This is a genomic window from Litchfieldia salsa, from assembly GCF_900104555.1.
Classification (GTDB): domain Bacteria; phylum Bacillota; class Bacilli; order Bacillales; family Bacillaceae_L; genus Litchfieldia; species Litchfieldia salsa.
The window spans coordinates 1-57,671 of record NZ_FNJU01000018.1 but is presented as its reverse complement, the minus strand read 5'-3'; the positions used below and the strand labels follow the sequence as shown (position 1 = coordinate 57,671).

At 36.7% G+C, this 57,671-nt stretch carries 58 protein-coding genes, 13 tRNA genes, 1 rRNA gene and 1 pseudogene; 13 read left to right on the top strand and 60 right to left on the bottom strand.

The annotated features are described in order from the left end of the window. Positions 1-15: 15 nt before the first annotated feature. From BLQ56_RS21320 to BLQ56_RS21305, 4 genes are all read right to left on the bottom strand, one after another. Positions 16-87: transfer RNA gene (locus BLQ56_RS21320), tRNA-Glu, on the bottom strand. 10 nt (positions 88-97) lie between these two features. After that, positions 98-188, bottom strand: a tRNA-Ser gene (locus BLQ56_RS21315). Positions 189-191: 3 nt separating this feature from the next. Further along, positions 192-266: transfer RNA gene (locus tag BLQ56_RS21310), tRNA-Asn, on the bottom strand. A gap of 138 nt (positions 267-404) precedes the next feature. Further along, positions 405-863 carry a SprT family protein gene (locus BLQ56_RS21305; RefSeq protein WP_090859368.1) on the bottom strand — a complete coding sequence of 153 codons (459 nt, stop codon included), beginning with the start codon at positions 861-863 and terminating at the stop codon, positions 405-407. A gap of 203 nt (positions 864-1,066) precedes the next feature. Here BLQ56_RS21305 and cmpA point away from each other — a divergent pair, with 203 nt between their 5' ends. Then, the gene (gene cmpA, locus BLQ56_RS21300) at positions 1,067-1,180 is read left to right on the top strand and encodes a cortex morphogenetic protein CmpA (RefSeq protein WP_090859366.1); all 114 of its coding nucleotides are present in this window, start codon (positions 1,067-1,069) and stop codon (positions 1,178-1,180) included. Between the two features lie 23 nt (positions 1,181-1,203). Here the strand turns inward: cmpA and BLQ56_RS21295 are convergent, their stop codons facing one another. The 15 genes from BLQ56_RS21295 to acpS form a co-directional block, all read right to left on the bottom strand. Continuing rightward, a complete protein-coding gene (locus BLQ56_RS21295; protein WP_090859364.1) occupies positions 1,204-3,384 on the bottom strand; it encodes a Tex family protein in 2,181 nt (726 codons plus the stop codon). A gap of 95 nt (positions 3,385-3,479) precedes the next feature. Beyond that, positions 3,480-4,082 (bottom strand): PP2C family serine/threonine-protein phosphatase, encoded by a 603-nt coding sequence (locus tag BLQ56_RS21290; RefSeq protein ID WP_090859362.1) that lies wholly within the window; start codon positions 4,080-4,082, stop codon positions 3,480-3,482. Between the two features lie 14 nt (positions 4,083-4,096). Further along, positions 4,097-4,864, bottom strand: a complete 768-nt coding sequence (gene sigB, locus BLQ56_RS21285) for an RNA polymerase sigma factor SigB (RefSeq protein ID WP_090859360.1) — start codon at positions 4,862-4,864, stop codon at positions 4,097-4,099. Then, the gene (gene rsbW / locus BLQ56_RS21280) at positions 4,830-5,315 is read right to left on the bottom strand and encodes an anti-sigma B factor RsbW (RefSeq protein ID WP_090859358.1); all 486 of its coding nucleotides are present in this window, start codon (positions 5,313-5,315) and stop codon (positions 4,830-4,832) included. Before rsbW ends, sigB begins: the two co-directional genes overlap by 35 nt. Next, complete coding sequence (locus tag BLQ56_RS21275) at positions 5,312-5,644, bottom strand: STAS domain-containing protein (protein ID WP_090859356.1); 333 nt, start codon at positions 5,642-5,644, stop codon at positions 5,312-5,314. Before BLQ56_RS21275 ends, rsbW begins: the two co-directional genes overlap by 4 nt. A gap of 58 nt (positions 5,645-5,702) precedes the next feature. Continuing rightward, positions 5,703-6,713, bottom strand: coding sequence for a PP2C family protein-serine/threonine phosphatase (locus BLQ56_RS21270; protein ID WP_090859354.1), 1,011 nt, complete (start codon positions 6,711-6,713; stop codon positions 5,703-5,705). 14 nt (positions 6,714-6,727) lie between these two features. Then, positions 6,728-7,132 (bottom strand): anti-sigma regulatory factor, encoded by a 405-nt coding sequence (locus BLQ56_RS21265; protein WP_090859352.1) that lies wholly within the window; start codon positions 7,130-7,132, stop codon positions 6,728-6,730. Beyond that, on the bottom strand, positions 7,108-7,491 hold the full coding sequence (locus tag BLQ56_RS21260; protein ID WP_090859350.1) for an STAS domain-containing protein: 384 nt from the start codon (positions 7,489-7,491) through the stop codon (positions 7,108-7,110). The genes BLQ56_RS21265 and BLQ56_RS21260 overlap by 25 nt, the downstream gene beginning before the upstream one ends. After that, positions 7,488-8,327 (bottom strand): STAS domain-containing protein, encoded by an 840-nt coding sequence (locus BLQ56_RS21255; RefSeq protein WP_090859348.1) that lies wholly within the window; start codon positions 8,325-8,327, stop codon positions 7,488-7,490. Before BLQ56_RS21255 ends, BLQ56_RS21260 begins: the two co-directional genes overlap by 4 nt. Positions 8,328-8,514: 187 nt before the next feature. Next, complete coding sequence (locus BLQ56_RS21250) at positions 8,515-9,705, bottom strand: class I SAM-dependent methyltransferase (protein WP_238457340.1); 1,191 nt, start codon at positions 9,703-9,705, stop codon at positions 8,515-8,517. A 100-nt stretch (positions 9,706-9,805) separates the two neighbouring features. Further along, positions 9,806-10,156: a type II toxin-antitoxin system endoribonuclease NdoA gene (ndoA, locus tag BLQ56_RS21245; protein WP_078543052.1), complete on the bottom strand. Its 351-nt coding sequence runs from the start codon at positions 10,154-10,156 to the stop codon at positions 9,806-9,808. Positions 10,157-10,160: 4 nt separating this feature from the next. Next, positions 10,161-10,442 carry a CopG family ribbon-helix-helix protein gene (locus BLQ56_RS21240; RefSeq protein ID WP_078543053.1) on the bottom strand — a complete coding sequence of 94 codons (282 nt, stop codon included), beginning with the start codon at positions 10,440-10,442 and terminating at the stop codon, positions 10,161-10,163. Positions 10,443-10,968: 526 nt separating this feature from the next. Continuing rightward, positions 10,969-12,126, bottom strand: coding sequence for an alanine racemase (alr, locus tag BLQ56_RS21235; RefSeq protein WP_090859376.1), 1,158 nt, complete (start codon positions 12,124-12,126; stop codon positions 10,969-10,971). 133 nt (positions 12,127-12,259) lie between these two features. Further along, positions 12,260-13,270, bottom strand: coding sequence for a LolA family protein (locus BLQ56_RS21230; RefSeq protein WP_175490415.1), 1,011 nt, complete (start codon positions 13,268-13,270; stop codon positions 12,260-12,262). Between the two features lie 239 nt (positions 13,271-13,509). After that, positions 13,510-13,869, bottom strand: a complete 360-nt coding sequence (gene acpS, locus BLQ56_RS21225; protein ID WP_090859346.1) for a holo-ACP synthase — start codon at positions 13,867-13,869, stop codon at positions 13,510-13,512. Between the two features lie 138 nt (positions 13,870-14,007). Between acpS and BLQ56_RS21220 the strand changes: the two genes are divergently transcribed. Further along, the gene (locus tag BLQ56_RS21220; protein WP_090859344.1) at positions 14,008-14,607 is read left to right on the top strand and encodes a rhomboid family intramembrane serine protease; all 600 of its coding nucleotides are present in this window, start codon (positions 14,008-14,010) and stop codon (positions 14,605-14,607) included. A gap of 282 nt (positions 14,608-14,889) precedes the next feature. Here the strand turns inward: BLQ56_RS21220 and BLQ56_RS21215 are convergent, their stop codons facing one another. The 10 genes from BLQ56_RS21215 to BLQ56_RS21170 all read right to left on the bottom strand — a co-directional run bounded on the left by BLQ56_RS21215 (position 14,890) and on the right by BLQ56_RS21170 (position 25,684). Then, positions 14,890-16,326, bottom strand: coding sequence for a PH domain-containing protein (locus tag BLQ56_RS21215; RefSeq protein WP_175490414.1), 1,437 nt, complete (start codon positions 16,324-16,326; stop codon positions 14,890-14,892). After that, complete coding sequence (locus BLQ56_RS21210; protein ID WP_090859340.1) at positions 16,319-16,795, bottom strand: PH domain-containing protein; 477 nt, start codon at positions 16,793-16,795, stop codon at positions 16,319-16,321. Before BLQ56_RS21210 ends, BLQ56_RS21215 begins: the two co-directional genes overlap by 8 nt. Positions 16,796-16,897: 102 nt before the next feature. Beyond that, positions 16,898-17,863 (bottom strand): UV DNA damage repair endonuclease UvsE, encoded by a 966-nt coding sequence (uvsE, locus tag BLQ56_RS21205; RefSeq protein WP_090859338.1) that lies wholly within the window; start codon positions 17,861-17,863, stop codon positions 16,898-16,900. Positions 17,864-17,918: 55 nt separating this feature from the next. Next, entirely contained in the window at positions 17,919-18,401 is a 483-nt protein-coding gene (gene mscL, locus BLQ56_RS21200) for a large-conductance mechanosensitive channel protein MscL (protein ID WP_090859336.1), read from the bottom strand. 121 nt (positions 18,402-18,522) lie between these two features. After that, a complete protein-coding gene (cshA, locus tag BLQ56_RS21195) occupies positions 18,523-20,040 on the bottom strand; it encodes a degradosome RNA helicase CshA (RefSeq protein ID WP_090859335.1) in 1,518 nt (505 codons plus the stop codon). A gap of 492 nt (positions 20,041-20,532) precedes the next feature. Then, complete coding sequence (locus BLQ56_RS21190; protein WP_090859333.1) at positions 20,533-21,219, bottom strand: alpha/beta hydrolase; 687 nt, start codon at positions 21,217-21,219, stop codon at positions 20,533-20,535. Between the two features lie 74 nt (positions 21,220-21,293). After that, the gene (locus BLQ56_RS21185; RefSeq protein WP_090859331.1) at positions 21,294-22,658 is read right to left on the bottom strand and encodes a UDP-N-acetylmuramoyl-tripeptide--D-alanyl-D-alanine ligase; all 1,365 of its coding nucleotides are present in this window, start codon (positions 22,656-22,658) and stop codon (positions 21,294-21,296) included. A 77-nt stretch (positions 22,659-22,735) separates the two neighbouring features. After that, entirely contained in the window at positions 22,736-23,824 is a 1,089-nt protein-coding gene (locus tag BLQ56_RS21180) for a D-alanine--D-alanine ligase (protein WP_090859329.1), read from the bottom strand. A 184-nt stretch (positions 23,825-24,008) separates the two neighbouring features. Next, positions 24,009-25,196, bottom strand: coding sequence for a molybdopterin-dependent oxidoreductase (locus BLQ56_RS21175; RefSeq protein WP_090859327.1), 1,188 nt, complete (start codon positions 25,194-25,196; stop codon positions 24,009-24,011). A gap of 74 nt (positions 25,197-25,270) precedes the next feature. Further along, positions 25,271-25,684 (bottom strand): rhodanese-like domain-containing protein, encoded by a 414-nt coding sequence (locus BLQ56_RS21170; RefSeq protein WP_175490413.1) that lies wholly within the window; start codon positions 25,682-25,684, stop codon positions 25,271-25,273. 295 nt (positions 25,685-25,979) lie between these two features. Here BLQ56_RS21170 and BLQ56_RS21165 point away from each other — a divergent pair, with 295 nt between their 5' ends. After that, a complete protein-coding gene (locus BLQ56_RS21165) occupies positions 25,980-26,411 on the top strand; it encodes a VanZ family protein (RefSeq protein ID WP_238457339.1) in 432 nt (143 codons plus the stop codon). A 677-nt stretch (positions 26,412-27,088) separates the two neighbouring features. Here the strand turns inward: BLQ56_RS21165 and BLQ56_RS21160 are convergent. From BLQ56_RS21160 to BLQ56_RS21145, 4 genes are all read right to left on the bottom strand, one after another. Next, complete coding sequence (locus BLQ56_RS21160) at positions 27,089-27,868, bottom strand: amino acid ABC transporter ATP-binding protein (protein ID WP_090859323.1); 780 nt, start codon at positions 27,866-27,868, stop codon at positions 27,089-27,091. A 17-nt stretch (positions 27,869-27,885) separates the two neighbouring features. Further along, positions 27,886-29,088 (bottom strand): amino acid ABC transporter permease, encoded by a 1,203-nt coding sequence (locus BLQ56_RS21155; RefSeq protein WP_238457338.1) that lies wholly within the window; start codon positions 29,086-29,088, stop codon positions 27,886-27,888. A 10-nt stretch (positions 29,089-29,098) separates the two neighbouring features. Next, positions 29,099-30,274, bottom strand: coding sequence for an amino acid ABC transporter permease (locus BLQ56_RS21150; protein ID WP_090859321.1), 1,176 nt, complete (start codon positions 30,272-30,274; stop codon positions 29,099-29,101). Between the two features lie 93 nt (positions 30,275-30,367). Continuing rightward, positions 30,368-31,453, bottom strand: coding sequence for an amino acid ABC transporter substrate-binding protein (locus BLQ56_RS21145; protein WP_090859319.1), 1,086 nt, complete (start codon positions 31,451-31,453; stop codon positions 30,368-30,370). 495 nt (positions 31,454-31,948) lie between these two features. Between BLQ56_RS21145 and BLQ56_RS21140 the strand changes: the two genes are divergently transcribed. Then, a complete protein-coding gene (locus tag BLQ56_RS21140; RefSeq protein WP_090859317.1) occupies positions 31,949-32,674 on the top strand; it encodes a ZIP family metal transporter in 726 nt (241 codons plus the stop codon). A 262-nt stretch (positions 32,675-32,936) separates the two neighbouring features. Here the strand turns inward: BLQ56_RS21140 and BLQ56_RS21135 are convergent, their stop codons facing one another. The 5 genes from BLQ56_RS21135 to BLQ56_RS21115 all read right to left on the bottom strand — a co-directional run bounded on the left by BLQ56_RS21135 (position 32,937) and on the right by BLQ56_RS21115 (position 37,630). Beyond that, positions 32,937-33,989 (bottom strand): Gfo/Idh/MocA family protein, encoded by a 1,053-nt coding sequence (locus tag BLQ56_RS21135; RefSeq protein WP_090859315.1) that lies wholly within the window; start codon positions 33,987-33,989, stop codon positions 32,937-32,939. A gap of 44 nt (positions 33,990-34,033) precedes the next feature. Beyond that, a complete protein-coding gene (locus tag BLQ56_RS21130) occupies positions 34,034-35,002 on the bottom strand; it encodes a sugar phosphate isomerase/epimerase family protein (RefSeq protein ID WP_090859313.1) in 969 nt (322 codons plus the stop codon). A gap of 76 nt (positions 35,003-35,078) precedes the next feature. Continuing rightward, positions 35,079-36,104, bottom strand: a complete 1,026-nt coding sequence (locus tag BLQ56_RS21125; RefSeq protein ID WP_090859310.1) for a Gfo/Idh/MocA family protein — start codon at positions 36,102-36,104, stop codon at positions 35,079-35,081. 25 nt (positions 36,105-36,129) lie between these two features. After that, positions 36,130-36,849, bottom strand: a complete 720-nt coding sequence (locus BLQ56_RS21120; protein ID WP_090859308.1) for a ThuA domain-containing protein — start codon at positions 36,847-36,849, stop codon at positions 36,130-36,132. A 19-nt stretch (positions 36,850-36,868) separates the two neighbouring features. After that, positions 36,869-37,630: a sugar phosphate isomerase/epimerase family protein gene (locus BLQ56_RS21115; RefSeq protein ID WP_090859304.1), complete on the bottom strand. Its 762-nt coding sequence runs from the start codon at positions 37,628-37,630 to the stop codon at positions 36,869-36,871. A 234-nt stretch (positions 37,631-37,864) separates the two neighbouring features. On the opposite strand from BLQ56_RS21115, the gene BLQ56_RS21110 reads away from it, so the two are divergent. Beyond that, a complete protein-coding gene (locus BLQ56_RS21110) occupies positions 37,865-38,638 on the top strand; it encodes an AraC family transcriptional regulator (protein ID WP_090859303.1) in 774 nt (257 codons plus the stop codon). A 70-nt stretch (positions 38,639-38,708) separates the two neighbouring features. Here BLQ56_RS21110 and BLQ56_RS21105 read toward each other — a convergent pair whose 3' ends face one another. Genes BLQ56_RS21105 through BLQ56_RS21095 form a run of 3 tightly spaced genes read right to left on the bottom strand, consistent with a single transcriptional unit; the run spans position 38,709 to position 41,558 of the window. Beyond that, the gene (locus BLQ56_RS21105) at positions 38,709-39,509 is read right to left on the bottom strand and encodes a TIGR03943 family putative permease subunit (RefSeq protein ID WP_090859301.1); all 801 of its coding nucleotides are present in this window, start codon (positions 39,507-39,509) and stop codon (positions 38,709-38,711) included. 14 nt (positions 39,510-39,523) lie between these two features. Continuing rightward, on the bottom strand, positions 39,524-40,525 hold the full coding sequence (locus BLQ56_RS21100; protein ID WP_090859299.1) for a permease: 1,002 nt from the start codon (positions 40,523-40,525) through the stop codon (positions 39,524-39,526). Between the two features lie 46 nt (positions 40,526-40,571). Then, entirely contained in the window at positions 40,572-41,558 is a 987-nt protein-coding gene (locus tag BLQ56_RS21095; protein ID WP_090859297.1) for a CobW family GTP-binding protein, read from the bottom strand. Positions 41,559-41,844: 286 nt separating this feature from the next. Between BLQ56_RS21095 and BLQ56_RS21090 the strand changes: the two genes are divergently transcribed. From BLQ56_RS21090 to BLQ56_RS21065, 7 genes and pseudogenes are all read left to right on the top strand, one after another. Next, positions 41,845-42,858 carry a metal ABC transporter solute-binding protein, Zn/Mn family gene (locus BLQ56_RS21090; RefSeq protein ID WP_238457337.1) on the top strand — a complete coding sequence of 338 codons (1,014 nt, stop codon included), beginning with the start codon at positions 41,845-41,847 and terminating at the stop codon, positions 42,856-42,858. Positions 42,859-43,158: 300 nt separating this feature from the next. Beyond that, positions 43,159-43,326: an aspartyl-phosphate phosphatase Spo0E family protein gene (locus BLQ56_RS21085; protein WP_090859293.1), complete on the top strand. Its 168-nt coding sequence runs from the start codon at positions 43,159-43,161 to the stop codon at positions 43,324-43,326. Then, positions 43,323-43,436 carry an FbpB family small basic protein gene (locus BLQ56_RS23260; RefSeq protein ID WP_139163135.1) on the top strand — a complete coding sequence of 38 codons (114 nt, stop codon included), beginning with the start codon at positions 43,323-43,325 and terminating at the stop codon, positions 43,434-43,436. The genes BLQ56_RS21085 and BLQ56_RS23260 overlap by 4 nt, the downstream gene beginning before the upstream one ends. Before the next feature lie 35 nt (positions 43,437-43,471). Beyond that, entirely contained in the window at positions 43,472-43,858 is a 387-nt protein-coding gene (locus BLQ56_RS21080) for a sporulation protein (RefSeq protein WP_090859291.1), read from the top strand. A 32-nt stretch (positions 43,859-43,890) separates the two neighbouring features. Then, a complete protein-coding gene (locus BLQ56_RS21075; protein WP_090859289.1) occupies positions 43,891-44,175 on the top strand; it encodes a YkvA family protein in 285 nt (94 codons plus the stop codon). Positions 44,176-44,188: 13 nt separating this feature from the next. Beyond that, positions 44,189-44,977, top strand: coding sequence for a TerC family protein (locus tag BLQ56_RS21070; protein ID WP_090859287.1), 789 nt, complete (start codon positions 44,189-44,191; stop codon positions 44,975-44,977). A gap of 19 nt (positions 44,978-44,996) precedes the next feature. Continuing rightward, positions 44,997-45,167 (top strand): annotated as a pseudogene (locus BLQ56_RS21065) (transporter associated domain-containing protein); the annotation flags it as partial. Between the two features lie 277 nt (positions 45,168-45,444). Here BLQ56_RS21065 and BLQ56_RS21060 read toward each other — a convergent pair. Then, positions 45,445-46,665, bottom strand: a complete 1,221-nt coding sequence (locus BLQ56_RS21060; RefSeq protein ID WP_090859283.1) for an MFS transporter — start codon at positions 46,663-46,665, stop codon at positions 45,445-45,447. A gap of 334 nt (positions 46,666-46,999) precedes the next feature. Here BLQ56_RS21060 and BLQ56_RS21055 point away from each other — a divergent pair, with 334 nt between their 5' ends. Continuing rightward, entirely contained in the window at positions 47,000-47,443 is a 444-nt protein-coding gene (locus BLQ56_RS21055) for a hypothetical protein (RefSeq protein ID WP_238457336.1), read from the top strand. A gap of 241 nt (positions 47,444-47,684) precedes the next feature. Here the strand turns inward: BLQ56_RS21055 and glmS are convergent, their stop codons facing one another. The 18 genes from glmS to rrf all read right to left on the bottom strand — a co-directional run bounded on the left by glmS (position 47,685) and on the right by rrf (position 57,670). Further along, positions 47,685-49,487, bottom strand: a complete 1,803-nt coding sequence (glmS, locus tag BLQ56_RS21050; RefSeq protein ID WP_090859281.1) for a glutamine--fructose-6-phosphate transaminase (isomerizing) — start codon at positions 49,485-49,487, stop codon at positions 47,685-47,687. A 429-nt stretch (positions 49,488-49,916) separates the two neighbouring features. Continuing rightward, positions 49,917-51,266 carry a phosphoglucosamine mutase gene (gene glmM / locus BLQ56_RS21045; RefSeq protein ID WP_090859279.1) on the bottom strand — a complete coding sequence of 450 codons (1,350 nt, stop codon included), beginning with the start codon at positions 51,264-51,266 and terminating at the stop codon, positions 49,917-49,919. A gap of 37 nt (positions 51,267-51,303) precedes the next feature. Then, positions 51,304-52,539, bottom strand: coding sequence for a CdaR family protein (locus tag BLQ56_RS21040; RefSeq protein ID WP_090859277.1), 1,236 nt, complete (start codon positions 52,537-52,539; stop codon positions 51,304-51,306). Beyond that, complete coding sequence (gene cdaA / locus BLQ56_RS21035; RefSeq protein WP_090859275.1) at positions 52,532-53,353, bottom strand: diadenylate cyclase CdaA; 822 nt, start codon at positions 53,351-53,353, stop codon at positions 52,532-52,534. Before cdaA ends, BLQ56_RS21040 begins: the two co-directional genes overlap by 8 nt. Positions 53,354-53,541: 188 nt before the next feature. Then, on the bottom strand, positions 53,542-54,171 hold the full coding sequence (locus tag BLQ56_RS21030; protein ID WP_090859273.1) for an anti-sigma factor family protein: 630 nt from the start codon (positions 54,169-54,171) through the stop codon (positions 53,542-53,544). A gap of 15 nt (positions 54,172-54,186) precedes the next feature. Further along, the gene (sigW, locus tag BLQ56_RS21025) at positions 54,187-54,750 is read right to left on the bottom strand and encodes an RNA polymerase sigma factor SigW (protein WP_090859271.1); all 564 of its coding nucleotides are present in this window, start codon (positions 54,748-54,750) and stop codon (positions 54,187-54,189) included. 454 nt (positions 54,751-55,204) lie between these two features. Further along, positions 55,205-56,107 (bottom strand): arginase, encoded by a 903-nt coding sequence (gene rocF / locus BLQ56_RS21020; RefSeq protein ID WP_090859269.1) that lies wholly within the window; start codon positions 56,105-56,107, stop codon positions 55,205-55,207. A 218-nt stretch (positions 56,108-56,325) separates the two neighbouring features. Further along, positions 56,326-56,401, bottom strand: a tRNA-Ala gene (locus tag BLQ56_RS21015). A 12-nt stretch (positions 56,402-56,413) separates the two neighbouring features. Then, a tRNA-Gly gene (locus BLQ56_RS21010) sits at positions 56,414-56,488 on the bottom strand. Between the two features lie 51 nt (positions 56,489-56,539). Then, a tRNA-Lys gene (locus tag BLQ56_RS21005) sits at positions 56,540-56,612 on the bottom strand. Between the two features lie 40 nt (positions 56,613-56,652). Then, positions 56,653-56,727: transfer RNA gene (locus BLQ56_RS21000), tRNA-Gln, on the bottom strand. A 253-nt stretch (positions 56,728-56,980) separates the two neighbouring features. Beyond that, positions 56,981-57,064, bottom strand: a tRNA-Tyr gene (locus BLQ56_RS20995). Between the two features lie 7 nt (positions 57,065-57,071). Then, positions 57,072-57,147 (bottom strand) — tRNA-Thr (locus BLQ56_RS20990). A gap of 43 nt (positions 57,148-57,190) precedes the next feature. Then, positions 57,191-57,266, bottom strand: a tRNA-Val gene (locus BLQ56_RS20985). Between the two features lie 30 nt (positions 57,267-57,296). Further along, positions 57,297-57,371, bottom strand: a tRNA-Glu gene (locus tag BLQ56_RS20980). 17 nt (positions 57,372-57,388) lie between these two features. Further along, positions 57,389-57,461: transfer RNA gene (locus tag BLQ56_RS20975), tRNA-Thr, on the bottom strand. A 9-nt stretch (positions 57,462-57,470) separates the two neighbouring features. Then, positions 57,471-57,545, bottom strand: a tRNA-Asn gene (locus tag BLQ56_RS20970). Between the two features lie 9 nt (positions 57,546-57,554). Then, a 5S ribosomal RNA gene (gene rrf, locus BLQ56_RS20965) occupies positions 57,555-57,670 on the bottom strand. Position 57,671 lies beyond the last annotated feature (1 nt).

The following is a 57,671-nucleotide window of genomic DNA, read 5'->3' as shown; positions in this document are numbered from 1 at the left end:
CACTTCCCATTAGTATGACCCGTACGGGATTCGAACCCGTGTTACCGCCGTGAAAGGGCGGTGTCTTAACCGCTTGACCAACGGGCCATATAAAGAATGGCGGAGAAGGAGGGATTTGAACCCTCGCGCCGCTCGCGCGACCTACACCCTTAGCAGGGGCGCCTCTTCAGCCACTTGAGTACTTCCCCGTATGGCTCCACAGGTAGGACTCGAACCTACGACCGATCGGTTAACAGCCGATAGCTCTACCACTGAGCTACTGTGGAATAAAGTTGTCTTATTTACGACTCTTCTAATTATAAAAACAGCTCATTGTCTTGTCAAGACTCTTTACTAATTTTATAATCAATACCGTTTTGACGACGGCTTATATACTTTATCACACGATATATAATAGAGTCAACCTATTCTTGTAATTGAACTAATTTTCCAGAGCATTTCCCACATACAAATCTAGCTGTATCTACTTTTCTTTTCCTAATATAGCGTTGACGACACTTATTACACTCGTAAAGATATTGGGTTGTTACTCTTCTTTTCATCACTGAATCCAAAGGTTTACAAAAACGTGGAGCATCTACACTTTTTAATAACTGACGAAAATCTTGATCACGATGCTTATAACCTTTTCCTTCAAGGTGCAGGTGATAATGACAAAGTTCATGTTTTATAATCCCAATAAGTTCTTGTTCTCCACGTTCCAAATAATATTTAGGGTTTAATTCAATATCATGACTTTTAAGAAGATACCTTCCACCTGTCGTTTGTAATCGGCTATTAAATCTTGCTTGGTGCTTAAAAGGCTTCCCAAAAATATCAGAAGATATTGTTTCTACTAGTTCTTGTAATCTTTTTTCATTCACAAAAATACCCCCAGACTTAGGACAAATACAGCTAAATTCTATTTCATCCAACACATACTATTCATTAAAACAATTCACATACTCCTAAATAAGGCAGAATGATTCCTTACTCATAGGTAAAAATTAATATGAACAGGACATCCCAGTTTTGCATACACTACATACTACACATACCCATTTTATCAAAAAAGGAGGTATGATATATGCCATCATGGCTAAAGAACCAGATGCAACGTGCATATTATGAAAAAAATAGGTACCAAATTAAAGTACTTAATCAATGCTGGTACTTTTATAGAAAGAAACACTGCTCATAAAAAGCAGTGTTTTTCTTTAATCATTAAGACTGATCCGGCGTAAGCATCGTTAATGCTACTCTGCCTTTTCTAGCATCGACATCTTCAATCCAAACCTTAACAACATCCCCTACTGAAACAACTTCAAGAGGGTGCTTAACAAAACCTTTCTTCAACTTCGAAATGTGTACAAGACCATCCTGTTTCACACCGATATCAACAAAGGCTCCGAAATCAACTACATTTCGGACGGTTCCTTCTAGTTCCATCCCCTTTTGTAGATCTTCAAGCTTCAAGATATCTTTCTTAAGCAAAGGCTTTGGTAGTTCATCTCTTGGGTCACGAGCAGGACTAATTAAAGCATCAGTTATGTCCTTTAGTGTAATTTCACCCATGCTTAATTCAGTTGCTGTTTCTTCAATTGATAATGCCGCTAGAGCTTCTTTGAGTTTTTCACTCCCAAGATCCTGTGTTGTTGCACCTAGTTTTTTCAGTAGGCTCTTCACTTCAGTATAGCTTTCAGGATGAATACCTGTACGATCTAACGGCTCGTCTCCATCTACAATACGCAAAAACCCAATACATTGTTCATACGTCTTAGCACCTAATCGCGGGATCTTCTTTAATTCTTTACGGTTTTTAAATTTACCCATTTCTTCTCTTTGCTTCACAATATTATTTGCAACAGCTTTTGATAAACCCGCTACATATTGAAGAAGTGAAGGAGATGCCGTGTTTACATTTACCCCGACTTTATTTACAACTGTTTCTACAACAAATGTCAGGGAATCATTTAATTTCTTTTGGGATACATCATGTTGATATTGACCAACACCAACGGATTTCGGGTCTATTTTAACTAATTCAGCCAGTGGATCTTGGAGACGCCTTGAGATTGATACGGCACTTCTTTCCTCAACCTGGAAATCCGGAAACTCTTCTCTTGCAATTTCTGAGGCCGAGTAAACACTTGCACCAGCTTCATTCACAATAAGATAGAAGATACCTCTGTCGAGTTCCTTTAGAATTTCAGCAACAAATTGCTCAGATTCTCTTGAAGCTGTCCCATTACCGATTGCGACCATTTCAACATTGTATTCTTTTATGATATTTACAAATTTTTCTCTTGCCTCAACCTTTTTATTAACTGGTGGATGTGGATAAATTACTTCTATTTTCAGAACCTTCCCAGTCTCGTCAACAACAGCTAACTTACAACCTGTTCTATAAGCTGGATCAAGACCTAATACAATCTTGCCTTTTAGTGGTGGTTGCAATAGTAGATTACGTAGGTTTTCAGAGAAGATATGTATCGCACGATCTTCGGCCTTTTCAGTTAGTTCCTTACGAATCTCACGTTCAATCGAAGGTTCAATTAATCTTTTATAACTATCTTCGAGCGCTTCGATAATATAAGGCACTACTGGTGAATGATCATTTTTAATGATTTTTCTTCGGAGATAGTTCGTGATCCTATCCTGAGGGGTTAGTATAGATACACGTAATACCTCCTCTTTCTCTCCGCGGTTTAACGCAAGAATACGGTGTGGAACAATTTTATGTATGGGTTCTTTGTAATCATAGTACATTTCAAATACTTGCTTTTCATCCTTATCTTGGTCCTTTACCGTCGTTTCAATATTCCCTTTAGAGAAGGTTTCTTGTCTAATATATTGACGAAATGAGGGTTCATCAGCAATCCATTCAGCTACAATATCCTTTGCCCCTTGTATTGCTTCCTCAATCGAAAGCACTTCCTTTTCTTCAGAAAGAAACGAAGCAGCATATTCTTCTATATTTACATTTTTAGGGAATGTGTAAAACCATTCAGCAAGTGGTTCTAACTCTTTTTCTTTAGCAACTGTTGCTTTTGTTCTTCTTTTTTGTTTATAAGGGCGGTAAAGATCTTCAACTTGTTGAAGTTTTGTTGCTTTAAGAATGTCTTTATTAAGATCATCAGTTAATTTACCCTGTTCGGAAATTAATCGAATTACTTCTTCTTTTCGCGCCTCTAGGTTTTGCATATATTGCCATTTATCTTGTATGTCTTTAATTTGCACCTCATCCAAGGAGCCAGTTACTTCTTTACGATATCTCGCAATAAATGGTACTGTATTACCTTCATCTAGTAATGAAATAACATTAAGAACTTGTTTTCTATCAATGGTTAAGTCTGAAGCAATTGTTTTAATAAGTCTTTCATTCTTCTCTAATGTTTCAACCAATCTCTTTTCCTCCTACAACTATCAACTTACACACTATCCTTTTATTTTAACAAATGCTTCCTTATATTTGTAGCTTAGCCATCATTTTATACCAATTACGATAAGAATCCTGCAATAAAAGTAAAATCATCTGTTCTTAAATGTTCATTTTGACGCACCCTTACCACAAGTTCATCTAGACTCATAGAAGTTCTTAATAAGGATTTAATAGATCGAGGTTCAACCCCATCGGAATGAAAAAGGAATTTAGAATTTGGGACATAGGAGTATCGTTGAGTATTAAATCGTTGGGGTTTACCCGACAAATAACCCATCACTGGGAGAGGATATATTAGTTTATCGGATGGGTAAAATAGATAAAAGTTCAAATTGCCTACACAGCTATAAACAAATTCTCTACTTTTATAGTAAACCTTTATAATTGCAACAGCTGCTCCTCTTGTTGATTTCAGGGCTTTATTACACTTCTCCATTAATGTTTGTACATCTTCATCATGAGACTGCTCTATCTCCCTTATGACCGCTGAAGAAGCCATATAAGCAGCTTCCCCACTCCCTAAACCATCAGACAGCACACAAAGAAAATAGTCCTTTGTATCAATCCAAAAATAGCGATCACCACAAATAACCTGGCTTTTCTTTGGGACTTGGTAGCCATATATATCAATTTTTTTATCAGATTGATTCGATAAGGTCATTTTCCAACTCCGAACTAGACTTTGATTGCTTGTCTAAGTTTATCTAATGCTTTCCGTTGTAATCTTGATACATGCATTTGAGAAATACCTAGCAATTCCCCTGTATCCTTTTGACTTAAATTTTCTAAGTAGGTTAAGTGTATAATTTTCTGCTCGCGTTCATCAAGCACATGCAAACCATCCTCAATGATTAACTGTTCACTAACCATTTTATATCCTTCATCATTCTCACCGATAATATCGTGCAAAGTCATTGTTCCACCTTCAGAGTCTGCATCTATTGAATGGTCTACTGATAGGGCATTATAACCCCTCCCCATCTCCATGGCTTCTAATACTTCTTCTTCTGATAGGTCTAAATATGCAGCTATCTCTTCTATTTTCGGTGATCTCTGAAGGTCAATTGTTAGCTCATCAACTGTTCGCTTAATTTTTGGGCCCATTTCTTTTATACGACGAGGGACATGAACACTCCATGTCTTATCACGCAAAAACCTCTTAATCTCCCCTACAACAGTCGGTACTGCAAAAGACTCAAAACTCTTACCAAAGGAGGAATCAAACCTTCGGATTGCACCTAGTAATCCGAGCATCCCAACTTGGACAATGTCTTCGTGATAATCTTTTCCCCTCGAATATTTTCTTGCAAGTGATTCAACAAGTTTTGTGTATTTCTCGACTAACTCTTGTTCTGCATCCCGGTCATTTAGTTCTTGAAATCTATTAACTAATTCACATGTCTCTATATTAGTTTGTGCCAAAGCTTGAGATGGTTTTGGCATCGCTCTCCACCTTCTCTCTATATCTATACTTTGTCATAAATACTGTTACCCCATACTTATGGTGTACTTTAACTTCATCCATTAAGGTGTCGATTAAATATAGCCCTAGGCCGCCTTCAGGAAGCTTTTCAATGGATTGATCAACTGAATGTGGTCCTATTTCTTCTTTCATTTGCTCAAAATTAAAACTTTTCCCATTATCAGCAATCATCACCTCAAGTCTGTCATCATATAAACCGTAACCAACCGTAATTTCTCCACCTTCATTCTTGTGATAGGCATGTTGCACAGCATTTGTACAAGCTTCACTTGTAGCAATCTTTAAATCTTCTATCGCTTCATAGGAAAATCCCATCCTACTTGCTATTCCAGACAGCGTTAACCGTACTACACCCACATATTCGGCTTTTGCTGGTACCTTCATCTCTACATAATCGAATGATTGATTCATGTTAATTCACCTTCTAACTTACGTTCTATCGTCATAATTTCTGATAAACCGGTAATTGAAAATAAACGCTCAAGTCGTTCAGACAGCCCGACTAGCTTGAATTCACCATGATTTTTTTGGACATTTTTGAAAATCCCAATAAATACCCCTAAGCCTGTACTATCTAAGTAGGAAACTCCCCTTAGGTCTACAATCATGTTAACCTTTTCCATTTCAGATATTGGCAGAAGTTGCTCTTTCAGCTCAGGAGCAGTATATACATCTATTTCGCCTCTTATTGTTACATATTTACTATCATTAAGATCTCTAACGTCTATAAGGATGTTCATACCTTTCACCTCTTATTAGATTTATTATTTACTTACTAATACCCTAAATGATTATCTATTAAACACATCTTTTTAAAATAATAAATGTGAAATCATCTCTTAATTCAAAATTTTGTAGTTTTTCAAGTTCACGATATACATTTTCAACAATTTCTTGCGCCGGAAGATGGTTATATTTTTTAATATAAGAAGTAATTTCTTCTCTTTCGATGAACTCATCATTAACTCGGCATTCAGTTACTCCATCTGAAAGGAGGATAATCATATCCCCTATATTTAATTTGAGTTCGAAATGTCGATATTTTGTATAAGGGTTCACACCTAAAACTAATCCTTTTGTCTTCATATCGAAGAATTCATCTTGTTCTTTATTATAGATAAAGCCCGGTTCATGGCCTGCAGAACTATATGTAAATACATGGTCATCTGTTCTATACAAACCATAAAGCATTGTAATAAACATGCCCATATCAACATTCTGTTCGACCACTCTATTAAGATTTTCTAAAACCCCACTAGGACTTATTCTATAATCCGGAAGGCTATCCATCGCATATTTAATCATAGACATACAAAGAGCAGCCGGAATCCCTTTCCCAATAACATCAGCAATAGCAACACTAATACTGCTTTTGTCATCTGAGACAAAATGAAAATAATCTCCATTCATTTGTTTAGAGGGTACACTAATAGCTCCAATATCTAAACATCCAACAGATGGTATCGTTGTTTCAAGTAAGGATTGCTGAACTGAAGCTGCAATTTCAATTTCTGATTTAAGTTCCTGTTGTTGAAACCTTAAGCTTTGGTGTTCTTGATAGGCTAAACCATATCCAATCATAACCTCTATTAAAAAATCAAATGAATCGATAACCTCCTTTGGTAAATTCGGAAAAATTTCTTTAACGGTATTTCGATGAAGACTAATCATTTCTTCAGGTGGAACCAAATGTTCAATCGACTTACGGCTAAACTTTTGTCCTAAATATAATGCTTTTTCATCTTTTTCATTCAAGTAATTCTTAAGAATTTGGTTATACCTTTTTTCCATGCCATCCCGAAATTCCAATGTAAGCTACCTCCTTATCGAAGCCATTTGACTGTAGTAATTGTTGTCCCCTGTCCAGGGTTTGATTCAATTTCGAACTCATCCATTAATCGCTTAACACCAGGCAATCCTGCCCCTAATCCACCAGATGTTGAAAATCCATCCTGCATTACTTGTCTAATATCAGTGATTCCAGGTCCACTATCACTGCATTTTATTTGCAATCCAACTTTTCCTGCGTGCGTATATCTTTGAATACAGATTTCTCCATTGCCTGCATATAAATAAATGTTTCTTGCTAATTCTGATATAGCGGTAGTGATTCTAGCTTGATCCACTGTGCTAAATCCAAGATCTTTAGCAGCTATACGGCCTTGTTGCCTTGCAGCAACAATGTCCCATTCTGTTGTTATCCTCACACAGGGCTGCTGGATTCCCATGGATTTTCCCCCAATTCGATTTGCAGATTTTTTATCCCTTTCTCTAAATCAAGGGCGGTAATCACGTTTTCCATATGAACCCCTAATTCAACAAGAGTAATAGCAACTGCAGGTTGGATACCCGTAATAACAACCTTAGCTCCCATCAGATTAGCCATTTTGATGACATCACCTAATACCTTAGCAATAAAGGAATCAATAAAATCAATTGATGTTAAATCGATCAAAACTCCATTTGCGCCAGTTTCATGTAGTTTATTCAGCAAATCCTCTTGAAATTCTAGTGCAGTTTGATCATCCAGCTCCCACTGAATAGATATAATTAAATATTGATAAAGCTTTAGAATAGGAATTCTCAATCTAACCCCTCCACACCAAGTCTCACCATTTTACGATTGGTCATTTCTAAGGCCGTTTCAATTCCTCTTTTCAAAGTACTTTTCGTAATAAATTGATTTAAATCAATCCCAAGATTAACAATTGTCTGAGCAATTTCCGGTCGAATTCCAACAAGTAAGCATTTCGCTCCTACAAGCCTTACTGCCTCAGCTGCCTGAATAATGTGATGGGCAACCATCGTATCAACCACAGGTACACCTGTAATATCGATTAACACGACTTCTGAACGATGCTTTACCACTCCCTGCAAAAGATTCTCCATAATTTGTCTAGCTCTTTCAGTATCGATCGTTCCTATTAATGGCATAATTGTAATATCTTCAAAAATAGGAATAAGTGGGGCTGATAGCTCCTGCAGTGCAACCTTCTGCAGAGAAACTGTTTGTTCCCAATTCCCAGAGTACAGAGAAATCATTTCACTAATAATAGGGTCAATCCACTGGTCCACTTCATTAAGCACAAGTAAATAATCATTTTCAGCTACCTTTTCATTAAAAGCTTTTTTTAAGAGCACACTTCTGAATGCTTGTAAGCCTTCTATTACATAGGTTAATGGCCATCCTAAACGAATGATTCTGCTAGAAAAATCTGTTAGCTTAGACGAGAAACCATCTTTGTCTTTGTTTAAATTAGACATGATGATTTCAATGAATTCCTTACTTGTGGAAACGAACATGTTATCATCAGGACCTGCTGATAATTGCTTTTGTTCTCCAACTACCTTTATTTCGTTAATCCATTGTTCGACAATAGTTGTTTTGTTTTGATCTAGAAAATGTAAAATATAATTATTCATGGTTTCCCCCTTATTCTTCCCAAGACTGACCTATCATCTCCTATTATTTCATCCATAGACAGCTTATTCAACAATATTGCCTTATTTAATACTTCTGTATAAATTGTCGAATTCCTCCCTTTGTTCAATTATTGTAAAATAATTGCTATATTTTTGTAACAAAAATAGGACTGGATATCCAGTCCTTCTATACTCTCCTAGCAACAAGTGTGTATGTTTTCGGCAAGCCTATATCATGAACCTTATGATTTGGTTCCTCCTCAAGCACATCTACATAGATCCCCTTTTTCGCAAAGGTTGTAATGACCTCACCAATATTCCACTGTCTTTGATACACCTTTGCTAAATCCTTCTTTTCCTCCTCAGTCAGATGCTTTGAAAAGGCAACATCCAACGTGACAAGAGATGGATCAAAGTAATTCCCGTCTACCTTATGTTTTTTCCCACTAGAAGTAATCAACTTAGTTGAAATCGGATGAAATTCATGAAGAATAAAGACTCCATTAGGCTCCAATAATTCACTCACAATAGACGCTAATGAAGGGAGATCAATAAAATAATGGAGAACCCCTAATTCCATTAACACAATATCAAATGTTGCAAGGCTATGCTTGTTTAATGACATCACGTCTGAGAGTATATAATTAATAGAAACACCCGCGTGTCCTGAAACTTCTTCAGCAAACCTTTGGTTCTCCATCGAGAAGTCCACAATCGTGACCTCCCCACCAAGTAAGGCTATTGCAGTTCCTTTCACTCCATTGGAGCCTAAAAGGTGAATAACTTTTTTTGATGATAGATCTCCAAGATACTTTCTGAAAGGATGTAATCGCCAATCTGGATTTTCTTTTATTTTCTTAGCTGTTTCTTCTGGTGAGCCGAAACGATTTAGAAGAGCTTGATAGTTATTTTGATTCCAAGCTTGTTCATTAATTGAATTCAAATCACGTTGTTTTTCTTGAAGATATGTCTCAATCTCTCCTACATAAGAAGGATTAACTTCATAAAGATATGAATACAGCGACCTACACCATACCTCTATATTTCCAACACTTACTTTTATTCGATATGGATCTGTCTTTATTGTTGTATTAAAAGAGCAATGAATCTTTATGTCATAACCACTGTCTACAAACATAAACATCGCTTGTAACTGATCCCGCTTAATATCAGATGGGGTGTATGAGTCGAACAAGTTGTATGCAGTATCTAATAAATCCCATTGAATAAGAATGTTTACTTGTTGATGTTGTTTAGCGTTTACCTGAACCCCTTGAATTCTTAATGCAGTTTGATCTATGTATTGGTATGGTATATTTGCTTTCTCTAGGAAGATCCCATATTTCTCAATTAGTTGATTGAAGCTTTTTTGATCCAATTCTTTATTCCTCCATTTTGATTTTCAATTAGTTTTTCCCAAATATAATAAAAGAAGCTACCAAAGTGGCAGCTTCATCATATATTGAATAAAATAATACCTAAAAATCGATGAGTCCCAAACTGATTTGTAAGGCTTCATCCACTCTGTCCATCATCTCTTCGTCAAGATGGGTAATTTTGTCGGTTAGACGTTGCTTATCAATTGTTCGAATTTGCTCTAGAAGAATAACTGAGTCTCGCTCAAAGCCATATTTTTCTGCATCAATTTCTACATGGGTTGGCAATTTAGCCTTTTGGATTTGCGCCGTTATTGCTGCAACAATGACTGTGGGACTAAACCGATTCCCAATATCGTTTTGGATGACAAGAACTGGACGAACGCCGCCTTGCTCTGAACCAACAACAGGGGAGAGGTCAGCAAAATACACGTCGCCACGTTTAACAATCAATTGATTACCCCCCGCTAACTAAGCGTTCTACGGTGTGATCTGCCTCAGATTCAGCTAAAAAAGCCTCTGATGCGATGTTTAGATTAATCTTAGCCATTTCCATATAACCACGTCTCATAGACTCACGAATATGACGCTTCTTTCTCTCACGAAGGTACATTTTTGTCGCTTGATAAATTAGTTCATTTCGATTCCCGTTCTCTTGCTTAACTAGTCCGTCTAATTCACTGATTAAGTTTTGTGGTAAACGAATCAATATTTCAGTTGTTGCGCTGGATTCAGACACAAACATACACCTCCACCATAACTACACACCATAATTATTCTATTCCACCTTTAATAATACCATTAAAATAAGGAGATGCAAAGCGAATTACTTTATTTCCTCACTATTATCGACATCTTCACTTACGTTTTATGCATAAACAAGAAAAGCACAAGGCGCCCGTTTATCGGCGACAGGCATAAGACAGGCCGGCTTGAAGGTTTGCTTTTTAACCTTCACGGCGGATTGGCTTATGACCCCGAGCCGATGGCACCTGGAGCTAGACACCAAAACTAAGTTCGAATTTTTATACTTTCTTACCTTTTAAGAAAAGCGCAAGCGCCTTGTTCAGCCCCGAAAAGTGCTGGAGGACCCTGACTAGGAAGCTCGCTTCCGCCAGAAGGGTCTGAAGCAATCGAGGGGCTAGGCGCTGGAGCTAGACACAAAAACTACGTTTAAAAGCTTTATACTTTCTTAAACAAGCAAATAGCAACTAACTTCACAATAACTACAACCTTTAAATCCTTCATAAAGCAGAAGATGTTTCCTACAATAGGATTGTGTTTCTCACTTCAATTATACTCTGTTTTTCCAAAAAAATACGAGGTACTCGAAAATTAATTGTACAGGGAATCTCATAGTTGATGGTTTCAAGTCTTTTAGCAACTTCATCTATCCCTATTGTTTGATTACCTTGAGTCCCAATAAGGGTGACACGACTCCCTACAGGAAGTTGATGTGGAAGTCTCACAACGAATTGGTCCATACACACTCTACCAATAATTTCACAACGATTCCCTTCAACTAAAACCTCTGCACCTTGGTGTTTTCTAATCCATCCATCTGCATATCCGATTGGAACCGTTCCGACCCACTCTTCTTCATTTGCAGTATAAGTTGCCCCATAACTTACCTTTTCTCCTTCTGTGAGTTTTTTGACATGGACGAGCTTACTATGAAGCGAGAAAGCCTCTTTTAACTCATATGGTAATAAGCCTTTCATCTCTGTAGAAGGAGTTAATCCATACATGGCAATTCCGAGCCTAACTGCATTAAAAGTCTTTTCAGGAAATCGAAGCCCTGTTGCACTGTTACCAGTATGAATTAACTTAGGCTGATATGGTAACAAGGATAGAAATTGATTAAACCTTTCAAATTGTGCATGAAAGTAAGAAAGATCTAGCTCATCTGCAGTCGCAAAATGAGTAAAGATTCCTTCTAGATGAAACATAGGAGACTCATCTATTACTTTAATAACCTCTAGCATTTCCCCTTCATCTTTTATCCCTAACCGTCCCATACCAGTATCTAACTTCAGGTGAAACGATACGGTTTTATCCTTATCAAGCCTTTCTTTTGCTTGGATGATCCACTCTAAATTAAACACCGTTAAGGTAACATTGTTTTCAGCAGCAACATTAACATCCTCTGAACGAGACGCACCTAAAACAATGATCGGTGCTTGTATTCCATGCCTACGCAAAGAAAGTGCTTCATCTAAGAAAGCAACCGCTAAATAACTCGCCCCTGCATTTAGTGCCGTTCTAGCAACCTGAACATCACCATGACCATATCCATTTGCTTTAACAACCGCAATGACGATTTGCTCTTTGGAAAGATGTGAAATCATTGATTTAACGTTTTCCTCAATACAATCTAAATCAACCTCAACCCACGTATCACGGTAAAAAGAAGTACATTCCACAACCAACACATCCTTGTTCCCCTTATAATATATGTTAGATTATTATCCCTATACTAGGCATTGTCAATGAAATATACGTTATAAGGCGAAAAAAAGAAAGTGACCTATTAAAGGCCACTTTTCATTCTATTACTTATTTTACTGCTTGCCCTTGTACTGAACGAGCTACCATTAATAACTCTTCTTGTGATAAGTCCTCAGATGCAAGCATGAAGTCTACACCATCATATGACCATGATACTGACTGATCTGATAATGCACCCATTGTAAATCCAAGATCAACTGGCTCACCACTTACTGAAGTTGTTGTACCAACCTCGGATACTTGAGCTCTTTCTTGAATTAACGTGAATGACTTCTCACCACCGAATGTCATCACAATTCTTTTACCATTTTCAGTCGTGATTTCTTTTTCTTCAACAAGCTTTACGCCCTGCACTTCTTCTTGTGGATACATGACAGCCATTGGCTCAGCATCAACACTTCCCATTACCGGTACTTCTAATCGTGCACCAGACATGTTTTTATCTACATTGAACGCATTTTCATCAAATTCAGGATTAAATTCTGTCTTTGAGAATTCAACAACTAGTAACGGATTACGATCTGGATCCATCACCTTTACCATTAACGGTGTTAGATCTTTTTTATCAAAGATGATTTCTTGAGTCGGAAGCATCTTATTGTTTTTATAATTCGTTTTTGTTTCAAATACATACGTTTCCTTATCAGCGGTAAATTTCGCCTCAGGATCCTCGACTATATCCTTTACTAGAGATTCATACAAGTAAGCTTGACTACTATTTTGCGGCCACTCACTTTGGAATCTGAAGCTCTTGTTAAGTGCAGGTGTTAACACAAATACACCATCATCATTGCGTAAGATCATTTGACTTTGATCTTTTTGAGCATTCTTTAGGTTAACTCGGTAATAATCTGGTGTTTTATGCCAAATCTCAACCTCATATACCTGTGACTCATTCCCTGTTTGTAATGTCATTTTTGCATTTGCTTTGTAACCAGTAAGACTTTCCACTTTTTCGTCTAGTGCTTTAACGACATCCTCCTGAGACTTTTGCCCACATCCCGCAAGTGCTAGGATTGCAATTATTGCAAATACTGTCATCAATAAATTCTTCTTCATTCCTTCAACCCCTTTGCCTCATTTCGACGAAATGAAGAGCTAAGGTGTATTAAATGATGAATGGTTCATTTAAAGGTGTTATAGCAACCTTGATTTGACCCCCGTATTTTTTGAATGCACATTATAAAGCTTAACGTGCAATCTTATAATGGTACCTTTTATCAACCATTCATCATCATCTACACCTTGTCTCCCCTTCTGCAATAAAATATATGAGGCAAAGTTGAGTAATATGCAGACTAGCTTGACAAGCTTTCAATAATTACTTGTGCTACTGCATAATCTTTACTATGAGAAATGGATAAATGAACAGTTTCTAGCCCTTTATTTTTAATGCACGGCTTCCCTTTTTCATCCGAAAAAACTTCGATATCAACAAAGCTCAAACCCTTGCCAATACCGGTCCCTACTGCTTTTGAATAAGCTTCTTTCGCAGCAAATCGCCCAGCTAAAAACTCAATTTTCCGATGTCCAGTATATTGTTCAAATTGAATGATTTCTTTTTCTGTAAGAATTCGATTTATAAATTTTTTTTGTCTTTCAACAATTTTTTTTATTCTATGTAATTCAACTATATCAATCCCGATACCAACAATCATCTTTACAAGCCTTCCTTCTATTATAAAAATTTCTTACATATAATGTACAAACATTCTCGTAATGGATGGTTACTCTTAAGTATGCTACCATTCAGTAGAGAGAAGATTAACCACAAGAATGCATAAAGGAGTTTTTCTATGTTTACACGAACCGAAAGTTTTAAAGAATTCTTAAGATTTTATCCTATTATATCAATCATCATTGTGATTCACATCTTTCTCTGGATCCTTTTGGCTCTTCCATTCCTAGGAGGAGGTGCCCTTCTTAATCAAATGGTAGGTTACAATGTACTTATTACAGAAGGTGAATATTGGCGCCTTATTACACCAATCTTTGTACATGCCAGTTTCACACATATGTTATTTAATTCATTTTCACTCGTTCTATTTGGTCCAGGTTTAGAACGAATGCTTGGAAAAACTAAATTTATCTTGATTTATCTCAGCACTGGAGTCATGGCAAATATTGCGACTTACATCTTACAACACGAGCAATTTAGACATGTAGGTTCATCAGGAGCCATTTTCGGACTCTTCGGTCTCTATTTATATATGGTATTGAAAAGAAAAGATTTAATTAACTATGCGAACTCTCAGCTAATCATCACAATCCTTGTAATCGGCCTTGTAATGACCTTCCTAAATACAAATATAAATATTATTGGCCACTTATTCGGATTAATTGCTGGGTTCCTTTTAGCACCAATCATATTGGGTAAACGGCGTAGATATTTATAATTTAATAATACAAAAAAGAGAAAGGTCGTTGTAAAACGATTCTTTCTCTTTTTCTTTGGCTCTTTTCAAATTGATTGTTGCTTTGGAAGCCGCAGGCTGAATACACTCCGCGTCCGGCGGGGTGACCAGTGAGCCTCCTCGTCGCTAACGCTCCTGTGGGGTCTCACTTTGGCCACTGGTCCCGCAGGAGTCTACGTGTATTCATCCTGCTTGTAACTACCGTTTCAATGATTTATGTTTAAAACAACAAACTATGTGTGAACAGCCTTTTCTTTTGAACCATTATTTTTTAGAATACCAGGTAAAGACAGACTGAGTATCTGATTCTGAAAGATCTACTACTTTAAAGCTCTTGCCAGTAACACTGGACTTTATCGATGCTTGAAGAGTAGCAACTGAATTTCTTCCTTGGAATAGAGATTGATGTTGCTGTAAAGACTGAATTCTCTTCTTTTTCAAGATAACCGTTACCCGACTGAACAACCGATATCTCAATCCTAAATGTTGTTCCTGTCCTCCTAGTCCTATACCAACATCACGGTATCTAATGTATCCTAGCAACAACGCAAGTGGCAGAATTAGCAGACTCCAATAACCCCAAGGCTGGAAAAAAATCATAATTGGGAAGATAAATAGGATCGCCGGCAGAATTGCCCTTAAGACATATCGGATTAGAGAACCTCTTGGGGCCGGAATAAATTTAATTTCTTCGTTATAGTCTGGAATGAATTGTTCGATTCTATTTGCTAAGTCGCTCTTTTTAATGAGAGGAAAAAGAATGGTCGAAAACCCTTCCCCTTTATCTTCGATCGACCCTCCTGCATTTTCAAGATAGACGGTTGCATATCCCAGAAACTGCCTAAACGGATTTTCTACAATTCTTACCCCTTGAATCTTTTTTAGTGGGATTGTAAGCTTACGTTTTTCAAATAACCCTTGAGTAACGACTAGCTCTTGCTCTAATTTTTCCACAGAGAAATTGGCAAATCTAAAAACGATGATCAACATTCCAATTAACCAAGCCAAAACAAGAAAAATAAAGAGTAAAAGGATAAAGTAAATGACCATATTCAACTGAACAAAATCATTTAACCCCTCAAACACCCTATCATAAGGAATCAGTTCATCAACTTGAGTAAAAATAGCAATTAATCCAGATAAAACAATTCCAATCCCACCAGAGGTTGTTGCTGAGATAAGCAATTCTTTCTGACTCATTTTATAAACAACAGTTGATCCCTTTTCCTCTATTGACTCTTGATTTTGATTTTTCGAGGAGATCTTAATAAGGCTCTGAAGTTTTTCTGCTTCTTCTTCAGTAATAGCTGTCAACACAGCCTCAGGCTCTAAACCACCACCAGCCGTTTGAACCTGTACTTTGACTACTTTAAACAACCTTTGGATAACTCCTGATGTCACATCAATGGTTTGTACACGTTCAATCGGTATATATCGTTTTTTTCGAACAAACACTCCATATTCAATCCGAAATTCCCCTTCTTCAATCCGGTAAGTAAACCGATACCAATGTAGAAATCCAGAGATTAGCAGACCTAAGAAAAGGAGGATCAATCCTATCACTTGCAATAAATCGACAAGAGGACTTACATCTCTCCCACCGATAAAAATAAAAAAAAGGAGTGGAATAATGAGTTCTCGAATTCGATGAATAAAAGTGATGACGGCAGCTATTGGATGCATCCTCTTTGGACTATACATCATCATCTACCCTTGCTAACTTTGAAATAAAATCTCTTAACTGATCTGCTTCATCAAGATCGAGAGCAGGAATTTCATGAACAGTCGCTGCCGTTGATATTGTAACTGATGCCAAATGATACGCGCGTAAAATAGGACCTTGTTTAGTGTCAACATGCTGGACCCGCATCATCGGGATAATTGTCCTTGTCATCACAAACACACCATGCTGAATCTCAATTTCATGCTCAAATACTTCATATCTCCATCTTTTCCATCTTACACTCGGGATGATAAAAACAGTTAGAGTAGTTTCTATCACCGACAACACTAACACCACTAGTGAAATCCATATTGGCCACTGATAAATAGAAGACATTACAAATAATGCTATAACGGTTAACCACCCAATACCCGAAGTTAGTGCCGCGGATATACGCCAAACCGGAAGAGCTCGTTTACTAATTCTCTTACGAGGTGCTTCCCTCATACAATAACCCCATTTCTTTATCTACCTCACAATGTTTTATTTGTAGTATAAACGATGATGTCAAAACATAAAAGAATGGGGGTCTTACAACCAATCCACTTATTATCGAATTATAAAACTTGCTTCATCAATTATTTCAATCTCTGGATATTTTTTTAAGTCATCCATTAACTTAAATAAAGCATTATCCTTTTCCTTCGCCTCAATCATGCAATCAATTTCATTTACACTACCTTTTATGGTTGATAAAAAATCCATGAACATTGATGGATCAATATAATCTGCATGAGCTCTGAATTCCTTTTCATTCCGGGGGCTTGAGATGTGCATCTTTAATGGTAGTTTAGAATCCTTCCATGTCCCTAATACTCTCTCCCACTCAACTTCCCAGTCCTGATTTTCATGGTAGGCTAAGTGATGATGATAATCGAATACAATTGGCACGGATAACTTCTCACATAAGTACAAAGCATCCTGAAGGTTGAAGGTCGTATCATCATTCTCTAACATGATCAATCTCTGTATCTCGACCGGAATATCCCCCCAGTTACTAATGAACTGTTCAAGTGACTGCTCTTTATCATCATAAGCCCCACCAATATGTATAACACAACGATGTTCTCGGTCGATTCCCATCCCTTTTAATAACGCTTCATGAATCCTTAAGGTTTTAAGTGACTGCCTAAGAATTTCTTTATCATTTGTTGTAAACACAACAAAGTGATCTGGATGAAATCCTATTCTCATGGGATGTTTTTGTAGAAAGTCACGAATTTCATTTAAAGGCTCTATTAATGGGCGCATAAATTTCCAATCCGCAACCTCTTCATGTCCAGCAAGAGGAATTAACCTCGAACTAAGCCTGAAAAATTGAATGTTGTGTGCGACATTATACTTCAATAATCTCAAACAATTTGTTATATTACTTTTTGCAATTCGTTCAAGTTTTGCAATAGCGGCCTCTCTGTCCTTAATTTTTTTAAATTGTGCTAATGTCATTGTTTGAGAGGGAGAACTATTTTTTAAATTCATACTCATTGCTACATATCCTAATTTCACAATTGTCACCAGAGCCACCCCATTTTCAACAAATCTAAACTTATTATGCCCTGGTCCTTGTGCATTAACTAATATTTATCTTCATTTCAGGCTCTGACTGGCTATTCATAAGTGATTCATCTAGCATTGATGTACAATTGGGACATCTGTATGCCTCTGCAGGAATGGTTGTAAAGCAGGCAGGACAAGACTTTGAGGAAAATGAAGTTGGCGAACTTCGTAGCTTATTAATTTGGCGGATAGTAATAAAAGTTGCAAAAGCTACAATTCCGAAATGAAAAACAGAATTAATAAAAAGGCCATAATTAATAGTAGCAGCTCCTGCCTCCTTTGCTGCCGATAGTGATGAATAAGGTCGATTCGATAAGTTAATATACAAATTTGAAAAGTCGACCCTACCAAGGAGAAGACCAATAGGTGGCATAATGATATCAGAAACTAATGAATCAACAATCTTACCGAACGCTGTTCCAATAATTACCCCAATCCCCATGTCGATTACATTTCCTCTTATCGCAAATTCTTTAAATTCTTGAACAACTTTCATTAATAGAAAACCTCCTTTATAGAGCCTATGAAGGAGGTGGATGTGTATATGCTCTTAAAAGTCCAAAACAAAAAAACAGTGTATTAACACTGTTTTTTGTTTTAAAGGCATCGCCTTATTTTTATGCTTCAGTTTTGCGGAAATTTCTGCGTTTTCCTCCGCCAGTTGATGGTCTATTTCTACTACTGCTACTACCACCTTGACCACCGGCACCTTGACCAGAACGAGATTTACTTTGTTGCTGACCACCTTTGTAACGGTTTCTTCCACCATCTCGGTTTCCTCCGCCACGGTTTCCATCAGAACGCTCTCTTCTGCTACGCATTGGAGCTTCCTCAGTCAATTTAATTGGCGTTTCATCCGGTTCTTTCGTCATCATCTTAATTGCTGCCGCAACAACTGATACTGAATCATGCTCTTCTAACAATTCTTCAGCTGCACGCTTATAATAAGAGATATTTTCGTTAGCAATTGTATTTGTAAGCTTCTCGATTGTCATTTTTTGTTGACCCTCAAGTGCCTCATCAAGTGTTGGAGGTGTCAAACGCTCCATTTTACTATTTGTTGTTCTTTCAACATTCTTGAGTTGACCCATTTCTCTTGGTGTTACAAAAGTCATAGCCATACCATGTTTACCAGCACGACCTGTACGTCCTATACGGTGAACATAGCTTTCTGGATCTTGTGGAATGTCAAAGTTATATACATGTGTTACACCAGAGATATCTAAACCACGTGCCGCAACATCTGTCGCAACAAGGACTTCGATCGATCCTTCTTTAAACTTACGAAGAACAGAAATACGTTTCGCCTGACTTAAGTCACCGTGAATCCCTTCAGCAGCATATCCTCTTAATGTAAGTGCTTCTGATAATTCATCAACACGACGCTTTGTACGTCCGAAAATAATCGCCAAATCAGGAGATTGGCTATCTAATAAACGAGTTAAATAGTCGAATTTTTTCTTTTCTTGAGCTTCAACGTAATATTGTTTGATATTTGGTGTTGTCATTTCTTTTGTCTTAACCTTAACAACTTGAGGATCCTTCATAAATCGCTCTGCTATGCGTTGAATAGGACCTGGCATTGTTGCTGAGAAAAGTAAAGTTTGACGCTCTTCAGGAATACCTTTTAAGATTGCTTCGATATCTTCGATGAATCCCATATTTAGCATTTCATCCGCTTCATCTAATACAACTGTGTGTACATTCTGAAGACGTAATGTTTTACGATTAATATGGTCAATAATTCGCCCTGGCGTTCCAACAATAATGTGTGGACCTTTTTTCAATGAACGAATTTGACGACTAATGTCTTGTCCACCATAAATTGGTAGGATGCTTACACGATTGAATTGACCAATTTTATTTAATTCTTCAGCTACTTGAATTGCTAATTCTCTAGTAGGTGCTACAACAATTCCTTGCACATTGTTGTCTTTAATATCAATTTTTTGAATTAATGGAATACCGAATGCAGCAGTTTTTCCTGTACCTGTTTGTGCTTGACCGATTACGTCCTTACCATCTATTGCAATAGGAATCGTTTGAGACTGAATTGGTGTTGCTTCCTCAAATCCCATTTTGCTAATAGATTTCATTAATAATTCGCCTATACCTAATTCTGAAAATGTTGCCAAATTTTTTCAAACTCCTTTTTATTAACATATATTACAATGAGAAAATGACTTGTCAGACGATAAACTTATAGTTACTTGACTAACGCCCCGTTAGGTCAATTATATGTTTCACTTCGGTCACTTCACTGTAAGGAAACTATATGTAATTTCAATCACCTAACAAGATGACAAAAAGATACGTACGTTCTATATAAAACACCTTACACCTCTGTACCAATTGCGAAATCACCTATTTAATCTTAAATATAGGCGATTGCCAGTTCCTAATAAGAGCAACTTCTCTTTTTACTCTTAAAAAAAGGACATTTTCCGAAAATTTCGGATATCATGCCCAAGGTTCACGTCCAAAAAGTTAAATATGAGGGTTATGAGTTTTTTTACAAAAACTCCCTCTTTTAACACTGTAACTGTTATCTTACCACTTTGGATAAGCAATTGCAAACTTGGTCAATTAAATATTCAAGATTAATTATATTATCAACCAATTAAAAATTAATTATGTAAAAAAATTTCAACTTCAGAAAATAACTTTTCTTGATCTTCTCCATGACAAACATGGTGCTTTGAATGAGGTAAAAGACATAACCTTTTTTCATCAGAAGCTATTTTTTGGTATAGATAATATGCGCTCTTAATAGGAACAATGCCATCGCATTCACCTTGTACTATTAAGGTTGGGATTTGTATTTCCTTTATCTTAGGTCTCACCTGACGGACAAGTCGCCTAAATTCCATCGTGGCTGTTATTGGGGTTTGTTCAATTTTCTTTTTATAACGTTGATAAAGCTCATTTTCCTGAATACTACCCTTAACAGCATCGACCAACATACTTCTAACATCGACAAGCAACTGCTTAGGATTTACGTAATACACAGCAGCACTTAACAAGATTAATTTTTTTATTGGGTAAATAGAGGCTAAATGACCAGCAATAATTCCTCCCATCGAAAAACCAATCACATATACCTCATCACATCTTTCAAACAATTTCTTTAGTTCTTCTTCTGCAGACTCAACCCAATCATTATATGTTAATCCTTTCAAACTTAAGGTCTCACCATGTCCAGGTAAGGTAGGAGAGACGATCATCCAATCCGTCTTCTTTCGAAGATATTCAGTTAATGGCTCTACCTCATATGGTGAGCCTGTAAACCCATGAATACATAAACACCCAATCATATGATCACCCTTACATTAGAATTTTAAATAGAAACACTCCAAAAACTTGGAGTGTTTCTCTATTCATCATCTTCTTAAAGCCCTTCAACGACCTCTTCCAACTTCATTCCGCGAGATCCTTTTACTAAAACGAGATCATTCTCCCCGACTAATTGTTTTAAGTGGTTGATGAGATTCTCTTTATCCTGGTACGGAAAGACCTTTCCTTCTTCAAACGTTTCCTTTGCTCCTAATGAGATATGTGAAGCAAGTTCTCCATATGTAAAAACATAATCAATCTCATCAGATTGAATAATTTTTCCTATCTCATAATGGAAACTTCGCTCATTTTCTCCCAACTCCAACATGTCACCTAGCACGACAATTTTCTGTCTAAAGCCCTTCATATCTTGGAGTAGTTCAATCGCTGCTTTCATTGAGGTCGGACTTGCATTATAAGCATCATTAATAATACTTACCCCATTCTGCCCCTTAACTAACTCTGTTCTCATACCCGTAATCTTGAGCTTCTTTAGCCCATCAGCAATCTTGGTACTCGGTACATTCAAGTATTCTGCAATAGCAATAGCGGCCAATGCATTATTAACATTATGCTTCCCTAATACAGGGATAAAATAGGCCGGCTGCTCTTTTTCGTTCACCTGGAAATAGGTTCCTTCGTTCTCTTGCTGCAATGAAGAAGAATAGTAATCACAACTGGTCGATTGGCCAAAGGTAATTTTACGGTAAGGCATCTTTTCTACTCTTGAATTCAACAATGGCTCCTCCCCATGATAGATAAGGGGACCATCTTGATTTAAACCTCTCGTTATTTCCAATTTCGCATCAGAAATTGCCTCTCTTGAACCTAGATCAAGTAAATGAGATTCTCCGATATTTGTAATGATGGCAGCATCTGGTTCAGCAATTGTTGATAAAAGCTCAATTTCACCTTTTCCACTCATACCCATTTCTAACACTGCAATTTCAGTATCCTTTTCTAGTCTTAAAATTGTGAGAGGCAACCCAATATGATTATTTAAATTCCCTTCAGTCTTCTGGACTTTGTATTTAGTAGAAAGAACAGCTTGAACCATGTCTTTAGTTGTCGTTTTCCCATTGCTCCCTGTGATTCCCACTACTTTCACCGCGAGACTACCTAGATAGCTTTTGGATAAAGTCTGTAATGCAATTAAGGTGTCTTTAACATAAATAAGAGGGATCGTTTGAGGTGGGTTAGGCTGGTCCTCCTGCCAAAATGAAGCGACAGCCCCATTTTTAATTGCTGTTTCAACAAATTCATGTCCGTTAAACTTTTCACCGATGATAGGAATAAATAAATTCCCTTCACGTACTGTTCTTGTATCAATTGAAACACCTGTTATTTCAACTTCATTGAATTGCTCTAGACATGACCCATCTACCATTTTCTTCACTTCAATTAATATTCTATTGATCAAACCATCCACTCCCTTTATAAGGTTTAAAAAAAGGTAAAGAAGGTCGACCCAGCTTGAGTCAACCTCTTCTATTTCTATTAAAAAGTGTACTTAATTTTTTGTTTTTCTTGATGTCTTTCAATCGCTAAATTGACAAGTGTCTCAATTAATTGTGGATAAGACACTCCCGCTTCCTGCCACAATAACGGAAACATACTAAACGGTGTAAATCCTGGCATTGTATTTACTTCATTCATAATGACTTCACTATTTTGAGTCAAGAAGAAATCTGCTCTAACTAAACCTGAGCAATCTAACGCCTTGAAGGCCTTTATCGCTTCCGCTTTTATCCGGTCACTTTCCTCTTCAGTGATCTCAGCAGGAATGACAAGTCCTGTGTTACCATCTTCATACTTAGCTTTATAATCATAGAAGTCTGTTTTCGGGATAATTTCACCAACGACTGAACATGTCGGTTCATCATTACCCAATACCCCAACCTCAACTTCTCTACCGATAATTCCCTCTTCAACGATTATTTTACGATCATAAGTAAATGCTTCTTTAAATGCAGCATCTAAACTCTGACGGTCGTGACACTTACTGATTCCTACACTTGAACCCAAATTAGCTGGCTTTACAAAACAAGGGTAACCAAGTTCAGATTCCACCTTCTCATAAGCCAGTTCTGAAGCTTTTTCCCACTCACTTCTAATATAAGAAACATAACGCGCTTGCATGATTCCTGCTTGAGCAAAAATGTTTTTCATGACAACTTTATCCATTCCAGCAGCAGAAGCAAGAACCCCATTCCCTACATACGGTATGTTCATAAGTTCTAATAACCCTTGAACCGTCCCGTCTTCACCATTAGGTCCATGAAGTAGCGGAAAAATCACATCAATACGGTCATTTTTTTGTTCACTTGATTCTGTTGGAAAAAGTTCATGATTAAGAGCAACTGGTGAAACAATATCTCCATTTTCTTTTAACTTTAATGTTTCTACCTCTTCAACAGGAGCAAGTAATTGATTTCCCCGCTTCCACTCTCCGTTTTCCGATATATATATAGGATGTATTTCGAATTTTGATAAGTCTAACGCCTTAATAACAGCTCTTGCAGTTTGTAACGAAACTTTATGTTCAGCGGATTTACCACCGTATAATAAACCTAATTTAATTTTCATCTTGTTCCCCCTAACACTTCTCATCGTTTTTTTATTTTACCATTAACAAAGCTTATTTTAATAGAATGTTTTTATACATTTTCTTGACTCGACTGTTTATATTATATGTAAAGTTAGCTTAAATGGGCATGGCTAATTGATTTTTACTCATTTGATAAAAATTCTCCAGTTACTAACCCTTACTTTACTTTCTCACCCACGCATCCGTTTCATAACCTCTTACTTGCCAATATCCTAAATGAGGCTGTGATGTCACTTCTATCCGAACGAGCCATTTCACAGATTTATAAGCATACATTTGTGGAACAATTAATCGTACCGGTCCACCTAACTCTGCTGGTATTAATTTTCCATCCATAATCACAGCGACCATCACATCATCCATACTCGCTTGATTAAGGCTAAGTGCATCGGTGTATATTCCATCACCAGAATAAAATTTTACATACTTTGCATTCTTTTGTATACCAGCTCGTTTAAGAATTTCCCTTAGGGGTATACCTTCATAGGTTATATTCTTGACCGACCACCCTGTCACACAATGAAAATCATTTACTTGAACTTCACGAGTAAGCTTTACAAACTCCTCCCAGTTATATAGATGAGGAGAATCTACTAATCCATCAATCTGGAGATACCAATTTCTTTCTGTATAGTGGGGAATGTCAGTTACAGTGTAAGCACGAAAGTTCCCCTTTAAACCTCCCCCAATCGGTGGATTAGATTTCGGAGAGACGACTGGAGATGGGTTCATTTTATTTTCCATTGGCGTTTCTAGTATTTCATTATATGACATACCACCAACACCAAATAACTTTTTCATCCAACTATATACATAAGGCCCAATTATCACGACTAGAAGAGTGCTACATATATACTTAAAGAAATTTCTTCTACTGATTTTTGGTGAAACATCTTTTTCTACATTGCTTTCTCTATTTTTACGCTTCACATCCACCATAAATGAAGCTCTTGAGATAATATGATATAGAATTACAGGGATACTAAACCATGTTATATAATCATGAAGATCTAAAGCTGTTTGGGAATATACAGCTGGTAAACTCCTTTCAAACACTAGTACCGTTCCACTAATAGCCCAAGACAAAATAAACAACAGAGTTAGAACGAGATTGTATTTTTTCACCCGATTATTCCCAATCTTTTTCCAATGAGTTCTTGTAAATGGAAGATAACCTATCAAGATCAAAATCATAAGTGAACCTATTACAATATGCGCATTTTTTATACTTACACGATAGTCTGCGGTCACACCTCGAAATTCAGGAATGAATAATGCAAAGCCGGTTATAAAAAGAAGAAGAAGGATCCAAGCATTATAACTATGTAATTGCTTTAATTTCTCCCACATAAATGCACTCCTTGAGGTAGAATATGAAATTCAACGCACCTTATAGAGATAAACCTATCGCGCGCTTCTTTCATTTACTTTTTATTCCCTTCTCTATTTCGAGTTCTAGGAGTGACCATACCCTCCCACTCATATAACCCACCCTTCAAGTGAGAAATAGTGGCTGTTTTTTCGTTCCTTCTTATTAAACGAGCTGCATTTTTACTTCTGACCCCTGTTTGGCAATAGAGTATTAGCTCCTTATCTTTTAATAACTGATCATTTTTCTTTTTTAGTTTAGACACTGGTATATTAATAGCACCAGGCAAATGTTTGGATTTGTATTCATAAGGTTGTCTGACATCAATTAATATCACTTCTTTAGGATTTTTCAATTTCTCCCTTATCTCTTTTTCACTCAAATGATTTAATCCTTTGACAGGTTTAAATCGATCAAAAATGATATAAAATAGAACGATTACTAACGAAATATTTATAATGGTTTGCAACAGCAAACACCTCACTTCATTTATTTGTCACACAAGTATCACTTTTGAATTATTTCCCGACAAATATTCAGACAATTTCCCAACTGAGGCTAAGTAGAAAATCAAATTTCAATGATATTTATAAAATAATTGAAACTCCAAGTCAGCTAGTATAATGTAATAGGGGACAACTAAAACGATCTAATCCTCGCACCCTCTATTGTATAATATTTTAACTATAAGAACATTAGGGATTACAAATTAACTTATAAAAAACACTTTAATCGTACTACGTAAATAATTGAGGTGGCATTGTTTGTTTAATAGAAACTATATTGTACTTATTTCAAGGGGGCTTTTGCTTACTTACTTTATTATTTTAGTATATTGGATGTTTCTGGGGTTTTCCAGATCACAAGCAGATGAATATTCATATAATCTTATCCCCTTTTCCACAATAAAAAATTACTTTCAATACTTTTCTCATTACCCTTTATTAACTTGGTCCATAAACATTATCGGTAACGTAACTGTTTTTGTACCCTTCGGTATTTTGATTCCTTTATCATCTAAACGCAATATGAAATTAGTTACATTTATTTTTGTTTTTTTGCTCGGAATTACCACACTCGAAATCATGCAATTTATCACTAGAGTAGGAAGCTTTGATGTAGACGATATTATTTTAAATACAACCGGGGCACTTATTGGGTTTATTTTGTTAAAAGGATTTTATAAGGGAAAATGAAGAACAACTAAGAGAAGTACAAGAGACTTGGCATTCCCCTTGAAAACTTACTTCCTAACAGAGTCTAATGAGGACTTGGCGTATAGGTGGTGCTAATGGACAAAGGCATGCAGAAACCATGATTTTTTGTCTAATAGAGGGGTCCTATCGGACAAAACCATTGCTCAGACCGTGAGTTTTGTCTATTAGAGGGCTTCTATCGGACAAAACCCATTGCTTGGATCATGATTTTGTCTAATAGAGGGGTCCTATCGGACAAAACCATTGCTCAGACCATGAGTTTTGTCTATTAGAGGGCTTCTATCGGACAAAACCCATTGCTTGGATCATGATTTTGTCTAATAGAGGGGTCCTATCGGACAAAACCATTGCTCAGACCATGAGTTTTGTCTATTAGAAGTCTTCTATCGGACAAAACCATTGCTCAGACCATGAGTTTTGTTTATTAGAAATCTTCTATCGGACAAAATCATTGCGCGAACCACGAGCTTTGTCTAATAGGGGTTCCTATCGGACAAAGGCATTGCTTCAATCATGACCCTTTGTCTTTTTAAGGCACTACCTATAATTATTAAAAGCACACAAAGCACATTGTTCAGCCCCTCGGTAAGAAGAAACCAAAACAAATGCGAAAAGAGCCCTATTCTAGGACTCTTTTTTGGGACTACTTTTGTTATTCACAGTATTTGTGATAGGAATGCTTTGGTTCTCTCATGCTGGGGATTATCAAATAGTTCCTCAGGTGTTCCTACCTCAATAATTTCACCAAAATCAAACAGAATGATTCGATCTGCCACTTGTCTTGCAAAGCCCATCTCATGTGTAACAACTAGCATCGTCATACCTGCCTCAGCAAGAGTCTTCATTACATCCAACACTTCTTTAACCATCTCAGGGTCAAGCGCTGAAGTAGGTTCATCAAATAACATGATTCTTGGTTGCATCGCTAATGCCCTTGCAATCGCAACACGTTGTTGCTGTCCACCAGATAGCTGTCCTGGATACTTATTCGCTTGTTCTGGGATCCCTACTCGTTCTAACAATTCTTTCGCGATTTTCTCCGCTTTGTTCTTTTTCCATTTCCTTACCCAAATTGGCGCTAGTGAAATATTCTTTAATATGGTCATATGAGGAAATAAATTAAATGATTGAAAAACCATTCCTGTTTCTTTACGTATTTCCTCGATATTCTTAATATCATCCGTAAGTTCTATTCCATCTATAGTAATTGTCCCTTGTTGGAATTCTTCAAGTGCATTGAGGGTACGAATGAAGGTTGATTTACCAGATCCAGAAGGTCCTAGGATAACCACTACCTCTCCTTGCTTAACGGTCACATCCACATTTTTCAATACATGATGATCACCGAACCATTTATTAAGCCCCTTTACTGTAACAATATCTTCTCTCTCTTCAAGCGGAGTTGTTAATTTTTCAACTGCAAATAAACTATCCATACATACATCTCCTTCCCTTATCGTTTTCCGAGTCCTAATGAAACCTCTAGTCGCTTACTTACATGTGACATTAAGTAACAGAAGATAAAATAGATAAGTGCAATAAATACTAGCACTTCCATCTGTTTCCCTAGGAATCCAGGGTTTGCAATTAATTTTTTACCCATTCCCAATAAATCTGTTAAACCTACAATCGCAACAAGTGATGTATCCTTAAAGATCGAAATGAATTGTCCAACCATTGCCGGTATAACGGCTCTTAGTGCCTGCGGGAGAATGATTAATCCCATCAACTTCGGTTGACTTAGACCTAAAGCTTGCGCTGCCTCAAACTGACCACGCGGAAGAGATTGTAAGCCTCCTCTAATATTTTCTGCTAAGTATGCTGCACTAAATAATGTAAAGCCAGTCATTGCTCTTATCACATTGTCTATATTGATTCCGTCACCTAAGAAGAGTGGAAGCATTAGCTGCATAACAAATAAAACAGTAATTAATGGTATACCACGAATGAACTCAATGTATATGATACAAAACCACTTCACTACTGGCAGTTTACTTCTACGTCCTAACGCGAGTAAAACCCCGATTGGGAAGGAACAAACAATAGATACACTTGCAATTAATAACGTTAATAAGAATCCACCCCATAGTCCCGTTCTTACAGGCGGAAAAACACCAAGCCCATTTAAAATCGTCACAACAATTGGAATAAATAATACCCATAATACTAGAATACTAACTTTCGCTTTTGGAAGCTTTTTACCTAGAAAGTAGGTTGTTAGTATCAATACAATATTCATTCCTAGTAATAATCTTGTATTCATAGTAACAAAAGGAACCATTGCCATTATGAGCATTAACATTCCAATTACAATAGCTACATGTCCAACTGAACCTTTCCAGATTCCCCATGAAAAACCCAGCAATACCGAGAGTAGGGTTAACCCTGCCCATATACGCCACATTTCTTCCATTGGAAACTGTCCTACCATAAGTAATCGGAAATTAACCGAAATAACAGTCCAGTCAGCACTAACAATAAAACCAACTGTTTGATTGATAATAGATCCAGCTATAACCGCAGCAACGATCGTTAAGATTGAATTAATCCAACTACTAAATAAATTTTCCTTCATCCAACCACCAACTCCAAGTGATGTTCTAGGTGGTTTCATTGCAACAGTTTTATTATTTTCACTTACCTCAAGCTGTTCCAATATGACTCACCTACCTTTCAACCAGCTGGAATTTTTTGTTGAAGAAATTCATAAATAAAGAGGTTACTATACTAAATGTTAAATAGACTATAATCATAATGACTACACCCTCAACCGCTCTCCCTGTCTGGTTCATGGTTGTATAACTTACACTCACGATATCCTGATATCCTACCGCAATGGCCAAGCTTGAATTTTTAATTAAGTTCAAATACTGACTCGTCAATGGCGGAATAATGATTCGTATTGCTTGAGGAAATATAACTAATCTTAACGCCGTTGAATTCTTAAAACCCAACGCCTTAGCAGCTTCTACTTGACCTTTAGGAACCCCCATAATCCCGGCACGTACAATCTCCGCAATAAAAGTAGACGTATAAATGACAAGGGCTACTAGAATAGCTGCAAAAGTTTCTGAAATTGTATAGCCCCCTACATAAGCTTTACCCTCAACAACTGGAGTTGTTATGTTGACAGGTCCTGCTCCTGAAATAGAGAAAGCTACTAGAAAAGAAATAAAGATAAGAGAAAGAGAGAAGATAACCGGGTAATTTCTCTTACCACTTAACACTTCTTTTTTCATCAGGTACTTATAAGTGATGACTGAAAAAACAACTCCAGCAATGGTAAGTACTATCCAAAGTAAAGAGCCTCCATGGGTTTCAAACCAAGGAATGGCCGCTCCACGATTTGAAAAGTAAAATGGTCCAAAGTTTACAGCCTCTTCAATCCTAGGAAGTGTAAGAAATACCGCAAAATACCAAATGAAAATTTGAACGAGCAATGGAGTATTACGAAACACTTCAATATAAACAGTTGCCAACTTACTTAAGAGCCAGTTGTTCGAGAGTCTAGAAACACCGATCACAACACCGATAATGCTGGCAAAAATAATACCAAAAAACGCCACTCGAAGTGTATTCAACAAACCAACTAACAACGCTCTTCCATACGTGTCTGTCGGTGCATACTCAATCAATGCTTCTGAAATAGAAAAGGACGCTGTATTTTTTAAAAAATCAAATCCTAATTTCATGCCCATTTGATTTAAACCAGCTATGGCATTGGTTACAAAGTAATATCCAGCTATAAAAACTACTATTGTAAATAAAATCTGAAGAAGAATTGGGATGATTTTCTTATTTCGCCAAAAAGGAGTAGTAACAGTCGAAGTGTTTTTGGCCATTTATGCTGTCCACCTTTCAATTAAAAATAGGCCTGCCATAGAGATCGCTCAAACAGCAGGCCTTTGTAAATTGTTTACGTATTACTCTTATTCTTAACGGAATGGCATTGAATATAAAATTCCACCATCTGTATAAAGGGCATTTAATCCACGATCTAATTTGAATACTGACCCCTCACCTAAGTTACGGTCATAGATTTCTCCGTAGTTACCAACTTGCTTAATGATTTGATATCCAAAATCAGCTGGTAAACCTAATTGTTCACCTAAGTTACCTTCAGTACCTAATAAACGTTTAATTTCAGGATTTTCACTAGTTAAGAATTCATCTACGTTTTGAGAAGTTATTCCCCACTCTTCCGCTTGGATAGTTGCATACGTCATCCAAACTATCGCATCATACATTTTGTCATCCCCACCTTTTACAGCAGGTCCCAACGGCTCTTTCGATAAGTTCTCCTCTAAAATCTTATGTGCAGCAGGATCTGCCATGATTGATTGACGAGAAACCAGTCCTGATTTATCAGTTGTCCATGCATCAATACTGCCAGATTCATATGCAGCCACAACTGCATCCGCACTATCAAATACTACCGCTTCATAGTTAATTCCTGCAGCTCGCATTTGGTCAGCAAGGTTTAACTCAGTTGTTGTACCAGTTTCAACCCCGATACGAGCTCCCTCTAATCCTGAGATACTATCAATTCCACTATCTGCAGGCACCATAATTCCCTGTCCATCATAGAAAGTTGTCGGACCAAAATTTAAACCTACTTCAGAATCACGGTTAGTTGTCCAAGTAGTGTTACGAACTAGCACATCTACCTCACCAGTCTGAACAGCTGTAAAACGTTCTTGTGCTGATAAAGGACGGAATTCAACCGCCTCTGCATCACCTAAAATCCCTGCAGCAAAAGCTTTAGCAAAATCAACATCAAATCCTGTGTTCTTACCATCTGTTCCTACATATCCAAATCCAGGAAGCACATCATTTACACCAGCAACTAATTTCCCTTCTTCCTTAATTACATCTATTAACGAACCATTACTAGCCGCAGGTGTTTCACCTGACTTGGCATCATCAGTTGTATCAGAACCAGCCTCATCACTTGAGCATCCCGCTAGAGCAATAATCGCTACCATAAAAACACTCAAAAATAACTTAAATGATTTCTTCACAGAATTTCCCCCTTTTTATTTATGTTATAAATATCAGTCTATCGAGTTATGTAGATTGATAACCTTCTAAACTAATATAAAAACCAAACTTTAATGTGAGTATTTTTCACACAACCTCTAACTGATGTTAGTAATTATTACATCTTATGTTATGTTAATTATTATACAGACTTTTCTGACATATGCAAATGATTAATATACAAATCCTGTTAATTTTTTGTGACATCCTTTTTAGATTGCATATTTAATGCATGAATTCTCAATCATAATATCTTTTAAATCGACTTAACAAAATATTTTAGGTCTTCCTGAATAATTTTCTGCATTATAAACATGATTCAAATATATTACTCCGCTGTTGTAATTTTGTATCTAGATCTAGTCGATGTAACATTTTCTGACAAACTTAAAACTTAATAAATATTTCAGTTTAAGAAACCAATAAAAATGGAAGGCTACATAACAAGATGATTATCGTTAAAGTAGGGATACGTAATGTTGAATGCTTTCTTTTGGGGTAGTATAGCCGGGTCTGCCTTATTACTAGGAGCTCTTATAGGTTTATTTTTTACGATCAAGAAAGTATGGATCGCTGCAATAATGGCTTTTGGAACAGGTGTTTTAATTGGGGCTGCTGCATTTGAACTACTTGAAGAGTCAATAAAAGAAGGCGGAATTCTTCCTACCTCTGTTGGATTTTTAATGGGGGCCTTACTATTTACTTTAATTGATCTTTTTATCTCTAAAAAAGGTGGGAAAGATCGTAAACGGTCTGGGGAGAATCCTAAAGGACATTCCGGATTAGCAATATTTTTTGGTACCCTATTTGATGCTATTCCAGAGTCTATCATTATCGGCTTAAGTATATTAGAAACCCATACGGTTAGTTTTCTTTTAGTAATTGCTATCTTTATTAGTAATTTTCCAGAAGGTCTCTCGAGTAGTGTTGGACTTAAAAAAGATGGCTATTCAAAAAGAAAAATACTTTTCCTTTGGTTCATCGTGTTACTTTTATCAGGAGGAAGTTCCTTAGCAGGATACACATTATTTAAGGATACCCCTGACATCTATATAGCAGGAATCGGGGCATTTGCGGCTGGTGGTGTTATCTCAATGGTTTCTTCTACTATGCTGCCTGAAGCTTTTGAAGATGGTGGACCAATGGTTGGATTTATTACAGCGATAGGGCTCTTATTTTCACTGATATTGAGTTCTGTTTAATTTTTGCTTATTCTCAACATAAAAAAGGGACTAAGCCCGGACTTAGCCTGGCTTCGGACATAACTGTTTATTTCGAACGCTAAGGAGTCCGAACCCAGGATGGCTTCGGACTGAATTGGTGATGTCATATGAAGCCGAGTCTGAACCCGACTCGACTTCGGACAAAATTAGTGACCCCTTATCCAGCCGAGTCCGAACCTCACCCGACTTCGGACAAAATTAGTAAGTCCAATTCCATACGAGTCCAAACCTTACCTTTAAATTATATACTAACCTCAATAGAACGATCTTCCTTTGCCGATTGGAAGACTGCTTCTATGATCTCCAACACTCTACGTACTTGGTACGGCTTGATTAAGAGTTCTTCTTCACCTTCCATCACCTTGACTAAATTTGCATAAAGCTCAGTCCAGTCTGTTTCAACTTCTGGTAACTCAAAGTCCTCTTTTGTTTCTGGTGGACGAGGTGCCATCATTCTGGTTGGTCCCGCTGGAGTCATGACTACGACCTCAGCAACCGGAGTGTCTGTATAACGCGGTTTTGTATAGCCTCCTGTCTTACAATCAAAATCATCGATTTGTAATGTGCCACCATTTCCAATTACATACCAACGTGGTAGCTTGTAAAATGCAAATGTCCCTACTTCCACATGTAACAGTGGTCCATTTTCAAGGGTAAGAGTTACCTTAAAATAATCATCTACCTTCTGATCAAGAACAGTCATAAGTTTTGCATAGACACTCTTAACTTTCGTGTCAGGATACATATCTAGCAATTGGTCAAATAGATGGACTCCCCAATCTAGAATCATTCCTCCGCCATACTCAGGGAAACTACGCCAACCAAAAAATGCACCACCTGTACCAAATACTCGACTTTCAATTGAAAGTACCTTTCCGACATTACCTTCTTCCACTACCTTACGCATCACCTTGTAATCACGATCCCAGCGGCGGTTTTGATGAACGGTTAAAATTTTGCCGGTCTTCTCACTTTCAGCAACCATTTCATCCCAATCTGAAACTGACATTGTTGCAGGCTTTTCTACCATTACATGCATTCCAGCATGCAATGCTGAAATGGTTAATTCCTTATGAACATCATTTGGGGTTGCAATTAACACGAAGTTCATCCCTTCATGTTTAAAGAATTCCTCAAGGTGATTATATGCCGTGAGACCCTCTTCTTTTGCCATTTCCAATCTTTTTGGATCAACATCATAGGCTGCAACAACTTCAACTCCTGCTCGAGGTGCATTTTCACCGTGCCAAAACCCCATGCCTCCATAACCAATTATTCCAAGTTTCATTTTCATCTGACAAACACTCTCCTAAGAAGATTATCAAGTAAACAATACTGCTATACCCACCATGCAGCAGACGGCTTTTGTTCAATAATGACTGATTTCAGGTTTGTAACGGCACGTTGAAACCCTTCCTCAATCGACATAATCGGATCCTCGTGCTCAATACTAACAACATAATCGTAACCATATGTTCTTAATGCACTAATCATATCTGACCATTCTTGAATGCTATGTCCACAACCAACTGAGCGGAATGTCCATGCTCGTGTTTGCACTTCACCATATGGTTGCATATCTGTTAGTCCATACATGTTGACATTATCCTGATCAATGTACGTATCTTTCGCATGAAAATGATGAATTGCATTTGCTTTTCCTAGTATTTTAATGGCTGCTACTGGATCAATTCCTTGCCACCAAAGATGACTTGGATCTAGATTAGCACCGATTGCATCACATGTTGCTTCTCTTAATTTAAGAAGTGTGTATGGTGTATGCACAAGGAAACCGCCGTGCAGTTCAAGACCGATTTTCACATGATGATCTTGAGCTAACTGCCCTACCTCTTTCCAGTATGGAATTAACTTTTCTTCCCACTGCCACTTAAGTACATCACCATATTCATTTGGCCAAGGAGTAACCGGCCAATTTGGATATTTAGCATCCTCATTGTCACCCGCTGTTCCAGAAAAACAATTTACAACTGGTACATTCATTAAACTTGCTAACTTGATTGTTTTCACTAGTGTTTCATGTGATTGTGCAGCAAAAGCTTTATCCGGAGAAATGGGATTACCATGGCAACTAAATGCACTAATTTGCAGGTTACGTTTCTCAATTTTGTCTAGATATTCTTTTCGTAACTGCTCACTCTCTAATAGCTCCTCTAGATTACAATGAGCATTTCCTGGGTAACACCCTGTTCCGATTTCAACAGCATTAACCCCTGCTTTTTGAACAATATCTAACATTTCTTCAAAATTACTCTGAGAAAATAAAACAGTAAATACACCTAATTTCACGTTATAAAACCTCCTTTAATTGATAACCGACAGTGAGGGTGAAATTAATATGATCTTTCACCCTCTTATTCATTCTTTATATAGTAACAATTCGTTTTGTTTCGTTAGATTCAAGTGCAGATAAAACAACTTGAAGGGATTTTAATCCCTCAGAACCTGAAACAGGTGACTCTTCATTCTGGATAATTGCATGTACAAACTTATCAATGACTTGTGAACTTGATTGTCCACCAATATCATTTGTTTGGATCCCACCTAGCTCATATTTAACAACTGCCCCATCTATATATTGAATAACTAGTGAATTTATTGGATCATCAAGTAATCGTAGAGTTGCTTTTTCTCCATAGATGATGGTTGAGTTATCTTCTTTTGCTACATAAGACCAGCTTGCAGCAAGTGTACCGATAATCCCATTTTCAGTTTTTAATACACACACTGCTGAATCGTCCACATCTGCATTTTTCTTTGAACTTGTTTCAACAAAAGCACCAACCTCAACAAATTCTTCACCTAGAATATAACGTAATAGATCTGTCTTATGAACACCTAGATCACCCATTGCGCCGATAAACGCTTCCTCTTTTCTAAAGAACCAGCTATCTTTTCCATCTACACTCCACCGCTCTGGTCCACCATGGCCAAAAGCAGAGCGGAAGCTATATAATTTACCAAGCTCTCCTTTTTCAATTAGTTCCCTCGCTTTTTGATGTGCAGGAACAAAACGTTGATTATGTGCGATCATTAACTTTTTACCTGCAGCTTCAGCTTCTCGAATCATTTCCTCTGCTTCTTCTTTTGAAGTAGCCATTGGCTTTTCACATAACACATGTTTCCCAGCCTTCAATGCTGCAACCGAAATAGATGCATGTAAGTAATTTGGTGTACAAACACTTACAATATCAATATCTTGATTAGCTAATAGTTCTTCATAGCTTGTATATGCTATTGCATCATATTTAGTTGCGAATTCATTCACACGTTCTTCAACAATGTCACAGACTGCAACAATTTCTACCTGCTTATTCTGTGCATACTCTGGAAGATGACGATGCTTCGCAATACTTCCACAACCAATAACAGCCACTTTTAATTTACTCATCTTATATCCCTCTCCACTTCGCTTATTATTTTGGTTTAATTTCTTCTAGTGGTTTCGCATTTCCATAAATCGGTTTTGGTAATTTTGTAGGCTCTGCCCATCGAACAGCATTCCTAATAACTTGTTGAATATCCTTGTGATAATAGGTTGGATAGGTTTCATGTCCTGGACGGAAGTAAAAGACTTTACCCTTCCCTCGTTGGTATGTACAGCCGCTTCTAAAAACTTCTCCACCTTCAAACCAACTCATGAAAATTAACTGATCTGGAGCAGGAATATCAAAATGTTCACCATACATCTCTTCTTTTTCAAGCTCAATAAATTCACCAATTCCCTCTGCGATCGGATGGCTTGGATCAATGACCCATAATCTTTCCTTCTCATCTGCCTCACGCCACTTCAAATCACATGTTGTACCCATTAAGGTTTTGAAAATCTTTGAAAAGTGCCCAGAATGAAGGACAATTAATCCCATGCCATTCAGGACCCTATTCTTCACTCTTTCAACAATCTCATTTTCAACTTCATGATGTGCGATATGGCCCCACCATACTAAAACATCCGTTTGATCTAGGACTTCATTTGTTAATCCGTGCTCTTGCTCATCCAATGTAGCTGTTCTAACTTGAAAGTCCTCTTTCAAGAAACTCTTAATAGATCCATGAATCCCTTCAGGGTAGACTTCTCTCACTACAGCGCTTTTCTGTTCATGACGATTTTCATTCCATATTGTTACATTAATCATCTATAATCTCTCCTTGCTATTACTTCAAGTTCATTAAGCTTTTCTTTAAATAGTTAATACTTATTGCAACACTTTCAAGCGGATTGCGTCGGCTCGCATCCTGTTCAACAATCCACCACTTCACATCTATTTCAGAACCTAGTCTTAGGACTGCTTCAATATCTACTCCACCTGTTCCTAACTCTGCAAAAAACTGTTCATCATCTGTTGTCATATCCTTCAAATGCACAAGAGGACTTCGAAACTTATAACGATTCAACCAATCAACTGGATTTTCACCTGCTTTAGTCAACCAATAAATATCAAGCTCTGTCTTCACATACCTCGGGTCCGTATCATCAAATATTGTTTCTAGTGCCTTCCTGCCATCTGTTAAACGTTCAAGTTCAAAATCATGATTATGATAACAAAGTGTAATTCCTTCCCTCTGACATGCATCACCTGCAAGGTCTAAAAATGAAACAAGCGCTCGATAATCCTCTTCACTTCGTTGATCTGGCATAAGAAATGGAACAACAATATAGCTACTACCTATTGTTTTATGGTCCTCAATCACTTTATCTAAATTATTATTTAACACTTCAAGTGAAACATGGCTTGAAGCTGCCTTGAGACCAAGATCATCTAATAGTTCTTTGACCTCTGATGCACTTAATCCACCAAAACCAGCAAATTCAACTCCGTCAAAGCCAAGATCCGCAACCTTTTTTAACGTACCAGCAAAATCCTGTTCAGCTTCTTCGCGTAATGTGTACATTTGTATAGCTATCGGAATGTTCATCTTTTTACAACCTCTTTTCTATCAAATATAAAACGCTTACACTTACCACCTGATACATATACTTTTTTATTAAATAGAAAGAAAGTTATCTATAAAAAAAGTTTTACTCCCATAACACTTATCTATTTAATCATTGAATACTATGACACCATCATAAGTGATATAGATTTAAATAAAAATAGATTATATAATTAAAACATATCCTATTTGGCTATTTATTCGAAAGGAGATATTATGACAATTCTCATTGGTTTTTGTGGATATTCGTTTCATACAAGTCGATATTATACATATGATAAAACTAAATTTAATGGATACCTGTTTCGTTTACAAACCGAGGGCATCTGTGAAGCTATAGTAAATGGAAAAACAATGAAGATTAAAAAGGGAGATATCCTTCTCGTTAAACCTGGTGACTATTATGAACTTAGGGTTGAGCCGAATCAGAACAGTGGTGATTATCATTTACTTGGTGAAGGCGAATGGATTGATCAATGGTGGAAGCGTTCTGTTAAGCCTACTATCTCTCGCATAAATCTTGATGAAAAACTACTGGCTTTATGGCGACATATCATTGTTGAAAAGCGGAGACCAGCCTCTGAGGAAAACCCCGAACTAACAGAATACCTTTTAAAGGCTCTATGTATAAACATTGAGCGAGCAGTAAGGGAAACAGCACCAACAGTCAGTCGCCCTTATTCAGTCACTCAAATGATGAGATATATCGAAGAACATGCTACAAACACAATTAAAGTAGAAGATGTGGCAGAATTTGCAGGCTTGAGCGTTTCTCGGGCTGTCCACCTTTTTAAAAGCACTATTGGAAAAACAATTATTGAATATGCACAGGAAATTCGACTTTCTACCGCAATTAATCAGATGAAATATACTGCAATGACACTCGAACACATCGCAGAAAACTGCGGATTTGGGACATACACATACTTTTATAAGGTGTTTAAGAAGAAATATGGGATTGCTCCTGGCGCTTATAGAGAAAAAGAATAGTAATGTGCGAGACTATTTGGGGTTCTTCCATTAGCCTCGCACCTAGATTACGAGTTAACCTACATAACTTTTATTTAGGGTATATATATGGAGTTTTAGGGGGGGAGATCGCTTCCCACTTACTTACTTTTAGAATTAGACTTTCCCCTTTAGCTTCTTCTCTTACATCTAGAACTCCAATCAAATGAACCCAAGTATCTCTTTCTATTCCTAGAGAAACTCCATCTTCTATTATGATCCCTACAGCATGTGCATCTGCAACACAGTGTGTAACAAAGAACCTAGTAAGTATCGTATGTGCTTCCAAAGAATCGTTGGTTATAAATCCTTCTATCTTAATTTCCTTTCCTATAAAGAGGTCAGGATATGCTCCAATTGCAGAGAAGTATGTTGAGAAATTTTGATCATCAAATTCTAGAACAGGAGCTTGCAATAGTTCATTTATCTTTCTTGAATCAAACGAAGCCTTTTGATCCTCATCTTCAATTGTACATTGTTCTTGATCAGAATAAGTGATTCCTCGTTTAAGAGCCTCTGCTGCTCCTAAATCCTTTAGTGGAAATAACAAGCCTGATATAAGTGGTAAACATATAAGGGTATATGATAGGAACGTTTTAAATGAGAGATCCGCTCCATCATGACTACAACCCCAAGGACCACAAAAAGCATGATCATGGCTCTCTTTTTCTGATTCAAAGATTCTAGGAACCTGAATGAAAAAGAGAACAATAAAAAGAACAGAGGCAATTTGACTAAAATGAAGATAAGCAGGGTTTACAAATCGGGTAATATCGCCTGTTTTATGTAAAATAAAAATGAATGTGGCAAATACCAACAGAACAATGGCCTTAATTATATGCATCTTTTTCATGCAGTTTCTCTCCTTTAAATCCAAGGGTGAACCAAATATAATATTCCTGCAACTGTTCCAGTAATGATGACCATTAAAGTTAGAACAAATACGAATCTAAACACCGCCAGTAACATGATTGTGTTTTTCAAATCAAGCATGGGGCCATAGATGAGAAATCCAAGGAGTGAGGTATCAGAAAAAAGGTGATGGAAGGAAGCCGCAATAAAAGCATCTGCTTCAGAACATAAAGAAAGTAAATAGGCTAAACCCATCATCACAAAAGTAGAAGCTAAAACGTCTGTTCCACCTACATCAAGTAATGATTTAGTAGAGACGTAAGTCTGAACAAATGCAGCTAAAATGGCACCTAACACTAAAAACTTTCCCATATCAAAAAACTCGTCAATTGCATGGACGAACATCGCTTTCATCCTTACCCCTATAGGCCTCTTGCTTTCATTTAGCTCACTACTTACAAATGACAATTTACTTGGTTTCATCTGATTCGATTTGAATAAAATACACACAATCCCCGTAATGACTAATGCAATAAGTAAGCCTAGTCCCATTCTTAAACCTGCCATTTTTATATTCTCTCCAAATGCCATATAAGTAGAAAAAATAACAATCGGATTGATTAATGGGCCCGTCAGTAAAAAGCCTACTCCAGCAAACAAGGGAACTCCTTTCGCAATTAGGCGTCTAACAATGGGTACAATCCCACATTCACAAGCTGGGAACAATGCTCCGATTAGACAGCTAATTAACACCGCCGAAAATTTGTTTTTAGGTATTAACCTTTTTAGATGATCCTCTGAAACAAATACTTGTATAAACCCTGCAATAAAGACTCCTATTAATACAAAAGGTATGGCTTCAATAAATATACTTAGAAATATCATATTAAAGGTTAAAAATGATTCAGAAAAAACTAGATTGTGAATGGTTAAATTTTCTTGAAAATAGATAAGAAGAAATGCACTTCCAAGAAATATAAACCCGTATATCTCTACTAGATTGTATTTTATCCGCATTCTTTCTTTTCCTCCAGCCTATTTTCATAGCAAAACACTTAGTCGCTTATCGATTTTTCGCTTTAAATGTGTTGGAAAAATGAAGATGAATCTCTTCTACATTTAAACAATCACCAATTAATATAATAGTAGGTTGAGAGCGAGAGCTATTTTTCACTTTTTCCAGTATCATGTTTCCGGAGGAGAATTGAAAATGATATAATTCTACACAATCTTCTAGTTTTACAATTCCTTTGCCTCTTAAAACTGTTTTAGGTAGCTTTTTCAGCCATTTTTCTAATTGTATCTTATTCATATAAGGTAACTTGTCTATCCTAATCGCATTAATCGTGGAATGATGATGCTTATGTTGGCTATGACTACAATTCCCTAGTGGTTTACTTTCTATTTCTTCTTGAGCTACATGCACATGATACCTTTTTAGAAATAATTCTTTTAATGGACCCTCTCCAAACTTTGTTCTATAAACTGGCACATTATCCTTAATGGTTTCTTTCAACTTTTTTTCAATCTTACTAATAGACTTCTCCTCCATAAGATCCGTTTTATTCAATAAAACGATTGTAGAGCTTGAGATTTGTTCTTTTAATAGTTTGCGCACTTCTGATGTACTTGAAAAAATACTCTGATATTCAATATAGCCACTAGCATCTACAACGCTAATCATGGAACATAATTCAAAGAAATCTAAAAAGTTGGGGCTTATTAAGGTTTCTTCTATTTCTAATGGGTTGGCAACGCCTGTCCCCTCAATAAATAAGACATCTATATTCTCTTTTTCATTTTCAATGATAAACTGGACTAATGTTTCTTTTAAATCTTCCTGCATCGTACAACAAATACAACCATTTAATAATTCTTGTACATTTTTGCCTTCAAATAAAGAATTCTCTACATTGACATCTCCTAGTTCATTTAAAATAATTGCTGATCTTTGATTATTTCGTTCACATTCTTTTAGCATATTCAAAAGAACTGTTGTCTTTCCACTACCTAAAAACCCACTAATTATATATACCTGTATTTTCTTCAACCATATCGCCCCTTTAAAATGAATAATTTAAATCGTAATAATTACTATTTACACTCTAGCTTATTAAGATTCTTCAAAAATAGTACATATTATTAAAAAAGATGATCCAAAGTATTTAATAGTAAAAAATACAATTTTGGTTTACAAACGATCTTTCAATCCATATAATAAATCGTAATGATTACTATTTACTAGGTGTATGTCTTGCTATATTTACTATCATAATACCACCTAAATAGGAATGATTACTATTTATTTAGTGAACTTAAAGGGAGATGACTTTATTTTGCAATTTAAACAATCATTATCGGGTGTTTTAATCGTTCTATTTCTAATACTAGCCGGTTGTAATAACGAGCAAACAGACACATCCACAACAACAGTACAAAAAGAGGACGTCAAACAACTAAAGATATATACGACTATTTATCCGTTAGAAGACTTCACAAAGAGAATTGGCGGTGAACATGTCGATGTTGAAACGATACTCCCTCCAGGATCCGATGCCCATACATATCAACCAACGTCAAAACAGATGATTAACATAGCTGAAGCCGATGCATTTATTTATAACGGCCTAGGAATGGAACCTTTCTCCGAAAAAATTGGAGCAGCACTCAAGAATGAAAAAGTGCTAATAGTAGAAGCCTCACATGGGGTTGAAACAATCTCATTTGAGGAGGAAGATCACGGGCACGAAGACGATCATAACGATGAAGATAGTCACGAACACCCAGACAATCACAACGAAGATGATGAACATGGACACAGCCATGGAGATTTTGATCCTCATATATGGCTTGACCCTCATCGTTCCATTATACTCGCAGAAAACATCAAGAATACCCTTGTAGAACTAAGCCCTGATACTAAGGAGCAATTTGAGAAAAATTTTGAAACACTAAAAAGTGAGCTTAAAAATCTAGACAATGAATTTCATAACTTAGTTGCTTCAAAGAATCAACCAGAGATGATTGTATCTCATGCTGCTTATGGTTATTGGGAAGAAAGCTATGGCATACACCAAATTCCAGTAGCTGGTCTTTCTCAATCAAATGAGCCGTCTCAACAGGAACTAAAAAGAATCATTGATCTTGCAAAAGATAAGCAAATCAAATTCGTTATTTTCGAACAAAATGTCAAACCAATATTAGCTGAGGTTATTCGTAAAGAAATTAATGCTGAGCCACTTAAAATACATAACTTATCCGTACTAACAGAAGAAGATAAAAAAAATGGAGAGGACTTTTTTAGCTTAATGAGAAAAAACCTAGAAACACTAGATCAAGCATTAAATTAAACAGTTATGAATACATGGCAAAGTAGCCAACATAACGAATTTTCAAAATGTTGTTGACAAATCATAATATATAACATACTATTAGCTTAATCAATTAAATATGTTTCTCCTAAAGGGGAGTAGCTTTTACAGCAGAGTCGTCATTTCGGAGTGTATAACTCTCGGCTTTGTTGGCAACCATCACGTTGTTAGCAAGACCTTTACCAATCGGTAGAGGTCTTTTTGTATCTTTAAAACCTTTGCCAAATTATATGGCAAAGGTTTTTTTATATTTTAGACTTCGATAAGGAGACTAACAGTATGAATCATGACAAGATATTACTAGATGCTATATCAAAGGAAACAGAAAGATTGGCTGCAATTGTTAAAGCAAATGGCTTCACACATACAGAAACAGTCATACAAAGCCAGAAGCTAGACACACTGATTTGGAAATATCAATATGATCGAGGGGAGTACTTAAAATGAAGAAAAGCCATCAATCATTATCAATGTTAATTCTAAGAAACAAAGAAGAATTATTAAGAGATAAAACACGGATTGAACAAATTGAAAAGCGAATTGAAGATCGAATTTAAACAAACAAAACAAAATAATATGGAGGGCATATAAATTGTTACTAAGGAAATACATGTCTCTTTTAGGAATAGGCTCAGCAAAAATTGATCTTGTCTTATCTAAAGAATCCTATACTCCTGGTGAACTTATTAAGGGTTATTTCTTTTTAAAAGGAGGAACCATTGAGCAACAGCTTAAACGAATAGACTGTGATTTTGTAAGGATTCGAGAAGCGGGAGAAGAAGAAGCGATCTTAGATTCTACAACCATCTTGACTTCTACCCTTCTTCAGTCAGAAGAGTCTAACCAAATTCCATTTTCTTTCAAACTTCCATCAGAGTTATTACCTTCTGGTTCTGAAACAACATATCGTTTCAAAACGAGGTTACATTTTAAGGAAGGGGTTAAAAGTATAGACCAAGATCTCATTCAAATTGTTTAATATACGAATTAGTATTTTACTATAGGTAGGTGATGCTCTTGTTTAAATTCTTAAAAAGGATGAAGTTCGTTTTTAAATTTTGGAAAATCATCCCTTTTTCAAAAGATTTCTTTCTATCAAAAGAAGTAATGACACATCATAAGGCACTTGGAGCACTTATCATTCTAACTTATGCATTTTTTCCCTTTGATTTGATTCCTGACTTCTTCACCTTTTTCGGAATCATCGATGATGTTGTCATTGCAACGTTCGTAGTAGAAAGAATGGTGAAAATCGCACCACAATCACTAAAAGATAAATATAAGCTAGATAATTAGGGGGCAGTTTTAATTGGAATTTTCAATATTGTTTGAGTATGGTTGGGTATTAATTGTTTTAATTTTGTTAGAAGGTTTATTAGCAGCTGATAATGCTTTAGTATTAGCTATCATGGTAAAACACCTTCCTGAAGAAGAAAGAAAAAAGGCATTGTTTTATGGTTTAGCCGGAGCATTTGTCTTTAGATTAGCTTCGTTGTTCATGATTTCGTTTCTTGTTGATGTTTGGCAAGTACAGGCAATAGGAGCTTTATACCTATTGTTAATTGCGGCAAATCATATCTTAAGAAAAACGTTAATAAAGAAAAAAGAAACAGAAGAAAGCAAAAAGGAAAAAAAGAAATCAGGTTTCTGGGGAACAGTAATCAAGGTAGAGCTAGCAGATATCGCGTTTGCTATTGACTCAATTTTAGCTGCTGTTGCATTAGCTGTAACATTACCACACCTACCAATTGGAGAAATTGGCGGAATGAACGCAGGGCATTTCATCGTTATATTCCTTGGTGGTTTCATAGGATTAATTATTATGCGATTTGCCGCAAATATTTTCGTGGATTTATTGAGAAAGAGACCTTCTCTCGAGATAGCTGCCTTCCTAATTGTTGGAATGGTTGGGGTTAAGCTAACAGTTCTAACATTATCACACCCTGATATTGCGATAATTCCATATGGCTTCGCCCATTCATATACATGGAAAATCATGTTTTATGTGATCTTAATATCAATTGCTGTTGGAGGTTGGTTCTTGTCTAAGGAGAAAGTAGAAGCACCACTTGATGAAGAGGTTAAATTGAACAGCTAGACATGTAGAAGGAGAAGAATATGATACATTAAGCGGATTCTTTATCGGCCAACTTGGTTATATCCCGACTTTGGACCAAAAACCAACAGTAGAATTTCAGAACTTTGTCTTCCAAGTGGAGGAGATGGATGAGAAACGAATCATTCAGGTAAAAGTATTTAGTAAAGAGGGTATTTTACAAAGTGAATAATCTGAATAGAGGATTTGTTAATTAAACGGAGAAATTACTCTTATTTAGGAAAGAGCAATGAAACTACGTTAAATAGACGGAAAGATTCCTCCTATTAACTCAAAAAAAGCAAAAATGGGGAATTTTACTTTGATTAAACGGAAAAACTCCGCTTATATAAACAGAATCATATTTTATTCTGAAACTAACCGGAAAATATCCGCTTAATTTTGCAGAGGGGACATCACACAGCGGATGTCCCCTTTCATTTTGGAATGCAATCCCTAGATATATGTAATTACAATAAATAAGAACTTGGCTTATTACTTCTTACTAAAATTATTTTATTTAATTTTTCTGAGCTTAACAGCATTACCAAAATGAAAATCAAAATAAAAGTTGGCAAGATCCCAATGGTTGTATGTGACGCAATGAAACCAAGGAGAGGTGGCATAAATGTAGTGCCTGTATAAGCAATTGCCACTTGATAACCCATAATTGTCTGAGAATGTTTTTTCCCGAAACGTGTAGGAGTTTCATGCATCATGCAGGGAAAAATCGGTGCTAATCCCACCCCCACAATTATAAAACCAAGTAATGAGAAAATAACAGGCAGCGGTAAGAACAAAATAATAGCTCCAAATAATGCTGTAATTTGTCCTACTCTAATAAGAGTACGGTTTGCTATTTTAAAGGTAATAAAGCCCGTAATAAAGCGACCTAAAGTAATGCCTGCGAAATAAAAGGAAACCCACTGTGCAGCAGTTGCCGCATGTAAGCCTTTGACATTTACCAAGAAACTACTTCCCCAAAGTCCAATAGACGCTTCTACAGAACAATAAAACATAAAGGATACAAGAGCCAGTTTCACACCTCTAAGTTTAATAGGTTTTATATCTTTCGCATCTAAGTCATTAACGAAACCCATTGAATCATCGTTCTCTTCATCTACAGCATTTTTGTTGCTTTCCTTCACCTTTTTCCATAACGGTAAAGTTAAAAGAAGAATGACCACCAATACAAATTGGAGACCAAAAATAATAAAATACCCGCTTCTCCAAGATGCTTCTCCCATAATAAACTGAGCCATAATGAGAGGACCAAGTGTTGCTCCTACACCCCAAAAGCAATGCAACCAACTCATATGATGTGCCTTATAATTGTTAGCAACATAATCATTTAATCCTGTATCGATAGCCCCCGCTCCTAATCCAAGTGGAATCGCACATACAAATAACCATGCAATCGATGGAGCAAACTGAAATCCTAGCAAAGCACAAGCAGTCAAAAGGACGCTAACACATGTCACCTTGCCTGTTCCGAACCGCCTAAGCACCTTTCCACTAACTAAACTGGAAATAATTGTACCACCGGCAATCGTCATAAAAAGGAAACCAGCTGTCTCAAATGGCGCTCCAAAATCCAACTGCATGATAGGCCAAGCAGCCCCCAACAATGAGTCAGGTAACCCCAAACTAATAAAAGCTAAATATATGATGATTAAAAGGATTGTTGTCATATTTACTCCTCTCGTATACTATTTTTTAAAAATATAAAAATAAAGGTGTTTTAAATATAGATGTTATTCAATATTTGCGCTTCAATCATTGCGTCGAAGATCAAATTATCTTTTAATAGCGTTTATAAGAGATTAAACAGGTTTAACTATCTAACTTTATAAAAATTGATTTTTTGCATTCTTTCACATTAAAGTGAGAGTAATGGAAACGATAAATTCTAGGAGGTGTAAAATGGACGAACTTGGAAAAAAGATAGACAAAGTTTCTAACCAATTAACAGACCTGAGAATAGAGCTTTGGACTACCCATACATTGTTTACTTAGCAATGGTGGATGCTAGTCACTATTTGTGTTCTATCTCTTATATTATTGTTCATTTTTATTAAGAAGGAAAATGCTCTTTCTGCAATTGCCTATCTAGGTTTAATTTATATCTTTAATAAAAATTTAGATGATGTTGCTACAGCATTGGATTGGTACGATTATCGAATACAACTAGAACCAATCATACCAACAATGTTACCAGCAAACCTTTTCATAATTCCCATTGGCTTTTGTATCCTATATAGCCGTTATGAGCAATGGAAATACTTCCTCATAGCAAATAGTATTTTTGCAGCCTTAATTTCATATGCCACACTACCTCTTATGAAAATGGTTAATATTTATTCAGAAAAAAGTTGGAATGCACACTTATCATTTTTAAGTCTAATCATCATATCTATACTCAGCAAGGCTATAGTTGATCGATTAAAGTCCAAATATAAGACTGTTTGACTTCTTCAAAAGTATATATTAGTTCCTTCATTTCGTTGCCTGTCCAAACTATCTTGTTATAAATGAAAGTAAAATAAAAAAGATTAGTACTTTATCCCTATATTTAAAGGATGTTTTCAATACAGAAGAAAGATTATGTAATACAATAGTTAAGATATTCTAAGTTTCTAAAGAAACAACCCCTTTAGCAAATTACCAAAGGGGTTGTTGTTTTTTCTTTCATTTTAAATCACAGGTCTATTTACTCAACCGTAACAGATTTCGCCAAGTTACGTGGCTTATCTACATCACAATCACGGTGAAGTGCTGCGTAATAAGAAATTAACTGTAATGGAATGACAGATACAAGCGGTGTTAGTAATTCATTAACAACTGGTAAAACAAATGCATCGTCTTCTTCTTCAAGGCCCTTCATTGAGATGATACAAGGGTTTGCACCACGAGCCACTACTTCTTTTACGTTACCACGAATGCTTAAGTTAACGTGCTCTTGTGTTGCTAAGGCAATGATTGGTGTGCCTTCTTCAATTAAGGCAATTGTTCCATGCTTTAATTCTCCACCAGCAAATCCTTCTGCTTGGATATATGAAATTTCTTTTAACTTCAATGACCCTTCTAAACCAACATAATAATCAACTGCACGACCAATGAAGAAACAGTTACGCGTTGTTGCAAGGAAATTACGTGCAATTTCCTCCATTTCTTCTTTCGAATCACATAGTACTTCCATACCATTCGCAATGATTCCAAGCTCTTGACTTAAATCAAATTCTAAATTCACTCCACGAGCTTTACCAGCAACAGCTGCTAGAATTGATAACACTGCCATTTGAGCTGTATAGGCTTTTGTAGAAGCAACTGCAATCTCAGGACCTGCAAATAGAAGTAATGTATGATCAGCTTCACGAGAAAGCGTTGAACCAGGTACGTTTGTAATTGTTAATGTTTTATAGCCATGTTCTTTAACCTGTACTAATACTGAACGGCTATCTGCTGTTTCACCACTTTGTGAGATAAAGACAAACAATGGTTTTTCAGAAAGAAGTGGCATATTATAAGAAAACTCGCTCGCAACATGAACTTCAACTGGAATATGAGCCATTTTTTCAATGAACTGTTTACCAACTAATCCTGCATGATAACTTGTTCCTGCAGCGATAATATAGATTCTGTCAGCTTCATTAACAGCATCAATAATGTCAGCACTTATTGTCAATTCGCCTTGATCATCCTGATACTGTTGGATAATTTTACGAATCACCACTGGCTGCTCATCAATTTCTTTTAACATATAATGTGGGTATGTTCCCTTTTCAATATCACTAGCATCTAGCTCTGCAGTGTATGATCCACGCTCAACGATATCACCACTTAATGTCTTAATCGTTACTGAATCCTTAGTTACAAGGACAATCTCTTTATCCATTAGCTCAACATATTGATCAGTAACTTGTAGCATAGCCATTGCATCACTTGCAACAACGTTGAAGTTATCTCCAAGCCCTACAAGTAATGGACTTTTATTTTTAGCTACATAAATTTTCTCTGTGTTTTGCTTATCTAGTAAAGCAATCGCATATGATCCCTTTAATAAGCCTAAAGTATGACGAAATGCTTCTTCAACTTCTTTGCCTTCATTCACAAATTTCTCAATGATTTGAACGACAACCTCAGTATCAGTTTCGCTCTTTAGTTCCATATCTTTTAAATATTCTCTCTTAAGCTTTGAGTAATTTTCAATAACTCCATTATGAACAAGCGTAAAACGCTCAGACTCACTTTGATGCGGATGTGCGTTTACCTGACTTGGCACACCGTGTGTTGCCCATCTTGTATGACCAATACCAACGGAAGATTCTACATTAAAGTCAACTGTTTCACGAAGTACTGCAATACGTCCTTTTTCTTTGAACACATGCACACCGTTTTCGTTCATGATAGCAATTCCAGCTGAATCGTATCCACGGTATTCAAGCTTTTCAAGTCCCTTTAATAAGATTTCCTTTGTATCATTTTGACCAATATAACCAACAATTCCGCACATTTATTATGTCCTCCTAGTAAGTAGAGGCAAGAAAGTCGGGGACTTCCTGCCCCCTTATTATTTTTTATTTGATTAATCATATCCCTCTCTTTGTACAGGGAGTTGCCTCCTTGTTTTTAAAGAAGAATTTACGGTCGTGATTGTTTCAACCGGGAGGTATCCGCCGAACATTCGATAACCCTCCTCCTCGTCAACTAGGATGACTTTCGATCGTCCAACCTAGTTCAGGCGCTTTTTAAAACTCTCTTATTTGCTACCCTCTCTTTCTACACATTAATAAAGACACATCATTTATATTAACACGTTTTTTCAAATCGTCAATTATGATATGTCTAAATTAGTAATAATTTGGTTAATTTTTACTATACAGTATAATATGCATAAGGTACCTTTACCGTGCACCTTATGCATAATTTGATTAATTAGGTTTTATTCTTTTAATCCCATCTCTTCTGTTACCACTTCAACAATACGGCTTACATACTCTTCACATTGCTCAGTAGTAGGTGCTTCTGCCATAACCCGAACGAGCGGCTCTGTTCCTGATGCTCTAACTAAGATGCGTCCATTTCCATTCATTTCCGCTTCGACTTCTTCGATAATGGTTTTTATTTTCACATTATCCAATACATGATATTTATCAGTTACCCTTACGTTCACTAACTTCTGGGGAAATTTTGTCATTTCTGCAGCTAGTTGAGATAATGGTTTTTTTGTTAACTTCATAATATTCAATAGCTGTAATCCTGATAACAAGCCATCTCCGGTTGTATTATAATCAAGGAAAATAATGTGTCCAGATTGTTCTCCACCAAGATTAAATCCATTTTTACGCATTTCTTCAACAACATAACGATCTCCCACAGCAGTTTGAGCAGTTTTAATGTCTGCAGCTTCAATCGCTTTATAAAAACCAAGATTGCTCATAACTGTAGATACAACTGTTTGATGCTTTAGTCGACCATATTCATTCATATACTTTGCACAGATGAACATAATTTGGTCACCATCAACAATATCTCCATTTTCATCAATTGCAATTAAGCGATCACCATCACCGTCAAAAGCCAATCCAACATTTGCTTCCTTTTCTTTTACAAACGCTGCTAAGTTCTCAGGGTGTGTCGATCCAACACCGTCATTAATATTTAAACCGTTTGGTGAGCTTCCAATCGTTGAAACATCTGCATCTAGATCAGCAAATAAGTGTGTAGCTAAAGATGATGTTGAACCATGAGCACAATCTAGTGCGACGTGAAGTCCAGAGAAATCTTCATCAACTGTTTGTTTTAGAAATTGAAGATACTTTTGACCACCTTCAAAATAATCATTCACTTGACCTAAATCTGCTCCAATTGGTCTTGGAAGATGATCTTCTGTTTGATCAAGCAATTCTTCAATTTCTTTTTCTTGTTCATCAGATAATTTAAACCCATCTGAACCAAAAAATTTAATTCCGTTATCTGCTACTGGATTGTGGGAAGCTGAAATCATGACACCAGCCTCAGCACCTAATGCCTTTGTTAAATAGGCAACTCCTGGTGTTGTTATAACACCCAGTCTCATTACTTCCGCCCCAATTGATAGAAGTCCTGCAACTAAAGCTCCCTCTAGCATATGTCCTGAAATCCTTGTATCTCGACCAATAAGAACCTTTGGACGATTCTTATCTTTCGTTAGAACATATCCTCCATAACGGCCTACCTTAAATGCTAATTCAGGAGTTAGCTCACTGTTTGCTATCCCTCTAACTCCATCTGTACCAAAATATTTACCCATCTATAAATCGCTCCTTTATAAACCTACTAACTAAACATCAGCTCTCAGTAATTTGAATCTTTATTTTTTCCTTTGGTAGACGCCATGTTATATTTTGTGGCCCATTCACTTCAATTGGCACCTCGTGTTCACCAACCCCTAGATTGGTTACATTAATATATAACTCTATATCCACAGGCCTAATTTCTTTCAATATGTTTGTAGCACCTAGAATGGAAATATCGAGAGTAGATGTTTCTGGATCTAGGTATTGAATCGCTAACCCTGTTCCTAATCCAACACTTTGAATCGGTAGATTGGTTAGGTTCCGTTCATCTTCTTGCTCAACATCCACGTTTATTTGAATTGTTTCAGGTGACATCTTCTCTACTCCATCTGGTAGTGGGATTGCAATTTCTAGTGTAGTATCCTCTGTAATTTCGTCCAGATTGACAATAATGTCATCAATGAATTCAATCGATTCTATTACTTCTTTTGGACCATAAATAGTTACTTCACTTGGAGTTGCTTCTAAGGCTACAATGCTCAAACCTTCACCCAGCGCTCCTTCACGCTTGATTTTAAATGGGACCTTTTTACTTGGACTCGTTATCGGAATCGTTACTTCAACCACGGATGGTTCGACTGTAACTGGCAAAGCGTTCTGATTCTTGTCATATACAGCAACCCTTGATTCTTCGACGATGGACTCATTTACATTTTTCAAATCTACAAGAGCCTTAACAAGCGCAATTTCTTCAATTTGATCTCTAGCTCCAGTAATTTTAACGACACTTGGCTTCACAATTGCCTGTTCTGCAGTATAGCCTTCTGCTACTTGGCTTGGATTTAAATATTCCACTTCTACAGGAAGTTCTATTGTCACTTTTTCTTTAATTTCTACAGTCACTTCAGAAGGTTCTATTTTTACACTTATTTTATCTGATATATTTTTATATTTTAATTCAACCTTATGTGTGCCTATTTCATAATTTGTTAAGTCAACATAGACCTCTATATCTCTTTGGAGTGCTGCCGTTTTAGTTACTCCAACAGGTCCTTCAATATTGACTGTCACAGTTTCTGGTAAGCCTGTAACAACATGAGACTCTTCATTATAATTAACGACAACTGGAATATCTCTCATGAGCTCCACATGATCATTTGAGGTTGCCAGCCCTAATGGACTAAATGATTCAGGTTGCATTTCAAAACTAACTGAGGTAAACAACAACAGGGCTAGAACTAATGCAACAATTCTCATAAACCAATGGTTATTCATAAATTTATCCATTTTTCTTACCCCTCCATTGCCAGCGTGTTGAGGAAGGCGAACCATGATTTACATTTAATTCTTTTTCTAACAACTCACGTAAAGGATCTTGTTTTAAATCCCGATGTAGCTCACCATTTTTTGTTAAAGAAATACTGCCGGTTTCTTCAGAAACAACAATGGTTAAACTATCTGTTACTTCGCTTACTCCAAGTGCTGCTCTATGGCGCGTCCCTAATTCCTTTGAAATGAAAGGACTCTCCGATAATGGTAAATAGCATGCTGCTGCGGCTACCTGATTCTTTTGTATGATGACTGCTCCATCATGTAGTGGTGTATTAGGTATAAATATATTGATAAGTAATTCTGATGAGGCACTAGCATTTAGCTGGATACCCGTTTCTATGTAATCACTCATACCTGTTTCTCGTTCAATCGAAATCAACGCCCCTATTCGCCGTTTCGCCATATAATCAGTTGATTTAAGGAGAGCTTCAATTAGCTTAGACTGATGTTCATCTTCATCAGAGCCTGTCCTTGAAAAGATCTTTCCGCGCCCTAATTGCTCTAAGGCTCTCCTTAATTCAGGCTGAAATATGATTATAATTGCCAAGAATCCCCATGTAAGGGCTTGGTCCATTAACCACTGTAAAGTATGTAATTCTAAAAAAGCACTTAACATGCGAATGAGAACGATGACAATGATCCCATTGACTAACTGAACTGCTTTTGTTCCTCTAATCACCATAATAAGCTTATATATTACATACCAAACAAGGAGAATATCAATTATATTCGAGAGATAGTTCAAAATGGGAAAATCTCCAAATGGCATTATCACACTTCCTCTATATTAAATTCCATCCTTATTTTAAGTATAACTCACTCATTATATCATAAATCTTTTATATCATGATTTCAAACCACAACCACCCTAATCTAATAAAGGAGCGTATGAGCATAATCATGAAAGAAAGAGCCACATAAAGTGACTCTTCCTATTACTTAAAAACCAACATTAATTTATTCCGTTACCTTTCCATCGTCGAAAACATTGACAACGTCTTTAACTGTATTCTTCATATGAAACCACAGCCAATCAAATAGTTCATTTACTTCTTTTATTTCACCAGTTACAGCCCCTGCTGATGCTAAATATTTCTCACCATTAATAATGGTCAAATCCCCTTGAATTTCGCCCTCAATTACAATCGTACCATTCTTAACCGTTACATTACCTTCTATTACTTCACCTTCAGGAACAATAACCTTATCGTTTTCAATTACAAGATTAGGTTGTTTTGTAACCGAGAAGTTCTGGTCATTATTCCAAAGTGAAAAAACACTACTTGTCATTAACAGTATAAATAGAGAAGCTGCTGTTAAGACTGGATGATTTTTAAACCACCTATTAAAGCTGACTGTTTTCTTTTCCTTTGGTAAATTTGCCATTACCTTCAATGTAAAGTCGCTAGGTGCTTCAATATGGGATGTACTTTGTACAAGGGCGATTGACTTTTTTAGTTCATGGAAATGTTGAGAGCACTCCTTACATTCATCCAAATGTACTCTTAACTGCTTTTCTTCCTCAAAGGTTATCTCTTCATCGAGATATTTATGCATTAATTGAATTGTGTCAATAGGACAATTCATTCCTCTCACTCCTATTTATACATGTCGTAGCTGATGTCTAAGTGCTTCGCGTCCCCTATGAATCCGAGTTTTAACCGTCCCAATTGGTAGATCTAATATTTCACTAATTTCTTTTAATGATAGTTCCTCAATATACTTAAGGACGATCACTGAACGGTATTTCGCTGGCAACTTTAAGATAGCTACTTGTATAGTTTCTTGCAACTCTAAGCTTTCCACCTTCTCTTCTGGAAGCATTCCGTCTGCGGCTACTTGAGAGTATAAGGTCAACCCTTCTGCTCCAGCAACTTCAGCATCCAAATAGAAATCTGGCTTCTTTTTACGCAACCGATCAATTGAGAGGTTAGTTGCAATTCGATAAAGCCATGTTGAAAACTTTTTATTAATATCATAGCTATGAATATTTATATATGCTCTAAGGAACGCTTCCTGAGAAATATCCTCCGCCTCGTGCCTATTTCCTACCATCCGATAAGATATTTGATAGACTTTATCCTTGTATAGTTCCACAATTTCTGCAAATGCGTTCTGGTCACCTTTTCTGACTTGTTTTATTCTGTTTTTAATAATTGTTTCCATATTTTTACCTCCGCTCATCTGCGGCTATATGTATTTACGAACGTATTTTAAAAAGGTTTCACTTAATCCTCATTTATTTTAACAAAAAATAGGTAATTAATGTTAAAAATATAAAAAAAGATAGGTAAATTTTAGACACAAAGCTTATGAATTATTAAATTCTTGGAAAATAAAAAAAGACGTGCCCCATTCACACGTCATTTCTTTTGGTTCTTTTCGCAAACTTTGTATGTTTTAGACATATAGTATGGAATTGGCGATACAAGCAGGATGAATACACGTAGACTCCTGTGGGACCAGTGGCCAAATTGAGACCCCGGAGGAGCATAAGCGACGAGGAGGCTCACTAGGCACCCACCGGACGCGGTGTGTATTCAGCCTGCGGTTTTACAAGCAATAATTTATACGAAACCAGCCTTTGTTTATGATTATGAGACACCTCTAATTTTTACGGTTAAATCAATTTCTCCCCAAATAAAGAGCCCATTAATGCAACAGCAACAGAAGCTGTTTTATTTTTATCATCTAAAATTGGATTTACTTCTACAAATTCAGCAGAAGTGATAAACTTCGATTCCTCTAACATCTCCATCGCCAAGTGACTTTCTCTATAACTTATCCCACCTAAAACTGGAGTCCCTACTCCAGGTGCATCATGTGGATCCAATCCATCTAAGTCTAGAGACAAATGAACACCGTCTGTCCTATCTTTTAAGTACTCAATTGATTCTTCCATTACCTTAGTCATGCCAAGACGATCAATTTCATGCATTGTATATACTTTAATTCCCAATTCTTTAATTAGCTTTTTCTCACCATCATCTAATGAACGTGCACCGATAATAACAATGTTTTCAGGTTTAATTTTAGGGTTATTTCCGTATAGTTCAGTTAATCTAGAATCACCAATTCCAAGACTCACTGCTAATGGCATACCGTGTATATTTCCAGAAGGTGACGTCTCAGAGGTATTAAGATCCCCGTGAGCATCATACCAAATTACACCCAGATTATTATAATGTTTTGATAATCCTGCTAATGTACCGATGGCAATACTGTGATCGCCACCAAAAACTAGCGGAAATCGTTTTCGACTAATTGTGTTATCAACTTCTTTTGCTAATTTTTCACTTGCTAGGGCAACTTCTTTTAAATTTCTAAGGCTATTATTTTCTTGAATTCCTTTACGGTCCACTCGTCCAATCACAATATCACCCAGGTCTTCAATATTATAGTTAAGGTCTTCTAATCTTTCAACAATACCAGCGTACCTAATAGCACTAGGTCCCATATCTACACCACGTCGTAATTGACCCAAATCCATTGGAACTCCAATTATTGAAATATTTTTCTCCATAACTCTCCCCCTCACCCTTTCCTCTATTTTATCTTTAAACGTGTACATGACTCAACTCAACAAAAAAATGAATATATATACAATTCAGAAAATATAAAATGTATAGCTGAAAGGTAAGAGGAGTTATTATCAAAACTCCAAATAGATTATTGACAATGCTATAATTTTGACAATAAAAAAAACATTAAATCTTATGATTTAATGTTGGATATATGTATTGGTGGAGCCTAGCGGGATCGAACCGCTGACCTCCTGCGTGCAAGGCAGGCGCTCTCCCAGCTGAGCTAAGGCCCCAAAATGAAATTCTGGAGCGGAAGACGAGGCTCGAACTCGCGACCCCCACCTTGGCAAGGTGGTGTTCTACCACTGAACTACTTCCGCTTAGAAAAGCGCAATGCGTCCGCCTATCGGCTTACTGTATTAACTAAAAAATGAGCCATGAAGGACTCGAACCTTCGACCCTCTGATTAAAAGTCAGATGCTCTACCAACTGAGCTAATGGCTCACAATAAGAATGAAGTCTTAATTGTTAATTATAAAAAAAATGGCTGGGCTAGCTGGATTTGAACCAACGCATGACGGAGTCAAAGTCCGTTGCCTTACCGCTTGGCTATAGCCCATTGAATAATCATCGTGAATCTCATCCTCGAATACGCTACATGAATTAGCACCGCAAGAGGATATTTTGGGATATTTCAGAAGGAAATATCGTCGACATTCCTTTATACTAATTGAGAATAAGTATTTCATTTCTTTATAAGGTCTATCTTTACTCAAGTCAGTACGAATTTAGACTTAGTATTTCATACCTTCACATAAAAAAATCTGTCCAATTCTATCCTTAGTAGCATAGAATATAACAGTTTTTAAAAATGGTGGAGGGGGGCAGATTCGAACTGCCGAACCCTAAGGAGCGGATTTACAGTCCGCCGCGTTTAGCCACTTCGCTACCCCTCCACTATAATGGTGCCGGCGATAGGAGTCGAACCCACGACCTACTGATTACAAGTCAGTTGCTCTACCAACTGAGCTACACCGGCATAAAAGTTAAAAGAATATATTTTTGAATTTATATGAATAAAATGGTGGAGGATGACGGGATCGAACCGCCGACCCCCTGCTTGTAAGGCAGGTGCTCTCCCAGCTGAGCTAATCCTCCATAAAGTATTATCATTTAAAAAAATAATATTGGTGACCCGTACGGGATTCGAACCCGTGTTACCGCCGTGAAAGGGCGGTGTCTTAACCGCTTGACCAACGGGCCATAAAATAATTTTCGTAAGCTTCCAACCGGACTTGAACCGGTGACCTCTTCCTTACCATGGAAGTGCTCTACCAGCTGAGCTATGGAAGCAAAAAAAAATGGCTCCACAGGTAGGACTCGAACCTACGACCGATCGGTTAACAGCCGATAGCTCTACCACTGAGCTACTGTGGAATGGTATCAGCCTAGCGATGTCCTACTCTTGCAGGGGGAGTCCCCCAACTACCATCGGCGCTGAAGAGCTTAACTTCCGTGTTCGGTATGGGAACGGGTGTGACCTCTTCGCCAAAATCACTAGAC

Coding starts and splice junctions, on each gene's coding strand:
- cmpA (WP_090859366.1), top strand. CDS start 1,067: ATGCCATCATGGCTAAAGAACCAGATGCAACGTGCATATTATGAAAAA.
- BLQ56_RS21290 (WP_090859362.1), bottom strand. CDS start 4,082: ATGACCTTATCGAATCAATCTGATAAAAAAATTGATATATATGGCTAC.
- sigB (WP_090859360.1), bottom strand. CDS start 4,864: ATGCCAAAACCATCTCAAGCTTTGGCACAAACTAATATAGAGACATGT.
- rsbW (WP_090859358.1), bottom strand. CDS start 5,315: ATGAATCAATCATTCGATTATGTAGAGATGAAGGTACCAGCAAAAGCC.
- BLQ56_RS21275 (WP_090859356.1), bottom strand. CDS start 5,644: ATGAACATCCTTATAGACGTTAGAGATCTTAATGATAGTAAATATGTA.
- BLQ56_RS21265 (WP_090859352.1), bottom strand. CDS start 7,132: ATGGGAATCCAGCAGCCCTGTGTGAGGATAACAACAGAATGGGACATT.
- BLQ56_RS21255 (WP_090859348.1), bottom strand. CDS start 8,327: ATGAATAATTATATTTTACATTTTCTAGATCAAAACAAAACAACTATT.
- BLQ56_RS21230 (WP_175490415.1), bottom strand. CDS start 13,270: ATGAAGAAGAATTTATTGATGACAGTATTTGCAATAATTGCAATCCTA.
- acpS (WP_090859346.1), bottom strand. CDS start 13,869: ATGATTGTTGGTATCGGGATTGATATAGTTGAATTACATAGAATAAAA.
- BLQ56_RS21220 (WP_090859344.1), top strand. CDS start 14,008: ATGTTTACACGAACCGAAAGTTTTAAAGAATTCTTAAGATTTTATCCT.
- BLQ56_RS21215 (WP_175490414.1), bottom strand. CDS start 16,326: ATGTATAGTCCAAAGAGGATGCATCCAATAGCTGCCGTCATCACTTTT.
- BLQ56_RS21210 (WP_090859340.1), bottom strand. CDS start 16,795: ATGAGGGAAGCACCTCGTAAGAGAATTAGTAAACGAGCTCTTCCGGTT.
- mscL (WP_090859336.1), bottom strand. CDS start 18,401: ATGAAAGTTGTTCAAGAATTTAAAGAATTTGCGATAAGAGGAAATGTA.
- BLQ56_RS21190 (WP_090859333.1), bottom strand. CDS start 21,219: ATGATTGGGTGTTTATGTATTCATGGGTTTACAGGCTCACCATATGAG.
- BLQ56_RS21180 (WP_090859329.1), bottom strand. CDS start 23,824: ATGAAAATTAAATTAGGTTTATTATACGGTGGTAAATCCGCTGAACAT.
- BLQ56_RS21175 (WP_090859327.1), bottom strand. CDS start 25,196: ATGTGGGAGAAATTAAAGCAATTACATAGTTATAATGCTTGGATCCTT.
- BLQ56_RS21160 (WP_090859323.1), bottom strand. CDS start 27,868: ATGGATAGTTTATTTGCAGTTGAAAAATTAACAACTCCGCTTGAAGAG.
- BLQ56_RS21150 (WP_090859321.1), bottom strand. CDS start 30,274: ATGGCCAAAAACACTTCGACTGTTACTACTCCTTTTTGGCGAAATAAG.
- BLQ56_RS21140 (WP_090859317.1), top strand. CDS start 31,949: ATGTTGAATGCTTTCTTTTGGGGTAGTATAGCCGGGTCTGCCTTATTA.
- BLQ56_RS21135 (WP_090859315.1), bottom strand. CDS start 33,989: ATGAAAATGAAACTTGGAATAATTGGTTATGGAGGCATGGGGTTTTGG.
- BLQ56_RS21125 (WP_090859310.1), bottom strand. CDS start 36,104: ATGAGTAAATTAAAAGTGGCTGTTATTGGTTGTGGAAGTATTGCGAAG.
- BLQ56_RS21120 (WP_090859308.1), bottom strand. CDS start 36,849: ATGATTAATGTAACAATATGGAATGAAAATCGTCATGAACAGAAAAGC.
- BLQ56_RS21115 (WP_090859304.1), bottom strand. CDS start 37,630: ATGAACATTCCGATAGCTATACAAATGTACACATTACGCGAAGAAGCT.
- BLQ56_RS21110 (WP_090859303.1), top strand. CDS start 37,865: ATGACAATTCTCATTGGTTTTTGTGGATATTCGTTTCATACAAGTCGA.
- BLQ56_RS21105 (WP_090859301.1), bottom strand. CDS start 39,509: ATGAAAAAGATGCATATAATTAAGGCCATTGTTCTGTTGGTATTTGCC.
- BLQ56_RS21100 (WP_090859299.1), bottom strand. CDS start 40,525: ATGCGGATAAAATACAATCTAGTAGAGATATACGGGTTTATATTTCTT.
- BLQ56_RS21085 (WP_090859293.1), top strand. CDS start 43,159: ATGAATCATGACAAGATATTACTAGATGCTATATCAAAGGAAACAGAA.
- BLQ56_RS23260 (WP_139163135.1), top strand. CDS start 43,323: ATGAAGAAAAGCCATCAATCATTATCAATGTTAATTCTAAGAAACAAA.
- BLQ56_RS21075 (WP_090859289.1), top strand. CDS start 43,891: ATGCTCTTGTTTAAATTCTTAAAAAGGATGAAGTTCGTTTTTAAATTT.
- BLQ56_RS21060 (WP_090859283.1), bottom strand. CDS start 46,665: ATGACAACAATCCTTTTAATCATCATATATTTAGCTTTTATTAGTTTG.
- BLQ56_RS21055 (WP_238457336.1), top strand. CDS start 47,000: ATGCTAGTCACTATTTGTGTTCTATCTCTTATATTATTGTTCATTTTT.
- glmS (WP_090859281.1), bottom strand. CDS start 49,487: ATGTGCGGAATTGTTGGTTATATTGGTCAAAATGATACAAAGGAAATC.
- glmM (WP_090859279.1), bottom strand. CDS start 51,266: ATGGGTAAATATTTTGGTACAGATGGAGTTAGAGGGATAGCAAACAGT.
- BLQ56_RS21040 (WP_090859277.1), bottom strand. CDS start 52,539: ATGGATAAATTTATGAATAACCATTGGTTTATGAGAATTGTTGCATTA.
- cdaA (WP_090859275.1), bottom strand. CDS start 53,353: ATGCCATTTGGAGATTTTCCCATTTTGAACTATCTCTCGAATATAATT.
- BLQ56_RS21030 (WP_090859273.1), bottom strand. CDS start 54,171: ATGAATTGTCCTATTGACACAATTCAATTAATGCATAAATATCTCGAT.
- sigW (WP_090859271.1), bottom strand. CDS start 54,750: ATGGAAACAATTATTAAAAACAGAATAAAACAAGTCAGAAAAGGTGAC.
- rocF (WP_090859269.1), bottom strand. CDS start 56,107: ATGGAGAAAAATATTTCAATAATTGGAGTTCCAATGGATTTGGGTCAA.